Raw genomic sequence first — 54,674 nt, forward strand, 5'->3', positions numbered from 1 at the left:
CTCCACCCCGCGCCCGCTCGACGACGTCCCGCCGTTCGTCTGGCACGGCTCGATCCGCTCGCCGGAGATCGCCGAACAGGCCGCCTACTACGGCGACGGGTTCTTCCACAACAACATCTTCTGGCCCAAGGAGCACACCAAGAAGCTGATCGACCTGTACCGGCAGCGGTACGCGCACTACGGTCACGGCACCCCCGAGCAGGCCGTCGTCGGACTCGGCGGCCACGTCCACATGCGCCCGAACTCCCAGGACGCCATCAGGGAGTTCCGCCCGTTCTTCGACCACTCACCGGTGATGGGAGGCGGGATCTCGATGGAGGAGTACATGGAGCAGACCCCGCTCACCGTCGGTACGCCCGAGCAGGTCGTCGAGAAGACGCTCACCTTCCGGGAGCACTTCGGGGACTACCAGCGCCAGCTCTTCATGGTGGACGGCGGCGGAATCCCGCTGAAGACCGCTCTGGAGCAGATCGAGATGCTCGGCGCGGACGTCGTACCGGTGCTGCGCGAGGAGTTCGCGAAGAACCGGCCGGCCGACGTGCCCGACGCGCCCACCCACGCGTCCCTGCGCGCGGCCCGCGACGCGGAACGCGCGCACACCACCGGCTCGGCGGCCTGAGGCCCAGGCGCACGGCAGCCCCACGGCAGAGGAGAACGAGGAACGATGACCGACAACTTCACCGGGTACACGGCGGGCGACGGAGTGGCGCCCGACCGGTGGGCGAGCGCCCTGCACCTGTTCGACAACGGCGCCGGCGCGCCGCACGAGGAGACCACCACGGAGCGCTGGGAGCGTGCGCAGCTGCTCTTCGAGGCCAAGGACTACATCGGGGCCGCGCGGCTGCTCACCCTCGTCGTGGAGGAGGCTCCGGAACAGACCGGCCCCCGGCTGCTCCTGGCCCGTGCCTACTACCACTCCGCTCAACTGCGGCGTGCCGAGGAACAGCTGCGCGCGATCATCGAGCGCGATCCGGTGGAGCACTACGCCCACCTGATGCTGGGCCGCACCCTGCAGCGTCAGGGGCGGCAGGACGAGGCCGAACCCCTGCTGCGCATGGCCGCCGCGTGGTCGGGCGAGTTCCCGGAGGACGACTGAGCGACGCGGCGGGGAGACCCGCCTCGTGGCTCCGCCGGGGGTGTCCAGGGCCCGGGCCCCGGACACCCCCGGCGGCCTCGGGGGCGAACCTTGAGGGACGGATTCCGCAGCGGATCCTGAGAGGCGGACCTTGACGGTCAGGCCGTCAGAGGTGACCGGTGTGTGACCGCGTCGACGAACGCCTCCAGTACCTGCGCCACACCGTCCTCGTCGTTGGAGCGCGCGCGGTGACGTGCGGCCGCCAGGACGTCCGGGTGGGCGTTGGCCATGGCGTAGGAGTTCCCCACCGCGCCGAGCATGGGCAGGTCGTTCGGCATGTCACCGAAGGCGGCGATCTCCTGGGTGCCGATGCCGAGCCGGCCGCTCCAGGTGATCAGGGTGGTGGCCTTGGTGACGCCGGGAGCGCTGAACTCCACCAGCGACAGCCCGGTGGAGTGGGTGGTCTCGGCGTCCGGGCCGGCGGCGTGACGCGCCCGTTCGTGGAAGGCGTCGAGCGGGAGCTCCGGATGGTGGGCCAGGATTTTCAGGGCGGCTCTGCCGGAGCCGGGGGCGAGGATCTCCTCGGCCGTGCCGATCAGTTCGACGGCCTTGTCCCCGAACGACCAGGCCGGGTACGTCGGTTCGTGGCCGAAGGCGCCGTCGAACTCGACCGCGAACGAGACGCCCGGGATCGCGGCGCGTACGTGTTCCACGAGCCGGGTGGCCTCGGGCGCCGAGAGGGGGAAGGTGTGGGCGACGGTGCCGTCCGGTGAGTGGACCGCGGCACCGTTGGCCGCGATGACGGCATGGGGCCCGACGCGCTCCAGCAGGTCCGGCACGCTCCGTGGCGGGCGGCCCGTGACGAGCACGACACGTATCCCGGCCCCCTCGGCCGACGCCAGTGCCGCTCGTGTGCGCCGCGACAGCGTGCCGTCGCTTCGGAGGAGTGTGCCGTCCAGGTCTGTCGCCACCAGCTTCGGCGGTGTGACCAGCGACGGGGCGGGCGTGGGTGTCATGGGTGCCGGTACCTTCCTGCAATCTTCGATGAAGTATCAACCAGGCTTACACTTTCCCCCATGGACGAGACGGTGCGTTGGCTGACACCGCAGGAGCAGCACGCGTGGCGGAGCTTCATCCGCCTGCACGACAAACTCCGGGGCCGGTTGTCGCGCTCGTTGCAGGCGGAGTCGAGCGTGTCCGCCACGGACTTCGCGGTGCTGGTCGAGCTGACGGACGTACCGGACGGGCGGCGCAGGTTCCAGGAGCTCGCCCGGGCCCTGGAGTGGGAGAAGAGCCGGATGTCCCACCACATCGCCCGCATGGTGAAGCGCGGACTGGTGGTCCGGGAGGAGTGTCCCGAGGACGGCCGAGGCGCCTTCGTGGTGATCACGGACGAGGGCCGCGCGATGATCGAGGCCGCCGCCCCGCGCCACGTGGAGGCGGTGCGCGAACTGTTCCTCGACCATGTCACCCCGGCTGAGCTGCGCACGCTGGCCCAGGTCTCCGAGCGTGTCGTGGAGAAGCTGGACGAGAACCCGTCCTGAGGACGCCTCGGTCCCTCAGGGCGCTCTCCTGAGCCCCATCGGATGAACATGGCCGAATAGTGCGCCAATCAAGTTGACATATCAACCGAGGCGCACTCAGCATGATTGACGCGTCAAGCAAGGCGCGTCACCTCCATGCTTCGTCCTCACACAAGGCGGCTGTCATGAGTGAAAAGAAGATCATCGCTGTCACCGGCGCCACGGGCTCGCAGGGCGGCAGCGTCGCGCGGTCGATCCTCGCCGACCGCGACTCCGCGTTCGCCGTACGGGCGATCACCCGCAACCCCGCCTCGCCCGCCGCCAGGGAACTGGCCGCGCTCGGCGCCGAGCTGGTGCGAGCCGACTTCCACGACGAGCCGACCGTGCACAAGGCCTTCGAAGGCGCCCACGGCGCCTTCCTCGTCACCGACTTCTGGGCGCACGGCTCGGCGGCGAAGGAGACGGAGGAGATCGGTGTCCTCGTCCGGGCGGCCGAGGCGGCGGGCCTGCGGCACGTGATCTGGTCGACCCTGGAGGACACCCGCGAGCTGCTGCCCCTGGACGACCAACGGATGCCGGTCCTCCAGGAGAAGTACAACGTCCCGCACTTCGACGCCAAGGGCGCGGGCAACAAGCTGTTCACCGAGGCCGGCGTCCCGACGACCTTTCTGAACACCACCTTCTTCTTCCAGGGCTTCCTGGACGCCTTCCTCCCCAAGCGCGCCGAGGACGGCGTGCTGACGGTGACCATGCCCTTCGAGGACGGCAAGCTCCTGTCCGGCGTGGACGTGGCGGACATCGGCCGGACGGCCCACGCGCTCCTCAAGGGCGGCGAGCGGTTCGTCGGGCGGACCGTCGGCCTGGCCGGCGACCACCTGACCGGCGCGCAGTACGCGGAGAAGCTCGGCGCCGCGATCGGCGAGCCGGTCCGCTTCCGGTCCGTCCCCTACGACGTCTTCCGCTCCCTCGACATCCCGGCCGCCGAGGAGATCGCCAACATGTTCCAGTACTACGGCGACTTCGACCGCGAGTTCACCGGCGCCCGCGACCTGGACCGGCTCCGCGAGATCAACCCGGAGCTCAGGAGCTTCGACGCGTGGCTGGCCGAGAACGCCTCGAAGATCCAGGTGGCCTGAACGGGCGCGGACGTGCCGTGGGCATGCCTTGCGGAAAGGCTCGCCCCACGGCACCCCGGCGTCCGGCGTCGACGAGCGGGCAGTCAGCCGCGCCAAGGACCGGTGACCGCGAACGTGGTACCGGGCGTGTAGCAGTTGACGTACATCGTCTCGCCGTCGGCGGAGAAGGTGACCCCCGCGAACTCGCCCCACTCCGGCTCCTGCGCCGTACCGCCCGGCGCGGTGGCAGGTGTGATGGCCTGGCGGCCCCGGGCCATCGGGTACACCTCGCCCTTGCGGGTCACGCCGAAGACGTGCTGGGCGCCGTTGCCGTCCTCGCACACCATCAGGCCGCCGCCGGGGGCGAGACAGATGTTGTCCGGGGACTCGCCAGGCAGTTGCACATCGGTGTCCGGACCGAACACGACGACCAGGGTCAGCCGGCGGCGCGCCGGGTCGTAGCGCCAGATCTGGCCGTAGTGGTCGGCCGCTGAGCCGTCGGCGCTGCGGGCGAAGGACGACACGAAGTACACGCAGCTGCCGCCCCAGTAGCAGCCCTCCAGCTTCTGCGCGTGGGTGATGCCGCCGGGGCCGTAGTCCTGCAGCCGGGTGGGAGTGGAGGCGGCGAGCGGGTCGGGTACGTCCACCCACTCGATGCCGTCGAAGCGCGTCCCCGGCTCCTGGACCGGGGACAGGTCCGGTACGCCGGGCACCCGCATCGCCTGGAGCCGGCCGCCCGCGCGCAGCGAACCGACGCCGCCGAGCGGCTGGTCGGGCAGGAAGCGGTAGAAGAGACCGAACGGCTTCTGGAAGGCGTCCTCGGTCTCGTAGACGATGCCGGACCGCGGGTCGATCGCGATCGCCTCGTGCTGGAAGCGGCCCATCGCGGTCAGCGGGACCGCGCCGGTGCGGTGCGGGTCGGTGGGGTGGACCTCGAAGATGAAGCCGTGGTCCTTGGTGTAGCCGTTGGTGCCCGCCTTGTCCTCGGTCTCCTCACAGGTCAGCCAGGTGCCCCAAGGGGTGCGGCCGCCCGCGCAGTTGACGGCCGTACCGGCGATGGCGACCCGCTCGGACAGCACCCGCTGGTGCGCGTCGAGCGTGAGCGCCGTGCAGCCGCCCTTGCCGGCCGGGTCGTAGGTGAGGCCGGTGACGGTCGGGACCGGGATCGGCGCGGTGACGCGGTTCTCGTGGTTGCGGACGAGGTGGGTACGGCCCCCTCGGCCGGCGAAGGCGGCCATGCCGTCGTGGTTCGAGGGGACCTTGCCCTCTCCGGAGCGGAGCTGGTCGCCCTCGCGGGAGAGCACGGTGTAGCGGAAACCTTTCGGCAGGTCGAGCAGGCCGTTCGGATCGGAGACGAGCGGGCCGTAGCCGGTGTGGCCCAGGTTCTGCGCGGCGGCGGTGCCCGCGAAGAGCTCGGACAGGGCCCCGGTGAAGGCGATGCCCGCTCCCAGGGCGCTCGCTCGGGCCAGGACCTGACGGCGTGTTGCAGACATGCGGCAGCAACCTTCCTGTTGGCGGACAGGAACTGTGATCCCGCTGTGTCTATCACCTGCCGCGGGTCGCGGGAACCACGCGTGTCCCAGGTGTCACGTGTCGTGACGAACGCCGGGCATCCGACCGGTGACGGCGAGCGGGCCGCGGCGAGACCGGTCGGCCCGCTGGGCCGCCTCGGGACGGCGTGGGGCGATGGCGCGCGGACGGCCGAGGACCCCGGCACGCTCGTCGGCGCGGTGTCCGCATCCTGATCAGGACGTTGGCCGGCGAGCCCTCGGTATTACAATATTCAAGCGTAGTCGGGGGAAAGGGCGGATATGTCCGCACAAAAGGCCGCGTTCGGGCCGTTGCTGCGCTCGATGCGACGGGCGAAGTCGTTGACCATCGAGGCCCTGGCGGAGGCCTCCGGGGTCAGCGAGCGGGGCATCGGCGACCTGGAGCGCGGCCGGCGGGCCGCCCCCCAACGTCGGACGGTGGCCGCGCTCGCCGACGGCCTGGGCCTGGACGACACCGACCGGGAGCGGCTGCTCGCCGCCGCCCGCGCCGGACGCACCCCCGGATACAGTCCCGTCGGCGTCCGCTCCTTCCCGCGCGGCATCGACGACTTCGTCGGCCGCGCGGACGAGCTGGCCGTCCTGGAAGAACTGGTCCGAGCGCCCCGGAAGGACCGTGCGCCCGGGGCGGGCGGCGGTGTCCCGGACCACCAGCCCGTCGTGGTCGCCATCCACGGACCGCCCGGCACCGGAAAGTCCACCCTCGCGCTGCGCGCCGCCCGCCGGCTCGCGGACCGCTTCCCCGACGGCCAGCTCATGATCGACCTCAGGGGGACCGACGACAGCCCACCCGCCCCCTCCGAGCTGATGGTCCGGGTGCTGAAGGCCTTCGGCGTGCCCGACCGCGACCTGGCCAAGGCGGGACCGCAGGCCCACCCCGCCCTCTACCGGCAGGTCCTCGCCGACCGCAGCTGTCTGCTGGTGCTGGACGACGCTCGTGACGAGGCGCAGGTACGTCCGCTGCTGCCGGGCGCGGGCGGGACGCTCGTCCTGGTGACCAGCCGCCGCATGCTCACCGGCCTGGACGACGTGCACCGGCTGCCCCTCGGCCGGCTCGAACCGGCCGAGTCGGCCGCCTTCCTGGCCTCCCTCGTCGGCGAGGCGCGCGCGTCGGCCGAACCCGAGGCCCTGGAGGAGGTCGCCCGGCTCTGCGAGCACCTGCCGCTGGCCCTGCGGATCGCGGGCAACTGGCTGGCGACCCGCACGGGGTGGACCGTGCGCCGGCTCGCGGACCGGCTGGCCAGCGAGGAACGGCGGCTGGACGCGCTCTCCGCCGGGGACGTATGCGTCACGACCGCCTTCGACCTGTCCTACCGGCAGCTCACGCCCGCGGCCGCCCGCCTGTTCCGGCGCCTGTCCCTGGCCCCCGGCCCGGACGTCGGCGCCGCCTGCGCCGCCCGGCTCACCGGCCAGGACGTCCACGACACCGAGGACACCCTGGAGGAACTGGTCGAGGCCGGCCTGCTCGGCAGCGCCGAGGACCGCTACCGGCTCCACGACCTGCTGTGCCTGTACGGCCGCTGCCGCCTCACCGCCGAGGACAGCGAGGCCGACGTCGAACGGGCCCGCCGGTCGATGTTCCGCTGGCTGCTGGAGACGGCCGTCGTGGCCGGCCGGTGGTACGAACCCGGCCACGGAGCCCCGCCCGCCTCCTGGCGCGGCACGGTGGACCTCTCCAGCGCCGACAAGGCCCGCGACTGGCTGCAGGCCGAGGCCGCCAACTGGCTGGCGGCCCTGCACGCCGCCGCGGCGGACGGCGACCACGCCACCGTCGTCGAGGTGGCCGAGTCCCTGCACTGGTTCTCCGACCAGTGGATGTTCTGGGGGTACTGGCCGGAGGTCTTCGGCACCGCCGTCCGCTCCGCCGAGGCGCTCGGCGACCCCCTGCTCGAAGCGACCCTGCTCAACTACTACGCCTGGGCGGTGATGATCTGCGAGGGCCGGCCCCGGGACAGCCTCCCGTACGCCGCCCGCGCGCTGGACGCGGCCCGGCGGGCCGGCGACGCCGAGCAGCAGGCGTGGGCGCACGGGTACGCCGCCTGGGCCCACCACCAGCTGCACGAAGAGGGCCCGGCCGCCGAGCACAGCACCCGCGCCGTCGCGCTGTTCGAGGCCGCCGGCGACCTGCACGGCATGCTCCAGGCCCTGATCTCCCGCGCCCTGGTGCTGAGGGCCACCGGGAACCACCAGGAGGCGATCGACGTCTACCGGCGGGTGCTGACCCGGCTGGACGAGGCCGGGGACCGCGTCGAACCACACATCGCCGCCTTCACACGGGCCAACGCACTAGCGGGCCTCGGGGGTTCCTACGGCCGCATGGGGCGCTGGGAGGAAGCGGTGAAGTACCTGCGGACCTCGGTCGAGCTGTCCCGGACGGACGGCAACATCGCCCTGGAGAGCCGCTATCTCCTCTCGCTCGGTGACGTACTCCTCCAAGCCGGCCGGCCCGCCGAGGCCCGTGAGGCGTTCACGCGGTGCGTCGCCCTGGGCAGCGACGCGGACCCGCAACGGGTCGCCGAGGCCCGCTCCCGGCTCGCCCGCCTGGACACCGACTGAACACCGGTGCCCGGCGGGGCCGTCAGGACAGGGGCGGGCCCGCCGGCTGCTCGCCCTCGCCCCGCTCCAGGTGCAGGGTGCGCCACTCCCGGGGAGAGAGGCCGTACGCGGCGCGGAAGGTCCGGCTGAAGTGGGCGGGATTGACGAACCCCCAGCGCCGGGCGACCGCCGAGACGGTGGGCGTCACCCGCCCGCGACGGGCCAGTTCACGCCCGCACGCCTCCAGCCGCCGCTGCTGGATGAGACGGCTGACGGTGATGCCCTCGCCCTCGAAGAGGCGGTGCAGATAGCGCACGGATATGTGGTGCGCCCGGGCGATGGACTCCGGGGAGAGGGAGGGGTCGCCGAGCTCGCGGTCGATATGGGCCCGGATGCTCAGCAGGAGATGGTCGCGGCCTTCGTCCGGGTCCCGTCGCGCCTGATCGGTGATCAGGGTGGCGAACAGGTCGACGACATGGCCGGCCAGCCGGTGCCCGACGGCCGCCGGGTAGGAGGGGGCCGCGTCGGCCAGCGTGGTGAGGAAGGGCCGGAGCACCGCGCCGAAGCCGTGTGCCGTGTCGATCGCGGTACCCGTGACCCGCCTGATGTCGCTGTCCGCGACGCCCAGCACATGGCGCGGCACCTGGAAGACATGGGTGGCGAACCGCTGCGGATAGGTGAAGGAGAACGGCCGCGTGGTGTCGTAGAACACCAGGTCGCCCCCGCCCATCTCGGCCCGCCGGCCGTCCTGGAGGAAGGTGGCGGTGCCCGACACCTGGAGGCCGACCGCCACGAAGGCCTCCGGTGAACGCTCGATCAGGGCCGATGTGCGACTGACCCGCTTGGCGTCGGCTTCCATGCGGGAGACCCGCAGACAGCCGAGGGAGTCGGTGGTGATCCTGCCGTCGAACCGCTTGCCGTCGCGCGGGGCCACGGAGACCGGTACCAGTGCCCTGCTCACCGCGTCGTTCCAGTACGCGACCTTCTCCTGGTCCGGCACCGCGTCGGTCGTCAGCACCACGCTCAACTGGTTCTCCCTCGGCATAGGTGGCACGGGCGCCGTACAGGTCGTGCCGCCCGGACCAGCCAATCAGCCGGCACCCGGCGATCACCAGGAAGAACGCAGGCAGAAATGATCAGGTGAAGTGCCGCCACAGCGCGGCGACCGCGGGTGACGCCTCACCCGGAGGACGCACCAGCATGATCTTCCAGTGGGGTGCATGGTGCCGGAAACCGTACGGGGTCAGGTCGGGGAAGCGGTTCGCGATCGACCGGGGCAGGATGCAGACCCCCAGGTCGTTGCGGACCAGCTCGGCCGCCGCCACGATGTCGTTCACCTCGAACGTGGTGGTTCGGTCGACGCCCGCGGCCCGGAAGGCGCGGTCCACCGAGTGACGGATCGCCCAGCCCGGGCTGAAGTCCACCAGCGGCAGCCGGGCGGCGTCGGCGAGTTCCACCTCACCCTGGGGCGTCGTGGCCCCCACGTCCCGGCGCGGCGACGCCACCAGCACCATCTCCTCCTGGGACAGCAACCGGGTGGTCAGCCCGCGCTGCTGCTGGCGGTCCAGCGCGACCACGGCCAGGTCGACCGTGCCCTCGCGCAGCGCCTGCCGGATGTCGGCGACCGCAGCCTGCCTGAGCTGTACGCCGAGCCCCGGGTGCTCCGCCCGCAGCGCGGCCAGGGCGTGGTGGAGCCCCGCCCAGACCCCCTGCATCGTGCCCACCGTGATCCGGCCGCGCAGTTGCCCCCGTACCGCGTCGACCGCCTCCCGGGCGGCTTCCGCGGCCCGCAGGGCGGTGCGCGCCGCGGGGACGAACGCCTCGCCCGCCGGCGTCAGGGCGACGCGGTGCGTGGTGCGGTCGAAGAGGGGCGTGCCCAGCTCGCGTTCGAGTGCGCGGACCGTGCCCGACACCGCCGACTGGACCACGTGCAGCCGTCGTGCCGCGGCCGTGAAGCCGCCCGCGTCGGCCACCGCGACGACGACCTCCATCTGCCGCAGATCCATCGTGTGCTCCTTCGGGCGGGTGCCGGAGTGGTTGCCGAGGGGCGGGGCCCGTGCCGCATCGTAGGGTGCGCCCGACAGGGGACGGTCCGTCGGGCGCCTGCGAGCGGTGTGCCGTCCGGCCTGGCCCGGCGTGCTCAGTCGAGGGTGTCCGCGGCCGGGGCCGGCCGCGCCGCCCGGGGCCGCTCGAAGGCCCAGTAGACGAGCGCGGCCAGCGGGAGCGCGGCGCCCAGGACGGTGACGGCGGCCCAGCCCCCGGCGTGGTAGACCGTGGACCCGAGCTGGGAGCCGGCCGCGCCGCCGACGAAGAACAGGGCGATGAAGGCACTGTTCAGACGGGCCCGGGCACCGGGGTCGAGGGCGTAGATGGTGTGCTGTCCGAGGATGAGCGTCGCCTGTACGGCCATGTCGATCAGGATCGCGGCCAGGGCTATCAGCACGATGCTGTGTCCGCCCACACCGGCGAGCACGAAGGCCAGCGCGGCGACCACGAACGCGGCACCGGTCATGGGACGGGTGAGTCCTCGGTCGGCCCAGTGCCCGGCGAACGGCGCCACCGCCGCACCCGCCGCGCCCACGAGCGCGAAGACGCCGACGCCGATCGGCGAGTAGTGGAAGCGGGGACCGGTCAGGACGAAGGAGACCGTGGTCCAGAACGCGCTGAACGCGCCGAACATCGCCGCCTGGTACAGCCCGCGGCGCAGCAGCGCGGGATGGGTGCGCACCAGCCGGACCGTGGAACGCAGCACGTGGTGGTACGGGACGGAGGTGGTGGGGGCCTGATCGGGGAGAGCGGCGCGCAGCGCCACCGTGAGGACGGCCATCAGGGCGGCGGAGCCGAGGAAGACCACCCGCCAGCCGGCGACGTCGGAGACCAGGCTGCTGAGGGTCCTCGAGAGCAGGATGCCGGTGAGGAGACCGCTCATGACCCGGCCGACGACCCGGCCCCTGGCGTGGTCCGGGGCGAGGCTGGCGGCGAAGGGCACCAGGATCTGGGCCACGACCGAGGTGGCACCGCTGATCAGCGCGGCGATCAGCAGCACGGGGAAGTTCGGGGCCAGTCCCGCCACCACGAGGGCGGCCGTCGTGACGATCAGCAGGATGGACACCAGATTGCGCTTCTCCAGCCGGTCGCCGAGCGGCACCAGGAAGATCATGCCGAGGACGTAGCCGATCTGGGTCAGGGTGATCAGCGTGCCCGCGGTGGCCGTGCCGATCCCGAACACGTCGCTCAACGACGACAGCAGCGGCTGCGCGTAGTACAGGTTGGCGACCGTCATCCCGGACGCGACGGCCAGGAGCGCGACCAGCCCGCCGGGCACGCCGTGCGCCTCCCGCGCCGAATCGGTCCTACGGCGGAGATCACGTGGTGTGGACATGTGCACCTTCTTTCGTCATGCAGGCACAACGACCTGGCCGCCGGCCGGCTTCCGCACCTGGCGCGATCGTTCGGGATGTCTGTCATCTCGTCCGGAGATGACGCACGAGTAGATCGGGCGCCGACCCTGGATGCGGGTGCCCGGCGCCTCTTGCCGGGGGGCGCACGCGGCGATGCCTCACCGCGCACGGCTCATGCCCCTGTCCGCATGGACCCCCCCCGGCGGTCTCCTCGCGCGCCGGCGCCGCCGCCCGCGTCACCGGACCGAAACTGTGCACGCAGCGGCAAGTATCCGTGGCACGGTGCCGCTCGCATCCCGTTCGCCGCGCCCTAGGCTGGGTAGCCGTGTCGGTGGCGCCGCCTCCGGCGCCGCACGCCTGCCTGCCCGGCCGCGGGGGAGGGGCCGGCACCCCTTCCGACGGTCCGGTCCTTCGAGCGGCCGGGCCTCCGCGCAGGAGTTCTCTTTGCAAGACGACGTTCCCGCCCCTCGGGCCGCGCCTGTCCTGGAGCGGCTGGCACGCGCCTTCGTCGAGACGCACGCACTGCCCGCGTCCTCGGATCCGGGCGCGGCCGGCGCCAAGGCGCGGATGGCGTCCTTGTGGACCGGTGACGGCGGTGCCGAGCCGGACATCGAGGAGGAGTGGCTGGCCCTGCCGGGCAGCGGTGGCCAGCGCGTCCGCGTGCGCGTCCTGCGCCCCGCCGGCAGTGACGAGGCCCTCCCGGTGGTGCTCTACCTGCACGGACTGGGCTGGATGCTGACCGATGCGTACGCGCACCGGCATCTGCTCGCGGACCTCGTCCTCGGAGCGGACGCCGCCGTGGTCGTCCCGGAGTACGACGCGCCGGAGGACGTCCGCTATCCGGGCGCCGTCGAGCGGGCGTACACCGTGGCCCGGTGGATCGCCCGGCACGGCTCGGAATGCCGGCTGGACGGGAGCAGGATGGCCGTCGTCGGCGCCAGCGCGGGCGCCCAGCACGCCGCCTCGCTCGCCCTCCTGGCGCGGCAGCGCGGTGGCCCGGCCCTCCGGCACCAGGTGCTGCTCTGCCCGGTGACCGACGCCGCGATGGACACCCCCTCCTACGACCAGTTCGCCGACGGCTACTTCCTGAGCCGCGCCGTCATGCGCGACTACTGGGAGCAGTACGCACCGGACCCACGGATCCGGACGCACGACACCGTCTCCCCGCTGCGCGCGCCCACCCGGTCGCTGCGGGGCCTGCCGCCGACGCTCGTCCTCACCGCCGAGGCGGACGTGCTCCGCGACGAGGGCGAGGCCTACGCCTCCCACCTGAGGGAGGCGGACGTCCCCGTCGTGTCCATCCGCTACCACGGGACGATCCACGGCTTCGTGCTCTTCGACCCGCTCCGCGGCACCGACGCCTCCCGGGCGGCCCGCATCCAGGTCACGGACACCCTGCACACCGCGCTGCACGCCGCCTGACCCGCCCCGGCCGCGCGGTTCCCCGCCGTCCGGATCGCGCCCCACCCCGCGCGGATGCGTCAGGACCAGGTCGTGCGGCGGACTCGCGCGCAGCCGTTCCGCCGCCCGCACCACCACGTGTCCGAGAAGAGATACGGGTCTTACCCGTTGGGGGCTCCCCTGGACGCGCCGGCGGTCCGTGAGCGCGCACAGGCCACAGACGGTGCACAGACAGTCAATCCGCCCCCTTGCGCCCGCCCTAGGGTTTCGGACGTACCGGAGGTTTCGCCCACGGCGTGGTGGCGCGTTCCGCGCACGAACCGGACCACCGGCCTGTCCGGACGTCTCGCGGCCCCGGCACCCGCCCACGAGCCATCCACCCGCCCGGCAGTCCGGCGCGGGCCGGCACCCACCCCAGCGACCAGGGAGTTCCCCCATGTCCCGTACCGACCGACCGACCGTCGTCCTCGTCCACGGAGCCTTCGCCGACGCCTCCAGCTACGCGGAGGTCATCCCCCGGCTGATCGCCCGCGGCTTCGACGTCGTCGCCCCGGCCGTGCCCAACCGCAGCCTCATCGGGGACGCCGCCTACGTCGCCGCGATCGTCCGTCAGATCCCCGGCCCCGTCGTCCTGGTGGGCCACTCCTACGGCGGTGCCGTCATCACGGTCGCCGGCACCGAGGACAACGTCAGCGCACTGGTCTACCTGGCCGGTTACGCCCTGGAGGAGGGCGAGAGCCTCGGCGAGCTGCAGGGCCGCTTCCCCGACTCCGACCTGGCCGCCGCCCTCGTCTACACCCCGTTCCCGGTCGAGGGTTCGGACCAGCCCGGGACCGACGTGTCGGTCCGGCCCGACAGGTTCCCGGCCATCTTCGCCGCGGACGTCGACCCCCGCCTCACCTCCGTCCTCGCCGTGTCCCAGCGCCCGCTGGCCGCGCTGGCCTTCTCCGAGGCGGCCCCGGCCGCGGCCTGGAAGACGAAGCCGTCCTGGGGCCTGGTCGCCTCGGCCGACCACACCATCAACCCCGACGTGGAGCGCTACGGCTACCGGCGGGCCGGCATGACCACCGTCGAGGTGGACTCCTCCCACCTGGTCATGCTCGCCCACCCCGAGCGGGTCGTCGACCTCATCGAGGACGCCGTCCGGGGCACCTCCGGCTGACCACGGCCGCACCCGCCCGGCCGTCGACCCGCGGCATCCACCGTCCGCCCCTGACAGAGAGCGAACCATGAACCCACCGATCTCGCGCCGTACCGTGACCACGTCCCTCCTGGCCGGCGCCGCCGCCCTGGGCACCGCCGGAATCGCGCACGCGGCACCGGCCGCCGGCCGTCCGGCCACCGGACACGGCCGCCCGGCCGACCCCACCATCGTCCTGATCCACGGCGCGTTCGCCGACGGCTCCAGCTGGCGCGCCGTCGTCCAGCGACTGCTGCGGCAGGGCCACCGCGTGCTGACGCCCGCCCTGCCCCTGCGCGGACTGGCGAGCGACGCCGCCTACATCCGCAGCGTCCTGGAGAGCGTCGGCGGACCGATCGTCCTGGTCGGCCACTCCTACGGCGGCGCCGTCATCAGCCAGGCCGCGGCCGACCTCCCGCGCGTCAAGGCGCTGGTCTACATCGCCGCCTTCGTCCCCGAGATCGGGGAGAGCGCCCTGCAACTCACCGACAAGTTCCCCGGCAGCACCCTGGGACAGGCGACCGTCACCCAGCACTACCCGCTGCCCGACGGCGGCCAGGGCGAGGAACTGGTCATCAGGAAGGACCTCTTCCGCAACCAGTTCGCCGCCGGCGTCCCCGTGCCGACCGCCCAGGTCATGGCCGCCGGCCAGCGCCCGATCACCCTGGCCGCGCTCCAGGAACCGGCCACCGCCGCCGCGTGGAAGAAGATCCCGAGCTGGTACCTCGTGGCCGCCGAGGACCGCAACATCCCGCCGGCCGCCGAACGCTGGATGGCCGAGCGCGCCCACGCCCACACCGTCACCGTCCGCGCCCCGCACGCGGTGTCCGTGAGCGACCCGGGCCCCGTCACCGACCTGATCCTGCGCGCGGCCCGGTCCGTCCGCTCCGCCCACTGACCCGACCCGCCGCCCGTTCCCGCGCCGGCCCCTGGCCGGCGCGCGCACCCGCCACGGCGCCCGTGAGCCCCGAGGAAGAAGCACCATGACGTACCGTCGCATCCTGCCCGCCGTGCTGGCCTGCTGCGCCGTGCTGACCGCGTGTACGGGCCACAGCGCGGACGGCGCCTCCGGGGCCGCCCCGTCCCCGTCCGCGTCGGCCGCCACCGGTACGCCGTCGGCGACCGGTCCGGGGCCCGCCGGCGGCGGCACCTCCACCACCTCGGAGCCCACCGGCGCCGGTACGGGGACATCATCTTCCGCCGCACCGGCACCGGAACGCTGCCGCACCTCCGACCTGAGGGCGTCCCTCGGACCGAACCACCCCGGCGCCGGGCAGGAGAACTTCGCCCTCGTGCTGACCAACCGGTCCCCGCGCCCGTGCAGCCTGTACGGCTTCCCGGGTGTGGCCTTCGTGAACGGGGCGGGCGAAGCCGTCACGCCGGACCCCGAGCGAGCCACCGACCAGCGGGAACAGCGGGTGACGCTCGCCCCGGGGGCCGACGCCTGGTCGGCGCTGAGCTACACCGATCCGGCGATCACCGGCGTCACCACCGTCACGCCACGAACCCTGCTGGTCACCCCGCCTGACGAGACCACCTCCCTCCCGGTCCCCTGGACCGGCGGCAAGGTCTCTAACACGGGAAAGGCGTCCGCGCCCCGGGTCGGTCCCCTCAGTCCGGGCAGCGGGGCCTGACACCTCCTTTCCAGCCCCGCCCCGTCCCGTTGTGAACAAGCACCCCAGGAGCCAGTGTGTCCCGCACCCGCCTCCGCGGTTTCTCCCGGTCCGACACCACCCGCGCGGAGGCCTTCAGCGACGGCGTACTCGCCATCGCCGTCACGCTGCTGGCCCTCGGGCTGGCCGATCCACCGCACCGGCCGGGCGGCCTCGGCCACGCGCTGCTGGCGCAGTGGCCCGCCTACCTCGGCTATCTGGCCTCCTTCGGATACGTGTCGGTCATCTGGCTGAACCACCACCAGGCCTTCGTACGGGTCCGTGTGATGGACCGCGGGCTGCACGCCGCGAATCTGCTGCTGCTGTTCAGCACGGCGGCGCTGTCGTTCCCCACCGCGGTCGTCGCGGACGCGCTCCAGGCGGACCCCGCCGGGGCCGACGCCCGGGTCGCCGTCGCCCTGTACGCCGGACTGGCGGCGGTGATGTGCCTGAGCTGGGTGGCCTTCTACCACCAACTGGCCCGCCACCCCGAGCTGTTGACACCGGACGTGGAGAGCACCTACGTACGGCACGGGCGCCTGCGCTCCTGGGTGGGAGCCCTCGCGTACGCCGCCGCCGGGCTCCTCGGGATCCTCGTCGCGCCGCTGGCGGCGGTCGCCGTCTTCGTCGTGCTCCCGGTCTTCTACTTCATCACCAGCGAAGGGCTCCCCGAGGAACGGTGAACGGACGCGGCTCCCTCAGCCGGCGGACCCCGTGACGGGTTCTGGCGGGCGCCGGGCCGGCAGGGTGAGGACGGCTGCCCCTGGTGCGGCCACGAGCCGAACGCGCCGGCCGAGGCCGCCTTGCCCCCATCGGCGCCGGGCAGCACCACCAGGGCCTCTCCCCATCCCGCTCCTCCACGAGCGCTGCGTCGGCCTGGTCGCCGTGGCCCCGACCACCCGCGCGTCCGTCACCCTGGCCGAGCCGGCGGCCGAGCCCACGCCACGGTGTACGGCACCAGTGGTCACGTCGTCCCCCGGTCCGCGCTCGTGGAGCGGACCGACCTGATCGCGATCGTCCCCGAGTACGTCGGGGAGGTCTTCGCCGCTGCCCACCGCCTGCGCCTGGTACGCCTCCCGTTCGACACCGAGCCGGTCGAGGTCGTGCTCTACGCCCGGCACGGGGCCTCCCGCAGCCCGTCCCAGCGCCGGCTCGTCCAGTTCGTGGCGGACGTGCTGGGCGAACGGGTCAGCCCGGCCCAACTGCCGCGGCGCGCCTGGAACCTGTCCGGGCGGCCGGTCAGCCGCGGGCGCCGCTCCCGGAGTGGTAGCCGAGTTCGAGGTACCGGGTGCGGGTGCTCCAGGAGCCGAGGTCGGGTGTGTCGGCCAGGACGTCGTGCCAGAGCTGGGCGTCGGGAGCGGCCGCCTCGCCGGAAGCCGCCTTGCCGGCAGGGCCGTCGTCGTGCGCGGCCGGCGGACGGCCGGGGCGCCCGGACCACAGCCGCACTCCCGACCGCGCCTCGGACGCGCGGACCGACTCCCAGAAGCCCGCCGAGAACATGCCGGCGAGCTGGTGCATGGCGATGAAGCTGGCCGCGCCGCCCTCGGGGTCCGTGCGGTCCGGGCGTTCGGTGAGGGCGTGCCACAGGATGTACATGTTCGGCAGCCGCACCTGGGGCTGGAAGCGGTACGCGAGCCGCTCCAGCCTGATCGAGCCGATGCGCGGCAGCCGCACCCGGGTGAGCGGGACGACCTCGCGCTCGCCGCCCGTCCAGGTCAGCGTCTCGTTGCGGCCCATGTAGCCGGGCTCACTGTAGACCGTGACATAGAGGTGTTCTCGGCGATCAGGCCGGCGGTTGTGCAGCAGGCCCGCGCCGGCGACGGCGCCGCCGACGGAGGCCAGGCCCGCCAGGAGGACTCTGGTCTTGCGTTTCATCGGGACGCGCCACCTCGTTTCCGACGGGACGGGCGCCTCCATCATGCGCCACGGCGGCCAGTTGATCCACCGTCAGCACGGCGACGAGGAGATCCTCCGTCGGCGCCCGCGGCATCGGCGGGCTGCGAACGACGGGCGCGGGTCCCGCACGGGGTGCGCCGCCGCCCGGCCGGTCATGCCGGCCGGGCGGCGGGAGCCTGCCGCGTGGCGCTGTCGCTCAGCCCGCGGGATCGAGGACGACCGGCAGCTCCGCGAGGCCCCGGAAGGCCGGGAACGGGACCTCCAGCCACCGCGGTTCACCGGCGGGGTCGGCCGGCGCCATCCGGGGGAACCGCTCGAACAGGCGGGTGAGGGCCAGCTGCGTCTCCAGCCGGGCGAGTGGGGCGCCCAGACAGTAGTGGCTGCCGTGCCCGAAGCCGAGGTGGGCGTCCTGCGCGTTGCCCGGCCGCCGCACGTCCAGCTCGTCCGGCGCGTCGAACTTCAGCGGGTCCCGGTTGGCCGAGCTGAGCGCGATCTGGACCAGGGCGCCCTTGGGGATCAGTGTCCCGCTGTACTCGACGTCCTCGGTCGCGTAGCGGAACGTCGCGCTCTCCACCGAGCCGTCGTAGCGCACCAGTTCCTCGACCGCCGCACGGATCAGCTCCGGGTCCTCCCGTACGGCGCGCAGCTCGGCGGGATGGGACAGCAGGTGGTGGACGGCGTTGCCGATGAGGTACGCGGTCGTCTTGTGACCCGCGAACATCAGCAGGAACGCCGTGGACACCAACTCGCTCTCCGTCAGCCCGCCGTCGTTGTCGCGGGCCGCGATGAGCGCGCTGAGCAGATCGTCACCCGGACGCTCCCGCTTGGCGGTGATGAGGTCCGTGAAGTAGGCGTGCAGATCCTCCTCCGCCCGCTGCTGGGCCCGCTTGGCCTCCTCGCCGAAGCCGGTCTGCGCCACCGTGGTGGACAGGTGCTGCATCCGCGCGCGGTCCTCGGGCGGCACGCCCAGCAGATCGCAGATCACGGCGATCGGCAGCGGGAACGCGAACGCGGGCAGCAGGTCGAAGGGCTCCCGGGCCGGGCACTCGTCCAGCAGGTCCTGGACGATCCCCTCGATCCGCGGCCGCAGCGCCTCCACGCGCCGCGGGGTGAACGCCGAGTTGACCAGCCGGCGCAGCCGCGTGTGCTTCGGCGCGTCGGAGTTGAGCATGTTGTCGTCCAGCGCGACGGACGAGTCACCGAAGATCCTCCGGTAGGCGTCCATGGCCCCGTACATGTCCTTGCTCAGCCGGGGATCCGACAGGGCGGCCCGCGCGTCGTCGTACCGGGTGATCAGGTACGTCTCGTTGCCGTGCGGCGGTCTCATGGGGCAGACGGGCGCCGCTGTGCGCAGGTGCGCGTAGACCGCGTGCGGGTCGCGCCGGAACTCCGGGGTGCACCGCTCGGCCGCGGCGACGGCCTCTTGCGTGGTGGTCACGGACGACTCCTGAGGTCGAAGAGGGTCTGGGCGTTGCCGCCGAGGATGAGCCGCTGGGACGCCTCGTCGACCGGCAACTTCTCGATCATGTGGATGAAGTCCTCCAGCGGCGCGGCCATCGGCGGCGAGTCGGTGCCGAACAACATCCGTTCGGGGCCCAGCACTTCGGCGTTCAGGCTCAGGTGCGCGGGGCTGAACGGGCTGGTGTCGACGTACATGCGCCGCAGGGCGGCGACCGGGTCGGCGGAGGGCCGCACGGCCCTGGCCGCCGGCTCGTCGGCCGCCCGGTCCTCGGTTTTCGGCGGAGCGGCGCCGGGCCGCCCGGAGGGCGGCGCGCCCCCGGCCCAGTGCCGGGGGCGTGCCGCCGTCCGCAGGCGCTCCGGCAGCAGCGCCATCGCGCCGCCGCCGGTCGCGCCGATCAACCGAAGACCCGGGTACTTGTCCAGCCACCCCGCGAACGCGATCATGGCCATGCCCATCGTGACGTCGCCGAAGCGGCCGATCTGCTCGACGAACCCGATCTCGTCCACCCGTTCCGTGCCGGCCGGTTCGGCCGGGGCGTGCACCAGCACCGGCACCCCCGCCTCCGCGGCCAGCGCGAAGAAGGAGTCGGCGCGGGACGAGCCGAGCAGCTCGCCGTGCACGCTGGACGTGGTGATCAGACCGACGAAGGCCGGGTCCGCGAGGGTCTCCCGGACCCCTTCGAGGTGGTCGTCGTCGCCGAACGGGTTGGCGTACACATAGCCGCGCAGCTGGTCCGGGAACTTGCGGATCAGCCCCGACATCCAGTTGTGGAAGCCGCGCAGCCGGTCGCGGGGCTGGGCGTAGTTGTCGACGCCCGGCACCCGCGCCATCGCGCCGGCCCCGACGGGGCTGCCGATGATGGTGAGGTCGATCCCGGCCTCGGCGCGGGCGGCGAGCATGCCGTCGACGTCGGTCAGGCTCGAGGGCATGGGGAAGCGTTCGGCCGCTTCCGGTGGGGACAGATGCCCGTGGATGTCGATGATCACGTGTCGGTATCCGGTTTCGGTGCGAGTGCGCGGGTGACCGCGGCACAGTCCTGGTCGCCCAGTCCTTGCTCGGTGGCGCGGACGTGGGTCTCCGCCGCGGCGGTCGCCAACGGCAGACTCAGGCCGACTGTCGCTGCCTGCTTGGAAGCGAGCATGAGGTCTTTCGCCATCAGCCGCAGCCTGAAGTCCGGCTCGTCGAAGCGGCCGGAGGCAAGGCGCCGGGACTTGAACGCCATGACCGGCGAGGCGAAGCCGCTGCCCGCGATGGTCTTGAGGACCAGCTGCCGGTCGAGGCCACAGGCCTGCGCCAGTTCGGTGGCCTCGGCCAGGGCCTGCACCTCTATGCCCATCAGCAGGTTGAGGAGCAGTTTCATCCGCATGCCGGACCCGAGTGCGCCCAGATGGACGACCTCCTTGCCCAGCGTCTCCAGCAGCGGACGGGCGGCGTCGAAGACGCGCTTCTCGCCGCCGGCGAACAGCCGCAGCTCTCCGTCGCGGGCGTGGTCGCGGTTGCCGAGCATGCCGACGTCCAGGACCGAGGGGGCGTCACCGGCGATCTGCACGACCTCGTCGGGGGCGACGGTGCTGGCGCAGATCAGGACGCCGGGGTACGGGCCGTCGGCCAGCACGCCGTGCGGCCCGTGCAGCACGGCGCCGAGGGCCTCGCCGTCGGCCACGACGCAGAGGGCCGCGCTCGTGCCCGCGACGGCGTCGGCGGGATGGGCGGCGGCGTGGGCACCCGCCTCGGCCAGCGGCGCGGTGCGCTGCGGGGTACGGTTCCAGACCCGGACCTGCACCCCTTGGTCGAGGAGGCGAGCGGCCAGGCCGGCGCCCATGGTGCCGAGACCGAGTACGGCGACGGGGCCGTTGACGGTGCCTGTCATGCGGACACCCCCTTGGTCTCCTTGATCACCCGGAACCGCATCGACTGCCGCTGGTCGACGAACTCGCGCAGCGGGGCCACCAGCTCCTGGTGCTCCGCGCTCTGCTGCCAGGCGAAGAAGTCCTCGGCCGACCGCCACTCGCTGGTGATCACCCACTGGCGGGAGTCGTCGACGGGCTCTCCGAGCCGCTCGACGATGTGGCCGGGGGTGTTGGACACGGACTTCCGGAGGTGCTCGTACAGATCCAGGAAGCCCTGCTCGCCGCCCTCGACCACGCGGACCGCGAAGACGACGTTCAGCTTCTCGGCCGACAGGCCGTTGTGGTTGGTGCCCATGTGTCTCCTCCTGAGTGAGATCCGGCAGGACACGACACCAACGGACTCATGTCCCTCGTACGGCTGCAACTCCGAATGGGGGAGGGGCCAGTCGGCACAAGGGGTTCACAATCCGTCATTAGTCATTTCGAGTGACTTACGGGGTTCGTGCCGACGGGTGACCCGCGTACGGCGGCCGGGTGACGGCTCGTCGCCGGAGATGAAAGGATGATCGCCTTCTGAGGCGACACCGGGGCGGACTCCCCGGGAGGGGAGTGGCGCGGCGTGCCCGACAGGCCGGCGGAAGAAGCGGCAGGCGCGGCGGCGGAGAAAGCCGGTGCGGCGCCGTGCCGGGTCGTGGTGTGCCGGGACTGCTGCTGCGGCAGCCCCAAGGTGACCGGCGTCGATCACGCGGCGCAGACCGCGCGGCTGCGCGCCGAGGTACCCGTGCGCGTCTCCGACTGCCTCGACGTCTGCGACCAGGCCAACGTCATCGTCGTACAGCCGTCCGCCGCCGGCCGGGCCGCCGGTGCGCGGCCGGTCTGGCTGGGGCTCGTCAACGACCCGGACGCGACCGAGGACATCGTCACCTGGGTGCGCGCGGGCGGCCCGGGGGTGGCTCCGCTGCCGGACATCCTCGACCTGTACGCCTTCACACCGCCCGGGCGGCGCGCGGATCCCTGAGACCCGGGCCGGGCGGGGACCGGTCCTGGCGGCGTGCGGGGAGGCGTCCCGGCCGGCCACGGGCGCGAAGGGGCGAGCGGTTCCCGCCGCACACTGACTCCCGCCGGCCACTCGAGGGGCCCTCCGGGACCATCCCCGGCGGGCCCTCGGCTCGTCCCGGTGGGCACAACCCCCGGTCGGCAGGCGGCTATTCGGTCTCCGGCGCGGACAGCGGACGCCCCAGCCGCAGATTCCACCGCCCGGCCCGGCCGCTGAGTTCGGTGACGGTCAGGGGCGGCACGTCGAGGCGCCAGAAGGCCGCGACGGGCATGCCGAGTGCCTCCACCACCGCCGCCCGTACCACCTCCGGCTCGACCACGGCGAGCGTACGACCCTCCAGGTCCCGTGCGCCGGCCAGCCGGCGCCCGACCCGCGCGCACAGCTCCCGGACCGACTCACCGCCGTGCGGCGCGTACCCGGGGTCGGTGAGCCAGCGGCCCACCGCGTCCGGTTCGGCCGCCCCCACCTCGTCCAGGGTGCGGCCTCGCCAGCGGCCCACATCGAGACCGGCCAACTCCGGTACGGGCACGCCCTCCAGGCCCAGTGCCGTGGCCGTCTCCAGGCAGCGCACGCTGGGGGAGGCGAGCACACGGGCCGCGGAGGGCAGCGACCCGGCCGCCGAACGGGCCCTCGCGGCTCCGCCGGCGTCGAGCGAGCCACCGTCGTCGAAGCGGGCCTGCCGCAGCGACGCGCTCATCGCGGGCGAGACGAGAAGGACTCGACTGGTCACGCGGTCGCTCCTGTCGCTGGTGCCGTGGGGACTCGATGCCGAAGGGTAACGGCGGCGCGCCCGGGGTGCGGATGGTGGAGCGGGACACAGGACCGGGACACCGGACAGGGCGTCCGCCGGTGCCCGGGCGCCGGCGGACTCGGCGGGGCTGTCGTGCGGGGTGGCGGCGCGGTGCTGCGGGGCGGGCTCTCTCTCGCGTTCGCCGAGCGTCGCGAGGCATGCTGGGCTGGGCAGTCGCGGAGGTGGTGTGGGCGTGCGGGCAGCGCGGGCCGAGGGGCCGGACCCCGTGCGGCCGGGCGGGATCGGGCCGTGGCGGTTCGTGGTGTGGTTCGGCCTGGTCAGTCTGCTCGCCGACTTCGTGTACGAGGGTGCCCGCTCGGTCACCGGCCCGCTGCTGGCGTCCCTCGGCGCCTCCGCGCTGGTCGTCGGCGTGGTCACCGGCGCAGGTGAGGCGGCGGCGCTGGTGCTGCGGCTGGTGTCCGGGCCGCTGGCCGACCGGACGCGCCGCTTCTGGGGCCTGTCGATCGGCGGCTACGCGCTGACCGTGCTCTCGGTGCCCCTGCTGGGCGTGGCCGGCGTGTTGTGGGCGGCCTGCGTCCTGGTGATCGCCGAACGGGTGGGCAAGGCGGTGCGCTCCCCGGCGAAGGACACCCTCCTCTCGCACGCCACGGCCGCGACCGGACGCGGCCGGGGCTTCGCCGTCCACGAGGCGATGGACCAGGTGGGCGCGCTGGTCGGTCCCCTGACCGTGGCGGGCGTGCTCGCGCTGAGCGGGAACGCCTACGGCCCCGCGCTCGGCGTGCTCGCCGCGCCCGGCGCGGCGGTGCTGGCGCTCCTGTTCTGGCTGCGGGCGCGGGTACCGGACCCGGAGGCGTACGAGCGGCAGGCGACGGCCACGCCCGCCCCCGCGCCGGACGGCCCCGTGCCCGCCGCTCGTCCATCCGCCGGTCGCCTGCCCGCGGCCTTCTGGTCGTACGCGGCGTTCACCGCCACCACGACGGCCGGCTTCACCACCTTCGGCGTGCTGTCGTACCACCTCGTCCAACGGCACCTGATGACGACCGCGTGGGTGCCGGTGCTGTACGCGGCGGCGATGGCCGTGGACGCGGTGGCCGCCCTCGCCACCGGCTGGCTGTACGACCGGATCGGCCCACGGGTGCTGGCGGTCCTGCCCGTGCTGGGCGCCGCCGTACCGGCACTGGCGTTCACGCACACCGTCGCCCCCGCCGTGGCCGGGTCGCTGGTGTGGGGCGCGGCGACGGGCATCCAGGAGTCCACGCTCCGGGCGACGGTCGCGGACCTGGTGCCCTCGCCGCGCCGGGCGACGGCGTACGGCGTCTTCGCCGGGGTGGTGGGCGGCGCGAGCCTGGTGGGCGGCGCGCTGACCGGAGCCCTGTACGGCTACTCGGTCCCGCTCCTGATCACGGTGGTCGCCGCGATCCAGGCCCTCGCGCTCGCCCTGCTGGCCGTCACGCGCGGAACGGACACCAGGAGGCCGCGGCCGTAGGAGCCCGAGACCGCGGCGGGCACCGGCGTCCGGACGGCCCCGCCTTTGCTGACCGGTTCAGTGGCCCCGACGGTGCAGCAGGAGGTCGGCGACCACCGGGCGGTGGTCGGAGGCCGTGGTCGCGGACTCGCGGGCGCCGGTGACGGTGACGTCCCGTGAGACCGTCACGAGGTCGATGCGCTTGACCGGGTCCACCGCCGGGTAGGTCTTGCCGCCACCCGGCGCCGCGTCGGCCAACGGGCCCCACAGCCGGGCCAGTTCAGGCGCGTCCGGCTCGGCGTTGAAGTCGCCGAGGAGCACCTTCGGGCCGGAGTCCTCGGCCAGGACGCCCAGCATGTCGTCGACCTGGGCGCGCCGGACCGAGGGCTCCGGGCGGTAGTCCAGGTGGGTCGCGTACACGTGCACCAGGGTGCCCCGGACCTTGACCGCCACCTCGGCGAAGCCCGGCGCGGGGGCCGGCACCGGGTCGGGCGTCTGGGTGGACAGCCGGGTGATCTCGTGGTTCCACGCACCCCGCACCGGCAGGCGGCTCAGTATCGCGACGCCGTACTGCCGCCGTTCCCCGCCGGGCGTGGCCGGGGGGAGGTCGTAGATCGGCGCGAAGAAGAACCGCATCCGCAGCTTTCCGGCCAGTTCCCGGGCCTCGTCCGTGAAGTCGCTCCGGGCACCCCAGTGCACGTCGACCTCCTCGAGTGCGATGACGTCGGCGTCCAGTTCCCGGATCGCCGCCGCCGTGCGGTCGAGGTCGAAGACGTTGTCCTGACCGGCTCCGGCGTGGATGTTGTACGTGGCCACGCGCAACGGCACACGGGACGCGGCCGGTCCGGCGCCGGCCACCCGGTCCGCCGCGGTCGCGCCGGGCGCTGCCGCGCCGAGCGCGGCGGTGGCGGCGAGCACGGCGGCGGCCAGCACCCGGCAAGCGGCGCGTCGGGGCTTTCGGTCCACTGAGTCCTCCAGAGGGTGGTCGTTGTAGGTCGGCTGGGCGGTACGTCTGCCTCAACCCGGCGGAGCGGGCGCCGGGTTGCCTGTACGACGTGCGGAAGTTCCCGGGGCCCGTGCCGGTCCGCCCACCGCAGGCGCCCTGACGCCTGCGCCCGGTCGTCCGCGCCGGAGCCGGACGACGCGCGGTCGGCCCCGCTCAGGCTGGGCGTGCCGAGCACGAGACCCACGAGGGCCAGGACGACGGAGAAGTCCTCCCCCTGTTCGTTCGACGCGGCCCCGGCGCCGGTCGGCCGGTCGGTCACCGGACCGCGGGCCACGGCGGGCTCCCGGTCCGTCACGGCGTGCAACGACCGGTCGGCCTCCCGGAGCGCTCCGGCCGGTCCCTGTCGCCGTCCCGCCGTCCCGCCGCGAGTCCCCGTCCCGCCGTACCTCGTCGACCATCGGCCCCCCGCCGCCCGCCCGCCTCGTCCCCGCATGATGCCTGCCCGGAGGCCGCCTGACCACCAAGCCGTCCGTGACCGCACCCGGCGGCCCGGTCTCCGTCCGGGCCGGTACCGCGGCACGCGCCCGTGCCGACGTCGCTCCTGTCTTCCCCGTCGCCGGCATGGCCGGATACCGGCCGTTTCTGGGTACACGCGAGGTAGGGATCAGGCGCTCGGGCAGAGGGCGGTTGGTATGGACGAGGTGGCCCGGACCGGGGACCGGCGGACGGACCGTGCCGGACTCGTCATGACCTCCGCCGCGTACGAGGGCAGCCCCGCCGACATCGCCGCCGCCCGTGACCTGGCGCGCGCGTTCCTGACCCGGGCGCAGGCCGATCACGGCCTGCCGGTGTCGGAGCGGGCGATGGGCGTGGTCCAGCTCGTGGTCAGCGAGCTGGTCACCAATGCCTGCAAGCACGCGCCGGGGCCGTGCCTGGTCGATCTGGAGCTGTCCGGGGACAGCGTCGGGATCACCGTCTGGGACACCGCGCCGGTGCTGCCGGTGGCCAAGGCGGCCGATCCGGGGCGGGTGGGGCAGCATGGGCTTGAGATCGTGATGGCCGTGTGCCAGGGCTTCGAGGCGCACCGGGAACCGGTCGGCAAGCGGATCACCGCGTCCGTGATGCTGGCGGACGACCCCGGGGGAGACGTGGCCGGCCGCTCCCCGGTGTGACGACCGGTGCGCGGCCGCCGCCTCGTACCGGTGGCCCCCCACGGGCCGCGGCGCGTGCTCGTACCGAGTGGCAGAGGAGAAACGGCGTATGGGTGGAACGGACGTCTCCCGGCCCGACCGGGGCCGGCCCCTCGCCGGTGTCGGCGCGTCGCCCACCGGCCTGCTCGATCTGCTGAGCGTCGCCGCGGTGGTGCTGGACACGAACGGGCGCGTGGTCTTCTGGAGCCCCCAGGCGGAGGAGCTGTTCGGTTACACCGCGGACGAGGCGCTGGGCCGGTTCGCGGCGCGGCTGCTGGTCCACGAGGAGCACTGGGACGAGGTGATCACGCTGTTCGCCGAGGTCATGGAGTCCGGCACCGACTGGGCCGGGGCCTTCCCGGTCCGGCACAAGGACGGCAGTACGCGCCTGGTGGAGTTCCGCAACATGCGCCTGCTCGACGACCTCGGCGACACCTACGCCCTGGGCCTGGCCGTGGACCAGGCGACCGTGGCCCGGGTGGAGCGGGGCGTCGCCCTCTCGGCACGCCTGGTCACCCAGTCCCCGATCGGCCTGGCCATCCTGGACACCGACCTGCGGTACCTGACCGTGAACCCCGCACTCGAACGCATCCACGGCCGGCCCGCCGCGGAACACCTCGGCCGACGGGTCGGCGACATCCTGACCTTCCTGGACGCCGAGGCCATCGAGGGCCGGCTGCGGAAGGTCCTGGAGACCGGGGAGCCGGTGACCGACCGGTACGTCGTGGGCCGCCCCACCACCGATCCGCACCGCGAGCACGCCTGGCTGGTGTCGTACCACCGGCTGGAGGACGCCGCGGGCCGGGTGCTCGGCGTGGCCACGTCCGTCATCGACGTCACCGAGCGGCACCAGGCGACCATCGCCGCGACCCGGGCCCGCAACCGGCTGGCTCTGATCGCGAGCGCCTCCGCCTCCATCGGTACGACCCTCGACGTCGAGCAGACGGCGCGCGAGCTGGCCGGGGTCGTCGTACCGGACCTGGCCGACGTCGCCTCCGTCCACGTTCTCGACAGCGTCCTGCGCGGACGCGCCCCCTCCGTCACGGGTCCCGCCCGCTTCCGGGCCGTGGCCACCGCCGCGGCGCACGCCGCCGAAGCCGCGCACGCGGCCGAACCGCCCGGCAGGGTGGCCACCTACGACAGCGACCGCTTGCTCACCCGGTGCGTGCGCACCCGCCGGCCCGTACTGGTGGCCGAGACCACCCGCCAGGACCTGCGGCACATCGCCCGCACCGACGAGGCGGCCTCCCTGCTGGAGACGACCGGGGTGCACTCCTACCTGGCCGTGCCGCTCCTGGCCCGCGGAGAGGTCCTGGGAGCCCTGAGCCTCGCACGCGTCGGGACCCCCGCGCCCTTCGACGACGACGACACGCTGCTCGCCTGCGAGCTGGCCGGCCGCGCCGCGACCTGCATCGACAACGCGCGCTGGTACCAGAGCGCGCGCAACACCGCCCTCACCCTCCAGCGCCGCCTGCTCCCGCAGCTGCCGTCCCGCCTGCCCGGCCTGACGATCGCCTGCCGCTATCTGCCGGCCGGAGCCGTCAGCGAGATCGGCGGTGACTGGTTCGACGCCATGCACCTCCAGGGGGACCGGACCGCCCTGGTCGTCGGGGACGTGATGGGCAGCGGCATCAACGCCGCCGCCAGCATGGGGCAACTGCGCAGCGCCACCCGCGCGTTCGCCGGGCTCGACCTCGACCCGGCCGAGGTGCTCCGGCAGCTCGACCGCCTCACCGAGGACGTCGAGCACACCATCGCCACCTGCGCCTACTGCCGGTACGACCCCGAGCAGGGCCAGTGCCGCATCAGCCTCGCCGGTCATCTGCCCCCGGCCCTCGTCCGGGCGGGCCGGCAGGCGCAGCTCCTCGACCTGCCGACCGGTGTGCCGCTGGGTGTCGGCGGTACGGCCTTCGAGACCACCGCGTTCGACTTCCGCCCCGGTGATCAACTCGCTCTCTACACCGATGGCCTGGTCGAAACCCGCTGCGACCCGATCGACGCCCGTCTCGGCACCCTTGTCGACGCCCTGACCGCGACGGCCGACAAGGATCTCGGAGAGACCTGCGACCGGGTCCTGGAGAGGCTCCGGCCCCCGGGCGGCGACGACGACGTGGCTCTGCTCGTGGCCCGCGCGGAGGGCTGAACCCGTCGGGCCGCGGGACCCGCGTCCGCGCCGGGGCTGTGGTCAGCGCTGGTACAGGCCGACGAGGGTCCCCTCGGCCACCTGCCGCGCGTCGAGCACGGCGTGCGCGTCCCGGGCGGTCGCCCGGTCCGGGAGCGAGACCGGCGCGGGGAGGGCGTAGAGCCGGAAGAAGTACCGGTGTGCGTCGTCGCCCACCGGGGGCCGGGGGCCGCTCCAGCCCGGTTCCCCGAAGCCGTTGCGATGCGGTCGGCCGCCCTGTGGCGTCTCGCCCGCGGCCACGCCCCCGGTGCGGGGATCGATGCCGGTGACGAGCCAGTGCAGGAAGGTTCCGGACGGCGCGTCCGGGGCCTCGCACAGGAGGACCAGCTCCGCCGCGTCGTCCGGTACGCCAGACCAGGTGAGCGGCGGGGAGACGTTGTCCGCGTCCTTGGCGTGGCGGCGCGGAATCCTGCTGTGGTCGCTGAACGCCGTGCTGCTGAGTTCGATACCGGACATGTGTCACGGAGTACCCGACGCGGGCACAGGCATACGGCATACCGGACATACGGCACGTGTCGGTACGACCGTCCCGCACCCGGGACGTGCTCGTGCCGTCAGCCCGCCCACTCCAGCAGGCGTTCGCCGGCCTCGGGCGCCCGCAGCCGGCCGAGGGACTCCTTCTCGAGCCGGCGGACGCGCTCCCGGGTGAGCCCCACCTGGTCGGCCACCTGCTGCACCGTGCGGGGATGCCCGTCGTGCAGCCCGTACCGCAGACTGAGGATCATGGCCTCACGGGGTGCCAGCGTGCCCAGGACGTCCCTCAGCTCCTCGGCGAGCGCCCGGTACTCGGCGACCTCCGGAGCCTGCAGCACGTCGGCGGCGGGGATGAGATCGCCGACCACGGTCTCGCCGGTGTCGTCCACGGGCGTGTCCAGACTGAGGGTCTGCCGCCCGACACGGCGCAGCCAGGCGACACGCCCCTCGTCGAATCCGCTCTCCCGGGCGACCTCGTCGTCCGTCGGCTCATGACCGAGACGCAGGTACAGCCGCCGTTCGGCCTTCGCCAGCTTCCGCAGCTCCTCCACGACGTGCATGCGGTGGCCGGCCCACCGCCCCGCGACAGTGGCGTTTCGGCCAACCGCGTCCCCGGCGCATCTCTTGCCGGACAAGGGTCCGTGCACCCCGCATGGTCCGGGACCCGCTCTGTACCGCGGTTCGCGATCCGTCCGAAACACGTGTGTTCGATATCGCGGCCCGGTCGTTGAACCCGACGACGCAACCGGACGACCGCCGAGGGGGACCGCGGTGACCTGGAACCTTCGCACCGGCAGGGAAGCGCCCCGCCCCGTCGCACACGACGACCAGCCGTCCCGGACCGAGCTCCAGGTGATCGGCGTGCACCTCTACCTGGAGGACGAGGAGGGCAGGGTGCTGCTCGGCCTGCGGCACCCCGACTCCGCTTACGCCGGCCGGACCTGGCACTTCCTCGCGGGGCACTGCGAGCGGGAACCGGCCGTCGGCTGCCTCGTCCGGGAGGCCCACGAGGAGGCCGGGCTGGTCATCGACCCGTCCGACGCGCAGTACGCGCACGCCGTGCACCTCCTCGACGGCCCCGGCGCACCGCCGCGCATGCAACTGGTGTTCCGCGTACGCCGCTGGCAGGGCACCCCGGAGGTGCGCGAGCCCGACAAGTGCCTGGCCTGGCAGTGGTGGTGGCCGGAGAGACTGCCGGAACCGATCGTCCCCTACACCCGCGCCGCGATCGACGGGATCCGGGCCGGCCGGCCGTACACGGAGCTGGGCTGGTGAGGGAGACGACCGCCGCCGAGCCGCAGGCGACCGGCTCCGGCCGCGAGCGGCACCGGGAGCCGCTGGACGTCCACCTCGTCCTGCGCAGGGAGACCGCCGGCGCCCCCGAGGTCCTGCTGTCCCGACGCGCCGGCTCCGTCTATGCCGCCGGGCTCTGGCACCTGCCGTCCGGGCACCTGGACGGACCGCACGAGGACGTCGTCACCGCCCTGGTCCGCGAGGCGCGGGAGGAGACCGGCGTCATCATCGACCCGGCCGACGTCCGGGCCGCCGTCACCGTGCACCACCGCGGCCCCGGCGGGCGCTCCCGGACCGGCTTCTTCTTCGAGGTCCGCCGGTGGACGGGCGAGCCACGGATCGCGGAGCCTGAGGTGTGCGACGCGATGACCTGGGTCCGTCTCGACGCCCTCCCCGCCGGCATGGTCGCCTACTGCAAGGCAGGCCTCGACGCGTACGCGGCCGGTGCCCGTCTCGCGGTGCACTTCCAGCAGCCGCGGGACGCGATCTCCTACGATCCCGCCGCCGACCGGCTGCACGTCGTCCCGGACGTCGACGCGTGCCCGGCGTCCAGCCAACCCGAGCCAGCCGTGCGGGAGTTCGCCGAGCGCGCGGTGGGGCGGATCACCGCCTGGACCGACACCGGCTGGGCGCGCGCGGGCAGCCGCGTCTGGCGGGCGCGCGGCGCGCTCGGCGGGACGTGGTACGTGAAGGTCCATCAGAACGACCGCTTCCATGCGCGGGAGGTGCGGGCCTATCGCACCTGGACCCTGTCGCTGGGCGCCGCCGCACCCCGGCTGGTGGCGCCCGACGCGGGGCTGCGGGCCGTGGTGGTCACGGCGCTGCCCGGCCGGCCGCTGCACGGCGCGGTCCTCCCGCCCGAGGAGGGACGCACGGTCTTTCACCGGGTCGGCGCGCTCGCCCGGCTGATCCACGACAGCGCGCCGGCGCGCCCCGCACCCGCCGGAGCCGACCCGGCCGTGGCCAAGGCCGACCGCCACCTCGCCGAGGCGCGGCCCCACCTGCGACCCGGTGACGAGGAGTTCGTCCGCGCGCTGCTGGACAGGGCGGCGACGCTGTCACCACCGGAGTGGGTGGAGACCCACGGTGACCTCCAGCTCCGCAACCTCCTGCGCACCGACGACGACGCCCTGGCCGTGATCGACTTCGAGCGCAGTGAGCCCGGGCCCGCCGTACGCGACCTGGTCCGGCTCGGCGACGCGTGGGCCGGGCGCCCGGACCTCCGGGAGGCGTTCTTCGCCGGGTACGGCAGGCAGCTCACCCCGGCCGAAGCGGAACGCCTGACGATCGCCTCGGCTCTGGACGCCGTGTCCGGAATCCGGTTCGGCGCCGCGCACGGCGACCCCGAGCTGGTCGAGCGCGGTCGACGCACCCTGGCCCGGCTGCGTGCCGATGGAAAGGAGACGCCGTGAGCCGTGTCTGGCTCCCGCCCGAGCAGTACGCCGAACAATTGATGAAGGCGACCGGATTCGCCTGCGTCCACTTCACCGACGAGCGGGACCGGCCCGTCCAGCTCCACTCCCTGTACAGCCCCGAGCACCCGTGGCAGATGCCCGGCGGCACCATGGAACCCGGCGAGCGGCCCTGGGAGACGGCGGTGCGGGAATGCCACGAGGAAACCGGCATCACGGTCTCCGGCCCGCCACGGCTGCTGGCCGCGGTCTACGGACTGCCCGGCGACGAATGGCCGTACAGCACCATGGGCCTGATCTTCGACGGGGGCAGCCTCAGCGACGCACAGATCCAGGGCATCACTCTCGACCCGGAGGAGCACGACGAGTTCCGCGTGCTGCCGCTGGAGGCGTGGCGACCGCTGATGCCGACCCAGGACTTCGCCCGCCTGAACGCCGTGACGAAGGCCCGCCGCACGGGCGCGGCCGAGTACTTCGACACCTGGGACTGGGGGCAGATGTGAGCAGGAGACCGACGTGGCCGACGCCGACACCGCAGGAGAGCGGCCCGGCAGCCGGCGTGCTCGCCGTCTTCGCGCACCCGGACGACGAAGCTCTCCTCGCCGGCGGCGTGCTCGCCCGGCACGCCGCCGCGGGCGCCCGCACAGCCGTCGTCACGGCCACATGGGCGCCCGGCAGTCCGCGCGCGGGCGAACTCGCCGACTCGCTTGCGGCCCTGGGCGTCCGCGAGCCGCCACGGATGCTCGGCTACGCCGACCACCGGGTCCCCGACTCCGCTCCCGGTCGGCCCCGGTGGTGCGATGTGCCGCTCGACGAGGCAGTCGGCCGCCTCGTCGCCCACATCAGGGAGGTCCGGCCCGAGACCGTCGTCACCCACGACGCCTACGGGCAGCTGACCGGGCATCCCGATCACCGGCACACGCACCGGATGGTGATGCTCGCCGTGACCGCCGCCGGGCTCGGGCAACTGCACCCCGAGGCGGGTGAGCCCTGGCGGCCCCGGGCCGTCCGGCTGGCGACCCATCCCCACGCGGCCGTGGCCGAGCTGGGTGAACTCCTCGACAGTGTCGGCAAGTCCGTGCTGAGCGTGCCGGACGACCACGTCACCGACATCGTGGACGTCCGGCCGTGGAGCGACCGGAAGTGGGCCGCGATCCTGGCGCACCGCAGCCAGGCGGAGGGGGAGCGCGCCCTGCCCGCGATGCTCTCCCGGCTTCCGGCGCAGACCCGCGGTCGCCTGCTCGGCACCGAGTACTACACCGGCATCACCCTCGGTCCGGGCGTGCCGTGAGCGTGGTGAAGCGGTCCACGTCGATGTTGCCGCCGGACGCGATGATGCCGATCCGCCGGGGTGGGTTCTCGACGCGTCCGGCCAGCAGGGCGGCCAGGGGCGTCGCGCCGCTCGGCTCCAGGACGATCTTCAGGCGTTCGAAGGCGAAGCGCATCGCGGTGACGATCTCGGCGTCACTGACGAGGGCGATGGCGTCGACCAGCCGCTGATTGAGGGGGAAGGTGATCTCGCCGGGCGTGGCCAGGGCCTGTCCGTCGGCGATGGTGTGCGGGACCGGGACGGTGACCCGTGTGCCGGCCTCCAGCGAGCGCTTGGTGTCGTCGCCGGCCTCCGGCTCGACACCGATGACGCGGATGCCCGGGTGCAGTGCGGTGGCGGCGGTGGCGCTGCCCGCGATGAGGCCGCCACCGCCCACGGGCACGAGGAGAGCGTCCAACGGACCGGTCTCCTGGAGGAGTTCCAGCGCGGCGGTGCCCTGGCCGGCGATGACGTGGGGGTGGTCGTACGGCGGGATCAGGGCGAGGCCGCGGTCCTCGGCCAGGGCGTGGCCGAGCGCGGTGCGGTCCTGCGTGTAGCGGTCGTAGGTGACGACCTCCGCCCCGTACCCGGCGGTCGCCTCCCGCTTGGAGCGGGGGGCGTCCTCGGGCATCAGGATGACGGCGGTGGTGCCCAGTTCCCGGGCGGCCAGCGCGACGGCCTGGGCGTGGTTGCCGGAGGAGTAGGCCGCGATGCCCTTGGCCAGCTGGTCCGGGGGCAGTTGGGCGGCGGCGTTGTAGGCGCCGCGGAACTTGAAGGCGCCGATCCGCTGGAAGTTCTCCGCCTTGATGAACACCTCCGCCCCGACCAGCGAGTCCAGCGTGCGGGAGGTGAGGACCGGGGTGCGGTGGGCGATGCCTTCGAGGCGGGCGGCGGCCTCGCGGACATCGGCGAACGTGACGGGCGGTGCGGTGGCGGCCATGAGCGTCCTCGAAGTGTCCTTGACGGGCGGGGAGACGGGTGGGGGAGTGGTGCGGGGGAGACGGGCGGCGGGCGGGGTCACCAGCCGGTGACGCGAGGCCAGTACGCCTCGATGCCGGGCGCGGGCGCTTCCGTGCCGCGGGAGCCGTCGACGACCTGGTAGCCCTGATGCTGGGCCGCGGTGGCGCAGGCGTGGTTGGGCAGGACGCGCAGGCGGGTGCCGATGGGCAGGTCGGGCAGGGCGGCGCCGTCGCGGGCGGTGAGCGTGCCGTGTTCCTGGCTGGCGGCGGTCATGACCAGGTCCGGGATCAGCGTCCCGGACAGGTCGGTGACCAGGCCGTACCCCTGGTCCTGCGGCTGGACGGCGGTGCCGCGGTCGCGGGACATGGCCATCCAGCCGCCGTCGGTGACGATCCATCCGTACTCGGGACGGTGGCCGATGACGGTGACCACGACCGACAGGGCGAGGTCGGCCAGTCCGCAGACGCCGAGGCCGGCCATCACCAGGTCGAAGAACACGTAGTTGCCGGCGCGGATTTCGGTGACCCCGGTGAGGTCGTCGGCGGCGTGGGCGGTGGGGGTGGAGCCCACGCTGACGGTGGGCACCGGCAGGCCGGCCGCCCGGAGCCGCTCGGCCGCGGCGACCGCGGCATCACGTTCGTTCCGCGCCGCCTCGCGCCGTTCCTCGGCGGTGTGGCAGAAGTACGACTCACCCGCGTGGGTCAGTACGCCGTCCAGGCAGCCCGCGTCGTGCAGGATGCCGGCGATTTTGGTGAGCCCGGGGGCGTCGGGCTCGAGACCACCGCGGTGGCCGTCGCAGTCGATCTCGATCTGGGCGGGAAGGGTGACCCCGGCCTCCCGCGCGGCGGCGGCGACGAACGTCGCCTGCTCGGCGCTGTCCAGCAGGACGCGCAGGGTGACACCGCGGCGCGACAGGGCGATGACACGCGGGAGTTTGTGCGGTTCGATGCCGACGGCGTAGGTGATGTCGCGGTAACCGGCGCCGGCGAACGCCTCGGCCTCGGCGAGGGTGGAGACGGTGACGGGGCCGGGGGAGCCGTCGTGCAGGAGGGCGGCGGCGTCCAGGCTCTTGGCCGTCTTCACATGGGGGCGGAGGACGACCCCGAGGCGGTCCGCCCGCGCGCGCAGGCGGGCGGCGTTGTGCCGCACCCGGTGCACGTCGACCACGGCGAACGGGGTGTCGGGATCGGCCAGGGTCTGGGCGGCGGGGGAGGACGGCGCAGGGGCGGGCCCGGTCGTCATGGGCAGGTGACCTCTCACTTCGCGTAGTTGTAGACCGTGGCCCGGGACACGCCGAGCAGGTCGGCGATGGTCTGCGCGGCGTCGCGCGAGTCGAAGTAGCCGTCCCGTTGGAGCTGCCGTACGAGTGCCTTCTTGTCCACCCGGCTCAGCGAGCGGGGCGTGGCGGCGCGCTCGGCGGCCCGGGCTTCCACCGCCTGGCGCAGCTCGCGCGCGGCGCGGTCGCGCAGCGTCTCCAGGGGCCGGTCGCGGTGCTCGGTGTCCGTGGCCACGAGGTTGGACAGGGCCAGGGTGACCGGGGACAGGACGGACACGTCCAGGTTCAGGCACAGGGCCGCGACGTACTCGCCGGCGGCGTTCTTGATGCCGATGGAGGTGCTCTTCGCCGGGCGGCCGTCGGGGAACTGGTTGGGATAGTTCTGGATGACGCTGGGGTACTGCGGATCCGCGATGCGGGCCAGGCCCAACTCGGTCGCCGAGTCGCCCACCTGACGGCCGGACAGGTTGTTCTCGATCGCGCGGATCGCGTGGTCCGGATCGCGCAGGTCGTGCAGCACCACCTCGCACAGGCCGGGGAACATGCGGCCCAGCGCGACAGCGATCTTCTCGGCCTCCCGGATGAGGTGTTCGTCCGCGCGGTCCTCGCCCGAGTCGTCCTCGCCTGAGCCGTCCTCGGCCGCGCCGCCCTGGGACACGTCATCCTCCGTAGACTCGTCGTCCATCTCTGGACTTCGAGTCTAAGGAGAGGGATGTGGTGGGTCAACCGCGATCACTCGTGATCGGATGAAGGGGCCGAGGGCGGCACCTGCCTTCCGTTCCACCGAGGGGGACACATGACCGACCGGTCCGGCGCGGCACACCGGTTGTGGCTGCGCGGCTTCCACCAGGCGACACCGGGTGCGCCCAGGCTGCTCTGCCTGCCGCACGCCGGCGGCTCCGCGAGCTTCTACTTCCCCGTCTCCAAGGCGCTGTCGCCCGCGGTCGACGTGCTCGCGGCGCAGTACCCCGGCCGCCAGGACCGCCTCGCGGAGACCCCGGCAAAGTCCGTCCAGGAACTCGCCCAGGGAGTGTTCCGCGCACTGGGCGAACGCGACGACACGCCCCTCGCGCTGTTCGGGCACAGCATGGGCGCCCTGGTCGGCTTCGAGCTGGCCCGGCTCCTGGAGTCCGCCGGGCGGCCTCCCGCGGTGGTCTTCCTCTCCGGCCGCCGGGGCCCGTCCGTGCACCGGACCGAGACCGTCCACCAGGGCGGCGACGCCCGGCTGATCGAGGAGGTCGGCAAGCTGGAGGGCACCGACGCCGCCCTGTTGCAGGACAAGGAGTTGCTGGAGATGATCCTGCCCGCGCTGCGGGCCGACTACCGCGCGGTGGAGACCTACCGGCCCGCCCCGGGACCGCGGTTGAAGTGCCCCTTCGTCGTGCTGACCGGCGACGCCGACCCCCGGGTGACCCCCGAGGAGGCCCGGCGGTGGGACCAGGAGACCGACGGCCCGTTCGAGCTGCACGCGTACCCCGGGGGCCACTTCTACCTGGTGGCGCAGCAGCAGGCCGTGGTGGACCGCATCGCCACGACGCTACGACGGCTCGGTCCCGGCGGCGGAGCGGTCGCCTGAGCCCGCGGCCGGGACCCGCCGAACAGCGCGGGGCGGCACCGGTGGACCGGTGCCGCCCCTGCGGTGGGTGTGCGTCAGCCGAGAACCTTGGCGGACTCGATGACCACGGACTCGGTGGGGACGTCCTGGTGGCCACGACGGCTGCCCGTCTTGACCGACTTGATGGAGTCGACGACGTCCCGGCCCTCGGTGACCTTGCCGAACACGGCGTAGCCCCAGCCGGTCGGGGACTTCGCCGAATAGTTGAGGAAGGCGTTGTCCGAAACGTTGATGAAGAACTGGGCCGTCGCGGAGTGCGGGTCGTTCGTCCGCGCCATCGCCACGGTGTAGTTGTCGTTCTTCAGGCCGTTGTCGGCCTCATTCTGAATCGGCCCCTGGGTGGGCTTCTGGTCCATGTCCGGAGTGAAACCGCCACCCTGGATCATAAAGCCGTTAATTACCCGGTGGAAAATCGTGCCGTCGTAGTGGCCGCTGCGCACGTACGACAGGAAGTTCTCGACGGTCTTGGGCGCCTCGGCGTCGTTCAGTTCCAGCACGATGCGGCCGAAGTTGGTGTTCAGCTCGACTGTCGACATCAAAAATCTCCTTATTCCGGTGGGGCTCGCCCCACGCCTACGGTACGGAATATACGACCACAGGGCACATGGACCGCGCCGCAGCACCCCGTGGTTCGAACGGCCATCCGTCCGGGTCATGACCTCAGGACAGCCGGGGTGCGTCGCTGGGCGCCGGGGGCAGGGCCAGATGGGCCAGATCGGCCGGTCGTGGCGTCGTCACCGGCCACAGCGGAGCGGCCTCCCCGTCGGCCAGCGCGGCCGGCGCGTCGGTGAGGTTCATGCGCTGGCGCAGCCGGCCGTAGAAGTCCATCGGACCCAGCCGCACCGCCTTGAGCCGGCGCGGGGCGGCGTAGACGCCGATCCAGTCGCCGGGGCCCAGCACCCCGCGCAGCTGGCCGTCGATGCTGACCGCGGCCTGGCCCGACCGCTCCAGCACCCGCAGCGCGATGGGCTCGTCCGGTGCGGCCACCACCGAACGGTTGAACACCATGTGCGGCGCGACCGGCGTGAACACCAGGGCGTCCGCGCGCGGCGAGACCACCGGACCGCCCGCGGCGAAGCTGTACGCCGTGGACCCGGTGGGCGTGGCCACCAGCAAGGCGTCGGCCGAGTAGGAGGCGAGCAGCCGGCCCGCCAGATAGACCCCGACCGACACCTGCCGGTCCCGGGCCAGCTTCTCCAGGACCACGTCGTTCAGCGCGGTGACGTTCAGGGCGACACCCCAGTCGCTGCCCGACTCGCACTCGCCGCGCACCTGCGGCGGGGGCAGCAGCGGTCCCCGGCCGTACCGCAGCAGCGCCTCCATCTGCGCGGGCACCTGCAGCCGGCACGACGCCCGCAGGGTGAGGAGCATCCGGCTCTCGATGTTGATCCGCTCCTCCCGTACGGCGTCCAGCGCGTCCCGCACCGCGGGGGCGGGGACCTCCGTGAGGAAGCCGACCCGGCCGAGGTCGACACCGAGCACCAGGGCGTCGTTCTCGGCGGCCAGCCGCGCACCGCGCAGGAACGTGCCGTCGCCGCCCAGGGTGACGATCAGGTCCGGATCGCCCGCGCTGTCGACCTCCTCGCGGGCGCTGTGCCGCGCCCCCTCCTGCCACACGTCGATGTCCGCACATCCCACCCCGTGCTCGTCGCACCACGCGCGCACGGCCCTGGCGGCGGTCGCCGCCTCGGTGCGCCCGCCGTGCACGACCAGGCCGACACGGTTCACCGTCATACCCGTACACCGCCTCCCAGCCGGTTCGTACCGGGCGCCATCCTCGCCGCGCACCGCGCCGGCCCGCCGCACGCCACGCCGCCGCCGAGCCGGCCGCGCCACTGCCCGCGCACGTCCGGCGCCGATCCGCGGCGCCCGCCCTTCCGCCTGTCTCCTCCGCTTTCCGCGTACCTCCTCGGCTTTCCGTGTACCTCTTCCGCTTCCCCTGTACCTCCTCGACTTCCGTGCACCTCCTCCGCGCGTGTCACAGCGGACGCACCGGGGAACCCGGTGTCGCGGCGTCCCGTCGGTGCCGGCGGGCATCGGCGCCGAGTCCGTGCCGGAGAGCACCGGCGCCGCGGCGGACGCCCCGACCACGAACCGCGACCACCGGGGGAATCCCATGCGCAACCGACACAGCACCCGCGTCACCGCGGCGGCCCTGGCCGCGATCGCCGCCGCCCTGTCGCCGGCGGCAGCCCACACCGCGAGCGCCACCTCGGCTCAGGCGGCCCCGGCCACCACGGCCCCCGCTTCCGGAGCGCCGGCCTGCACGCCGCGGGCACTGGAGGCGACGGCGTACCAGGCCGCGCACCGCCCCCTGGGCACGGGCACCGGAGCGGCCATCGTCCAGTTCACCAACGTCTCCGCGCGGGCGTGCGTGCTGCGGGGCCACCCGACGGTGGCCGTGGCCGGCAACGGCTCCCCCGAGCGCTCCCTCCCGCTGAAAGTGACCCGCAAGGGGATCGCGGCCCCGGTGCGGCTCGCGCCGGGCGGCAAGGCCTGGGTGAAACTGACCTTCGTCCAGGTGCAGGGCGAGGCGGACGGATACTGCGTCTCCGGTGCCACGCCCTCCGTGTTCCCGACCCTGGTGGTCGGCCTGCCCGGCGCGGGAAAGCATCAAGTCGCCCTGGCGGATGGGGAGATCGCCGAGTGCGACAACAAGGTCACGGTGACGGCGGTGTCGGCGACGCGCCCTTCCTGAGCGCGCTCGCGTCCGCCGGCTGACCGTACCGCCGTCCTTCCGCGTCGAGGAACGGCTCCAGCAGATCCAGCAGCGGGTCCGGGCGGTCCAGCGGGATGATGTGGCCGCAGTCCGGAATCACGTGCCCCGTCAACTGGTCGGCGTGCGGCCGCAGTTGCTGTTCCAGTGCCCGGCCCACCGGGTGGGCGCCGATCGTCAGCGCGGGCACGGTGAGGCGGGCCCCGGCCACGGCCTGGCGGATCTGCCGCGCGCCGGTGGGCAGGGCCCGGTACGCGCCGAACGCGGCGCGCAGCGCCCCGGTCCCGGTGTACGCGCGGACGAACTCGGCGCGGACGTCCGCCCGTACGCCCCGGCCGAGCGTGCCGCGGTCCAGGAACCAGCCGATGTACGCCTCCTCGCGGCCCGCGAGCACGGTCTCCGCCAGGCCGGGCTCCGCGTGGAAGCCGAACCACCAGGGCGGCCCGCCCGCGAGGAACTCCTCGGCGCCCGGGAGGTCGCCCAGCATCGACTCCATCAGCACCAGCCGCCGCACCAGTCCGGGCCGCCGCATGGCCAGCAGGAAGGCGGGCGGGGTGCCCAGGTCGATGCCGACCACGGCGGCCGGACCGGCGTCGAGCGCCTCCAGCAGGCCCGCCGCGTCGGCGGCGAGCGTCCCGGCGTCGTATCCGCCCGTGGGCCGGTCGCTGTCGCCGAACCCCCGTAGGTCCGGCGCGATCACCCGGTACCGGCGGGCCAGCGGGCCGATGACCTCGGTCCACAGCCGCCAGGTGTGCGGAAAGCCGTGCAGCAGCAGGACGGCCGGCCCCTGACCGGCCGTGGCGACGTTGAGTCCGACGCCGTTGACGGTGACCCGGCGCAGCCGCACGCCGGGGACGGAGGAGACGGTCATGAACGATCCCTTGAGTAACCGATGGTGACAAGGAAACGGTAGGTAACTACTCTGGGCCTCACCAGACCGCACTTTCCCGTCAGATGGTGAGCTCCAGGTGACCTCCCAGGCCAAGGACGCGACCGCCCCGCGCGGCGACCTGTTCGACCCCGCGTGCCCGACCCGGCGGCTGCTCGACCGGATCGGCACCAAGTGGACGTCGATGGCGGTGAAGGTGCTGGCGGAGGCGGCACCGGGGGAGGTGCGCTTCGCCGAGCTGCTGCGCCGGATGCCCGGCGTCTCCCAGAAGATGCTGTCGGTGACCCTGCGGAACCTGGTGCGCGACGGCCTGGTGGCGCGCAGGGTGGAACCCACCGTGCCGCCCGCCGTGCACTACCGGCTCACCGAACTCGGCCTGTCCCTCGAGACCGTCCTCGCCGCCGTCCGGAACTGGGCCGAGGAGCACATGGCCGAGGTGGACCGGGCGAACGAACTGACTGCCGGTCAGGAGATGTGAAGCGGGCCGGGACCGCCGCGGTGTGATCTCCTCCCTTGCAGCCGCCGGGCCGCTCCTGTGAGTCTCCCGTCGAACGATTTTCCGAGGAACTGTTATCGGCACCGCACCGAGCGGTCTCCCAGGTAACGGACAGCATCGTTCGGCGTCGAGGACAGGGAAGCTCTGATGAGGACACAGCACACGGTGGATCCGGCGGCACTGGTGAACGCCGCCCGAGCGGGGGACCCGGCGGCTCAGGACGCCCTGGTCGGCGCCTACCTCCCGCTGGTGTACAACATCGTGGGGCGGGCCCTGAACGGTTCGGTCGACGTCGACGACGTGGTCCAGGAGACCATGCTCCGCGCCCTCGGCTCGCTCGGCGACCTGCGGACCCCGGAGAGCTTCCGCTCCTGGCTCGTGGCCATCGCGATGAACCGGGTCCGGGCGCACTGGCAGGAGAGTCGACACGCCCCGGACGCCGTGGAGGAGACCGGCGACGTCGCCGACCCCGGTGCCGACTTCGTCGACCTGACCATCGTCCGCCTCCAGCTCTCCGGCCAGCGCCAGGAGACCGCGCGCGCCACGCGCTGGCTGGAGCCGGACGACCGGGAGGTGCTCTCGCTGTGGTGGCTGGAGTGCGCCGGCGAGCTGACCCGGCCGGAGATCGCCGCCGCCCTCGGGGTGTCGCCGCAGCACACGGCGGTACGGGTGCAGCGGATGAAGGCGCGGCTGGAGGCGGCCCGGGTGGTGGTTCGGGCGCTGGACACGCGGCCCGCCTGCGAGGAGTTGCGCGTTGTGCTGGCCTCCTGGGACGGCCTGCCCTCCGCCCTGTGGCGCAAGCGAATAGCCCGGCACGCCCGCGAGTGCCCGCGCTGCGGCGGCCTGTGGAGCGGCCTGCTGCCGGCGGAGGGGCTGCTGGCCGGACTGGCGCTGGTGGCGGTCTCGTCGACGCTCCTCGCGACGACACGGTCGGCGACGGCCACCCTGACCGCGACCACCGCGTCCCTGGGCGTGGAAGCCGCCCCCGACCTGACCCATCCGGGCCCGGACACGAACGCGGGCGCCACCGGGGAGGGTTACGGCACCACCGGGTCCGGCCCCGGCACCGCCGGACCCGGGGTGGGCGGCCCCATGGACCCCGTCGGACTTCGGGCCTCTCGTCGTCGTACGAGCGGGCGCGGCGAGGCGCGACGACGGCGGCGGGTCCGGCGCCGGGCCGTCGGAGGTGCCGTGGTGGCCGCCTGTGTGGCCGGCGGCGGCCTCTGGTACTTCGGCACCGACTCGGGACCGGCGGACACCAGGGAGGCGACCGCCGCGCAGAGCGCCGGCGCCCCCGTCGTGGACCTCGCGGAACCCAGTCCCGTCGAGACCTCCTCCGCGTCGCCCTCGGCCTCCGCGTCGCCGTCCCCGTCCCCGTCCCGCGCGAAGAAGAAGCCGGGCGCCTCCCGGAGTCCCCGCCCCACGCCGAAGAGGACCGCTCCCCGGGCCGAGCCGGCCGCGCCCACGACTCCGCCCGCCTCCCGCACCCCGCAGGCCCAGCCGGCGCCCACCGGCACGGTGGCCCAGGTGGTGGCGCTGGTGAACAAGGAGCGCGCGGCCGCCGGGTGCGGCCCGGTCACCGAGGACCCGCAACTGGACAGGGCCGCCCAGGGCCACTCCGACGACATGGCCGCCCGCGGCTTCTTCGACCACACCAACCCGGACGGCGACGGCCCCGGCGAGCGCATCACCGCGGCGGGCTACCGCTGGTCCACGTACGGAGAGAACATCGCGAAGGGTCAGCAGACCCCGCAGGCGGTGATGGACTCCTGGATGAACAGCCCCGGCCACCGCGCCAACATCCTCAACTGCGCGTTCAAGAACATCGGCGTGGGCGTCCACGACGGCTCGGGCGGCCCCTGGTGGACCCAGGCCTTCGGCGCCAAGCTCTGAGGCGCGGTCAGCGGCGCGGAGCGCTGCCCGGCGTGTGCCCGAAGGCACGCCGGAAGACGTCGATGAACGCACTGGCCGAGGACCAGCCGCACCGGTGCGCCACGGCGGTCACCGGCGTGTCCTCGGCCAGCAGGACCAGCGCGTGGTGCAGCCGTAGTTGGGTGCGCCACTGCGGGAACGTCATCCCGAGGTCGCGGCGGAACAGCCGGGACAGCGTACGGTCGCTCGCCCCGACCTCCCGGCCCAGCTCGGCCAGGGTGCGGCCGTCGGCCGGATCGGCGCGCAGGATCTCGCACAGCGCGCGCAGCACGGGTGACGCGGGCGTCGGCAGGTGCAGCGGCTGCCGGGGCGAGGCGCGCAGTTGGTCCAGCAGCACCGCGCGCAGCCGCGCCCGTTCGGGACTGCCGTCCTCCGGGTCACGGGTGTGGGCGACGATCAGTTCGCGTAGCAGCGGGCCCACGGCGAGCACGGTCGGCGCGTCCAGGCCGAGCGGGTTCTCGGCCGCGGGCAGCCCCACCAGGTGCAGTTCCAACGTGCCGTGCGCCTGGTGGGCGTGGACGGTGCCGGCCGGCACCCACAGGGCGCGGGTGGCCGGCGCGATCCAGGAACCCGCGCCGGTGGTGACGGCCAGCACGCCCCGGCCCGCGTAGACGATCTGGTGGTCGTCGTGCCGGTGGGCGTCTATGGCCGCGCCGGGCGCCAGCCACTGGGTACGGGTGGGGGCCACCGGATCGTGGCGGATCTCCGTCATCACATGGCAGATTATCGAAAGCGGGACAGACCGGCGGCGCCGGAGCATGGCCGGGTGCGAAGGAAAGCATCGATCACCCTGCTGTCCGTCGGCCACGCCTGCGTCGACGTCTATCAGGGAGCCGTGGCCTGCCTGATCCCGTACCTCGTCGCCGAGCGCGCCTACGGCTACGCCGCCGCCTCGGGCGTCGTCCTGGCCGCGTCCCTGCTGTCCTCGGTGGCGCAGCCGTTCTTCGGCGCGCTCACCGACCGCCGGTCCGTCTCCTGGCTGCTGCCGGCCAGTACCCTCCTGGCCGGCCTGGGCATCGCGCTGAGCGGACGCGGCGGTTCGTACGCGCTGACGCTGCTGTGCGTGGGGGTGTCCGGTGCCGGTGTCGCCGCCTACCACCCCGAGTCCGCCCGCGTCGCCCGGCTGGCGGGCGGCGGCAGCCACAGCGCCATGGGCTGGTTCTCCCTGGGCGGCAACGTGGGCTTCGCCCTGGCCCCGCTGCTGGTCGCGGCCGTGGTGGGCACCGGCGGACTGGGCCGGACCCCGCTGCTGGCGCTGCCGGCGCTCGTCGGAGCGGCGCTGAGCCTGGCGGTGCTGCGCGCACCGGGGCGGGGGCATCTCGCCGGTACGACGGCGGCGGCCGGCCCCGACGACCGCGCGTCCTTCCTGAGGCTGTCGCTGGCCGTGGTCTGCCGCTCGGTCGTGTTCACCGGCCTGAGCAGCTTCCTGTCCCTGTACGCCGCGCAGCGCCTGGACGGTGGCACGGCAGCCGGTACGGCCGCCCTGTTCGTGCTCTACCTGGGCGGCGCGGCCGGTTCCGTGCTGGGCGGACGGCTGGCCGGGCGCTGGGACCGGGTGACGGTCTGCCGGTGGTCGTACCTGCTCGCGGTCGCGGCGGTCGCCGGCGTCGTGTTCGTCCCCGGTCCCGCCCTGTACCTGTGCGTGGCGCTGACCTCGGCCGGTCTGTACGTCCCGTTCTCCCTCCAGGTCACGCTCGGCCAGGACTACCTGCCCTCACGGGTCGGCACGGCGAGCGGCATCACCCTCGGTCTGACGGTCGGCATCGGCGGGCTGGTGAGCCCGCTGATCGGCCGCGTCGCCGACGCGACGTCCCTGCGGACCGCCCTGGCCCCGCTGGTCCTGATGCCGGCGTTGAGCTGGCTGCTGTTCCGCACGCTCCCCGAACCCGCGGGGCCCGGCCGGGCCGATGCTCAGCGGGCCGTTCCGAAGTCCTGGGTCCAGTAGCTGCCGGGCTGCGCGAGACCGACGCCGATCTCCTTGAACCCGCAGTTGAGGATGTTGGCCCGGTGGCCGGGGCTGGACATCCAGCCCGCCATGACCTGGTCCGCCGTGCTGTAGCCGTAGGCGACGTTCTCGCCGTAGCTGCTCCAGGTGTAGCCGGCCCGCGTGATGCGGTCGCCGGGGGAAGAGCCGTCGGAGCCGGTGTGCGACATGTTCTGGTGGGCCGCCATGTCGTCGCTGTGGGCCTGCGCGGCCTTGGTCAGCGTCGAGTTGAGGGTCAGGGGCTGGCAACCGGCCTTGGAGCGCTCGGCGTTCACGAGGCGCAGGATCTCGCCGGTGACCCCGGACGCCGTGGCGGTGGGCGCCGGGCTGCTCGGCGCGGCGGGCGCCGCGGACGTGGGAGCGGGGGCGGCGGAAGAGGGTGCCGTGGCGGCGGGAGCGGGGGCCGTGGCCTCGGGGGCGCCGGGCGCGGTGGTCCGCCAGACCTTGTGGGTCACGGCCTTCTTCTTGTGCGCGGGCCCGTGCTTCTTGGCCTGCCAGGGCGTGCTGGGCCGGGTCGTCGGACGCGTCGTGGCGCGGGGCGCGGGCGGCGCGCTGGTCTCCGGCGTGACGGTCAGCGGCGCGCCGGTGGTGGAGCCGTTGCTGTCGTGATCTTTGGGTGCGTACTGCCACTGCCCCACGGGTGCGCTCGTCGCGGTGGTCTGCGCCGGGTCGTCCGTGCCGTACGGCCACTCGGAACAGGCCAGGGCGACGGAAGGCACGCCCACGGCGCCGACGGCGGCGGCGGTGACGACTATTCGCCGGTAGTGCTTGGTCTTGCGGTGCTGGCCCATACGTCAACCTCACTCGGTGATCGCGGAGGGCTCATTCTCAAGACGGCTTCACGCCGAGTGCAAAGGGTGCTGCTACTACCTCGCCTCGTAGGCCCGCGCGGCCCTTGTCAGACGGGCCGGGAGATGCCGACTTCGCGACCGCGATGTTTGCGCAATGCTGGCGGGCCGTCAGAAGCGCGCTCTGGGCGGACGATGCGACGAGGTGCCGAGCGGCGCGCGTGGCACGGCTCGAACCGTCACGCGCGCCCATGGCAAGCCGGACAAATCCCATATGTCGGCGGAGCCGCACCTACTATGCGCCCCGCTTAGTCGCCGACACGGCTGTGACGGATGTCACCTCTTGCCAGGTCGCCGTGTCGTGAAGCCCGCGAAACAGCCGGGCGAGGGGAGCGCCGTGACGGAGATCGTCGACACCGAGCGCCACCGGCGCCGCCCGGCGGTCGTACTACGACGGAGGTCCTCGGTGGCATCCTGACCACCGCGGTGGACCCAGCCGGTCTGGCCGGTGCTGATGGTGGCCCCGCTCGTGTTCATCGCGGTCCGGGAGCCCGGAAAGTTCCCACTGACACACCGTCACCCCGAGGGTGGCGTCTTCGGCCTGCGCAACACGGTCCTCGGCTGCTAGTCCACCGTGGCCATCGCGTGGATCGGGGCGGTCGTCGCCGGCCTGGTCGTCACAAGCCGCTCGAACCGAGCCCGTCGTACATCGAGGTCAAGCGGGCGCACTTGTACCCCCTCGGCCCGGTCGGCTTCGGCTCGCGCCGACGACCTGTCCGAGCCGCTGCTCGCGGACGGTCCGCCCTCGGCACCGCCCTGACCCGCTCCGTCTGCGCGACCGGCTTCGAACGGCCGGACATGGCCGTCTGCCCCTTCCACCAGGGCGCCGCGGTACGGGCACCCAGGGCCCGGTGTTCCTGGCCTTGCCGACCGTGCGGCCCGGTGACGGTCCCGGCCCCCTCTGACCACCGCGCGACGGCCGGAGCAGAAGCGTCCGGCCGCCGCGCACCCGTGTCCGCTCGCCGTCACTCGTTGTGGAAGACGGCCTTGCTGACCTCGGCGGGGTTCTGGAACTTCTTCTTCCCGAGGTGAGAGATCCGCTCGGTGATCTCCTTGGGCGCGTGGTTGTTCTCGGCGACCTTCCGAAGCTGGTCGGAAGTGGCCGGGTAGTCCGCGCCCGACAGGGCTTTCTGCAGGTCAGGTGGGGTGATACCCGCCATGGCTCCTCCAGGCGGTGAGTTGGTTCAGGATCATCGGGCCGGCGCCGCATGCTGCGCCGGACTGGTCAGGTACCCATCCGACGGAAGCGGATTCAGAGATTCCGCGGGTGATGGGTCCCGCGTCGCACGGGTACCCGGGGCTCCGGAACAGCGCGTCACGCGTGTGAGAGGACCGAGAGCATCCGATGAGCGAGACCACCCCTTCCCAGGCAGAGGGCGAACCGGAACCGGGCGCTCCCGAGGCCGGGCAGCCGCCCCGCACGACTCCGTCCCAGGCGGAGGGAGCGGACCCCGCCGACGAGAGCGCGGACGAGACCACAGAGGAGAGCGACGACGCGTAGGGAGGTGTCATGGGAACGGCACACACCAGCGTCCCCGAGGTGCTGGACGCGCTGAAGGACGTGACCTACCCGGCCGACAAGGACCGGCTGGTCTCGGCCGCACGGGAGGCGGGAGCCTCCGAGGAGGTCGTGACGGCCCTGCGCGGCATGCCCGCCGAGGAGTACACCAACCGCGCGGACGTGGCGAGGTCGGTCCGGGTGGACCCGGGCTCGGACCTCGGCACCGACGGCACCCGGCGGGGGGAACAGGCGCGGCGCGGCGGCAAGCCGGGACTCTCCCAGCATCTGCGGGAGGAGCCGAAGACCCCGATCCAGGAGGAGTTCGACCGCTGACCGGTCGAACCGGGCTTGCCCCGGCGCCCCTGAGGGCAGACCTAGCGTGATCGAACACGTTCTGGACAGGTAGGGCAGGTGGCTCGGCGATGACGCATCCGCACGACCCTCTCGACAGCGGAGCCACCGGCCCTCTCGGCGACGGAGCCGCCCACCCTCTCGACGGCGCAGCCACCGGCCGTCCCCTTCAGCTGGAGACGCACGGGCTCGACGTGATCGCGGACTCGGAGCGCCGGGGCACCCCGCGCTCCCTGTTCTGGCCCTGGTTCGGGGCCAACGTGTCCGTGCTCGGACTCAGCTACGGCGCCTTCGCGTTCGGCTTCGGCATCTCCTTCTGGCAGGCCCTCGTCTCCGGCGTGCTCGGCATCGCCGTATCGTTCCTGCTCTGCGGCTTCGTCGCGGTCGCCGGCAAGCGCGGCTCCGCCCCCACCATGGTGCTCAGCCGGGCCGCCTACGGCGTGCGCGGCAACCGGCTGCCGTCCGTGATCTCCTGGATGCTCACCGTCGGCTGGGAGACCGTCCTCACCGCGCTCGCCACGATGGCCACCGCGACCGTCTTCGACAGCCTGGGCTGGGGCGGCGGCACCGAGACCAAGGCGGTCGCCCTCATGGTGGTGGCCGCGCTGACCGTCGTCGGCGGGGTCATGGGCTTCGACCTGATCATGCGGCTGCAGACCTGGATCACCGTGATCACCGGGGTGCTCACGATCGTCTACGTCGTCCTCGTCGCCGACCACATCCACTGGAACACGGTCGACGCCGTGCCGGCGGGCTCGGCGCAGGAGTTCATCGGCGCGCTGGTGTTCATGATGACCGGCTTCGGCCTCGGCTGGATCAACGCCGCCGCCGACTACTCCCGCTACCTGCCCCGCGACTCCTCCAGCCGGGGCGTGATCGGCTGGACCGCCTTCGGCGCCTCCCTGGCTCCGCTCGTCCTGCTGGTCTTCGGCCTGCTGCTGGCCGGTTCCTCCGCGGAGCTGAGCAAGGCCATCGCGGCCGACCCGATCGGCGCGCTGGCGACGCTCCTGCCGACCTGGTTCCTGGTGCCGTTCGCCCTGGTCGCCGTCCTCGGCCTGGTCGGCGGCGCCGTCCTCGACATCTACTCCTCCGGCCTGGCCCTGCTCTCGGCCGGCCTGCGGGTGCCCCGCTATGCGGCCGCGCTCTTCGACGGCGTACTCATGATCGCCGGCGCGATCTACATCGTGTTCTTCGCCGACACCTTCCTCGCCCAGTTCATGGGCTTCCTCACCACCCTCGGCGTGCCCATCGCCGCCTGGGCCGGCGTCATGCTCGCCGACCTGGCCCTGCGCCGCCGCGACTACGACGACGGCGACCTGTTCCGGCCGCACGGACGCTACGGCGACCTCCCCCTCCGCCCGCTGGTCCTCACCCTCGCCGCCACGGCCGTCGGCTGGGGCCTGGTCACCAACAGCGCCGCGGACTGGCTGACCTGGCAGGGCTATCTGCTGGAGCCGTTCGGTCTCGGCGGCAGGACCGGTGCCTGGGCCTACGCCAACCTGGGCGTCCTCGTCGCCCTGGCCCTCGCCTTCCTCGGCACGCTGCTGCTGGGCCGGGCCCGGGTCCGCTCCCAGGAGGCCAGGGAACCGAGCCCGGCGCTGGACGAGGGGGTGCTGAACCCATGAGCGCCGGACACTCCGACGCCCGAACCCCGAGCGGCGGCAAAGGACATCTCGCCGTCATCGACATGCAGCGCGTCTTCGCCGACCCGGCGAGCCCCTGGGCCACCCCCCGGTACGCCGACGCGGCAGCGGGCGTACGCGCCCTGCTGCCGGCCTTCGCGGGCCGCGTCACCTTCACCCGCTTCCTGGCCCCGGAGCGGCCGGCCGGCGCCTGGCGCGCCTACTACGACCAGTGGCCCTTCGCCCGCCGGCCCCCGGACGCCGAGCTCTGGGCGCTGACCGACGAGTTCGCCGGCCTCGCGGAGCACGTCATGGATGCCCCCACCTTCGGCAAATGGACCCCCGAACTCGCCGCCCGCACCGGCCCGGACGGCCGCCTGGTGCTGGCCGGCGTCAGCACCGACTGCTGCGTGCTCTCCACCGCCCTCGCCGCCGCGGACGCCGGCGCGGAGGTGCTGGTCGTGGCGGACGCCTGCGCCGGCGTGGACGACGACTCCCACGTCAAGGCCCTGCAGATCATGGAGCTGTACCGGCCGCTGGTCCGGGTCACCACCATCGACGACCTGCTCGCGGAGGCCGCGCCCTGACCGGCGTCCCGCCCGGGCACCGGCGGCTCCGCGGCGGGTGAGCGGCTGCCCAGGCGAGCCCCCGGGCTCGGTGTCCTTCGCGTCCTCCAGCTGCGCCGGGTCACGCCCGGTACGTCGTCCAGCGTGCCGATCGGTGCGCACGCGCGTGAGGGGCGATCGGCGGCACTGGTCGTGCCGCGCTCACCTGGTCGTTCCCCGGCCTCCGCCAGGTCCACCGCCTCGTCACCGGACCTCCCGCCGATCCCCACGCATGCCGGGGACCCCACCGGGTACGCGAGGCGGGAGCCCGTCCGGGCACCAGCCCGCCCGGACGGCCCGTACGACCGCTACCTGGGGATCAGCCATGGAGACACCCGCACACGACGCCCAGCCGACGCCGGCCCAGCAGGCACTGGACGCGCTGGCCGAGAACGCAGAGGACCAGGCCGCCCTGGACACACTCGCCCACAGTGACGTCCTGGTCCCCGTACCGGACGACGCGGTGGACGGCGAGGGCGCCGACGCCTCGACGGTGGCCCTGCCCGTCCTGGAACAGCCCGGGGGCGACCCGGTCGTCCCGGTGTTCACCACGGAGGGCGAGATGGCCGAGCTGCTGCCGTTCGTCTCGCGCTACCGCCTGATCCCGCTCGGCGCGCTCGCCGCCCAGTGGCCCGAGGGGGACCTCTCCCTGGCCATCGACGGCAGCTCCGCGCACGGCCTGACCCTCACCTCACAGGGAGTGCGCACGCTGCTGGTCCGGTGATCCGACGCCCCTGAGGGGCGCGAAAGCCCGGCGCGCGACCACATACCGCGCGCACCCGCGCGCGGTGGCCCAGGCGTCCCGGTCCAGGACGGCCGGAAGTGCTCCCCGTCGCCGGTAGTCACCGGCCCTTCCGGCGGGAAGATCCCACCGGGAGACGAGTCGGGCGAGCGCGAAGGAGCCGATGGTCGTGAAGGTCGTCCTGCTGGGCACCGCCGCCGGGGGCGGCTTCCCGCAGTGGAACTGCGCCTGCGCGCTGTGCGCCGCCGCCCGGGACGGCAAGCTGCCCTCCCGCACGCAGGAGTGCGCCGCCGTCACCGGCAACGGCCGCGACTGGTGGCTGCTGAACGCGTCCCCCGACCTGCGGACGCAGCTCTCGGCGACCCGTCCCCTGTGGCCCGGCCCCGGGCCCCGGGACACCCCGCTGCGCGGTGTGCTGCTCACCGACGCCGAGGTCGACCATGTGACCGGCCTGGCCGAGCTGCGCGGGGCGGCGGACCTGAAGGTCTACGCCGCGTCCCCGGTGAGCGCCGTCCTCGGCCCCGCCCGCGCCGCACTGGACCGCTACGCCCCCTGGGAGTGGGCCGACAGCCTGGCCGACGGCGGGTTCGTGCTGGCCGGCGGGCTCGTGGTGACCGCCCATCCGGTGGGCGTGAAGGTCCCGAAGTACGTACCGGCCCAGGCGGCGTCCCCGGGACCCTGGGTGACGGCGTACCGCATCGAGGACCTGGCCACCGGGGGAGTGCTGGTGTACGCGCCCTGCGTCGGCGCCTGGAGCCCCGTCCTGGACGGGCTGTGCGCCGGAGCCGACTGCGTACTGCTGGACGGCACCTTCTTCGCCGCCGACGAGATGGGCACGGCGGTGCGCTCCGGCTCCGGGCAGGCAGCCATGGGCCACCTGCCGGTCACGGGCCCGCAGGGTTCCCTGGCCGCCCTGGCCCGGTGTCCCGCCGCGCGCCGGATCTACACCCACCTCAACAACACCAACCCGCTTCTCGACCCCGCGTCGCCGGCACGCGCGCGCGTGGCCGAGTACGGCGCCGAGGTCCTGCCGGACGGGGCGGAGCTGGTGCTCTAGACGGCCGGTTCTCCGGGGCGGGGTCCGGCGCCTAGGCCCTGTCGTTTGGATCAGGCCGGCTACGAGGAGCGGTGCCATCGAGCCGAGCCGAGCGGGGTCTGGTGCGTGCAGCTGCAAGGCGGAGGAGGGCGACAACGCGGAGCGTTGGCAACCGACGACAACGCGGCAGATGTGCGTGCCAGACCCCGCGACGCCGGGATGATCCAAACGACAGGGCCTAGCCCTCCTGGCCGGCCAGCATCCGCCGCAGGACCGCCCGCTGCACCGGCAGCACCTCGGCGTGCAGGGCCCGGCCCTTGGCGGTGAGGGCGACCCACACCCCGCGCCGGTCCTCGGCGCACACCGAGCGCTCCACCAGACCGTCCTTCTCCAGCCGGCCGATGAGCCGGGACAGCGCGCTCTGGCTGAGATGCACCCGGCCGACCAGGTTCTGCACCCGGCACTGGTCACCCTGCCGGGGCGACTGCGTCGCCAGGATGTCCAGCACCTCGAAGTCGCTGGCGCCCAGTCCGTGCGGGTGCAGGGCGCGGTCGATCTCGCACATCGTGTGCGCGTGCACCGAGAGGATGTCCCGCCAGCGTTCTTCGAGCCGGGTCTCGGCCGTCGTGCCTGCCATACCCGCACGGTAGCACCGATCCGGCCAATCGTTGAGTGTGCAACTAGTGCTCGGCGCAGAGGGTGTGAGCGACGTCAGGCCGCCGGGTCCTGCAGCAGCCCCACGAGGTTGCCGTCGGGGTCCTTCACGAAGGCGATCAGCCGGCCGCCGCCGACGTCCTGCGCGTCCTGGAGCAGCTCGGCGCCCGCCGCCACCAACGCCGCGAGGCGCTCCCGCAGGTCCGTCACGTGCCAGTACGGCACCGGCCCGGTCATGCCCTTGGCGTGCCCGTTCGGGTCGAGGCCGACGTCCTGGCCGGCGGCCTTGAAACCGACGTAGTACGGCTCGTCCGCGTACGGCTCGACACCCAGCAGCGCGCCGAACAGGGCCTTGGCGCGGTCCAGGTCCTTCACCGGGTAGATGATCGTCTGCAGGCCGGCGGTCATGGTGCTCACTCCTTCGAGATGCGGGACCCGACGGTTCCTCGTCGGTGCTCTCACGCTAGGACCGCGGAGCCCGCCGCGGCTTCTCCGATCCTGACCGGTTGCCGCGTCACTCGTTGTGCAGCACCTCCGCGACGGTGAGACGGGCCGCCCGGCAGGCGGGGACCAGCGCGCCCAGGACAGCGATCACGACACCGGCGAGCGAGAGGACGGCCAGCAGGGGCGCGTGCCACACGTCCGTCATGTACCGGGGCAGGGTGATGTCGACCCCGGCCGCCATGCGCGGCAGCACCACGCGGCGAGCGGCGATGCCCAGCGGAACGCCCAGCAGCGACCCCAGGGCGCCGAGCACGGCCATCGACGTCACCGTCATCACCGTGACCTGGCGCGGGGTCATGCCGATCGACTTCAGCATGCCGAGGTCGCGGCGCCGGTCGTGCGTGTTGAGGACGGCGGTGTTGAACACGCCCAGCGAGGCGACCAGGGCCAGCAGGAGGGTGAGGGCGATCGCCGAGCCGACGATGGTGCCGGTGACGCTGTTCGAACCGCTCAGCTGGACCGACAACCCCGGGTCGGCGGCCTCGACCGCGCGGGCGTACGCCTTCTGGTCCGTGCCCTCGCTCAGCCGGACGTGGTAGGCGATGGGCTCCACCCGCGGCATCAGGGCGGTGGCCGTCGACCAGTCGCCGATGACCAGCCGGTCGTCGGTGTCCAGCGTCTCACCGACGACGGTCACCTGTTCCTCGCGGCCGTCCATGCTCAGCCGCACCCGGTCCCCGAGGTGCACGCCGTTGCGGCGCAGGAACGGCGTTCCGGCCACGACCTCGCCGGTCCGGCGCATCCAGCGGCCCTTCGTGAGCACACTGTCCAGGGACGGTCCCCCGCGCCGGCCCTCGAACATGACCACCTGGGTGCTGCCGACGAGGACCGCCTCGTCGTCCGACCGCGCCGTCACATGACGCGCGCCCGGCAACGAGCGGAGCAGCCTGTCGAGTTGCCGGTCGCTGTGCACCGGCCGCACCTCCTTGCCGTGCCGGGAGGCGCCGACGTACACGGTGACGTCGTAGGTGTGGGCACCACCGTCGCCGTAGCTGTTCAGCGTCGTCGCCAGGCCGGTCGCGAAGGTCACCGTCGTCACGCCCAGGACCACGGCGGCCAGTGTGAGCGCGCTGCGCGCGGGGCGGGCGAAGGGCAGCCCCAGGCCGAGGCTCACCGAGCGCGGCAACCGGACACGCGCCAGCCGCCGCTGGATGCCGAGGGCCCGGCCGGCCCGGGGAGCACTGCCCGCGCTGATGGCCCGCGCCGCCGACAGCCGCCGCGCCCGCAGCGAGGGGCCGAGCGCGGCCAGCACGCACACCAGCGGCATGCCGAGCAGGGCGAGCAGGTTCACCCAGGGCGCGATGCCCAGGCCGCTGTGCAGCACCCCGGCGGCCGGCCCGGTGAAAACGAAGTCCAGGAAAGGCTCCGCCAGCAGGTTCCCCACGAGCGTGCCGAGCCCGCAGCCCAGGACCGCCGGAACGGAGATCATCATCAGGTAGACGCTCAGCACCTGCCCCGGGGTGAAGCCCAGCGCCTTCAGGATGCCGATGTGCCGGAACCCGGAGACCACGGCCCCGCCGACCACGTTGGCGACGATCAGCACCGCCACCAGGATTCCGAGGACACCGAAGGCCATCAGATACGGCGCGTACGCGCGCGCGTTGCTGCCGATCCGGTGCTTGAGCGCCAGGTACGTCTGTGAGCCGGCGAGCACGCCCGGCGGCAGCCCCTCGGTCACCTCGGACAGGCGGGCGCGCAGCCCGTCCTCCGTCGACGCGTCCCGGAACCGGAACAGCATCTGCCGGCCGGTCGGGTGCAGGGCCCCGATCTGGTCCGGGGTGACCCAGGCGTCCGCCGTGTGACTGAGGTCGAAGGCGAACCCGACGATGGTGAGCTTCGGACCGGACGGCACCTGGAAGCTCCTGCCGAGGTCGTCGGCGGTCCAGTCGCTCTGCCGGTTCAGGACCATCTCGCCCGGCCGGGTGGGCCAGCGGCCCGCCCACAGGTCCACCCGGTCCACCGGACCACCGGGACCGGAGCGGCCCACCACCGTGATCTGTCCGCCGAGACCGAAGTCCGCCGCACCCCGTGGAACGTCGACCGTCGCCTGCCGGAACGGCCCCGCCACCGCCTCCACGCCCGGCCGCCGCGCGGCGCGGGCCAGCCGGGCGTCCGACACCCCGCCGCTGTCGAAGGACGCCACCACATGCGGCCCGTGCAGCTTCCCGAAGGCGCGGTCGAACGGCGCCGACGCCGCGTCGACCAGCCCCAGCGCCACCACGAGCGA

The 54,674-nt window shown here is 73.5% G+C and carries 55 protein-coding genes and 1 pseudogene (1 of these 56 running past the window's edge); 30 read left to right on the forward strand and 26 right to left on the reverse strand.

Going from position 1 to position 54,674, the window contains the following annotated elements:
- Together OO52_RS13225 and OO52_RS13230 are read left to right on the forward strand one after the other, a co-directional pair.
- Positions 1–619 (forward strand): LLM class flavin-dependent oxidoreductase (locus OO52_RS13225; RefSeq protein WP_037670742.1); only part of this gene is annotated, 619 nt, incomplete at its 5' end.
- 45 nt (positions 620–664) lie between these two features.
- Positions 665–1,096 (forward strand): tetratricopeptide repeat protein, encoded by a 432-nt coding sequence (locus OO52_RS13230; protein ID WP_030644014.1) that lies wholly within the window; start codon positions 665–667, stop codon positions 1,094–1,096.
- A 137-nt stretch (positions 1,097–1,233) separates the two neighbouring features.
- Here OO52_RS13230 and OO52_RS13235 read toward each other — a convergent pair whose 3' ends face one another.
- Positions 1,234–2,091 (reverse strand): HAD family hydrolase, encoded by an 858-nt coding sequence (locus OO52_RS13235; RefSeq protein WP_030644015.1) that lies wholly within the window; start codon positions 2,089–2,091, stop codon positions 1,234–1,236.
- A 60-nt stretch (positions 2,092–2,151) separates the two neighbouring features.
- On the opposite strand from OO52_RS13235, the gene OO52_RS13240 reads away from it, so the two are divergent.
- Entirely contained in the window at positions 2,152–2,619 is a 468-nt protein-coding gene (locus OO52_RS13240; protein ID WP_030644018.1) for a MarR family winged helix-turn-helix transcriptional regulator, read from the forward strand.
- Positions 2,620–2,783: 164 nt separating this feature from the next.
- Positions 2,784–3,734: an NmrA/HSCARG family protein gene (locus OO52_RS13245; RefSeq protein WP_030644020.1), complete on the forward strand. Its 951-nt coding sequence runs from the start codon at positions 2,784–2,786 to the stop codon at positions 3,732–3,734.
- 83 nt (positions 3,735–3,817) lie between these two features.
- On the opposite strand, the gene OO52_RS13250 is transcribed toward OO52_RS13245, so the two are convergent.
- Positions 3,818–5,206, reverse strand: coding sequence for an alkaline phosphatase PhoX (locus OO52_RS13250; RefSeq protein WP_030644021.1), 1,389 nt, complete (start codon positions 5,204–5,206; stop codon positions 3,818–3,820).
- 102 nt (positions 5,207–5,308) lie between these two features.
- Between OO52_RS13250 and OO52_RS50750 the strand changes: the two genes are divergently transcribed.
- Complete coding sequence (locus OO52_RS50750; protein WP_158712492.1) at positions 5,309–5,458, forward strand: hypothetical protein; 150 nt, start codon at positions 5,309–5,311, stop codon at positions 5,456–5,458.
- A 66-nt stretch (positions 5,459–5,524) separates the two neighbouring features.
- On the forward strand, positions 5,525–7,816 hold the full coding sequence (locus OO52_RS13255) for an ATP-binding protein (protein ID WP_030644023.1): 2,292 nt from the start codon (positions 5,525–5,527) through the stop codon (positions 7,814–7,816).
- 22 nt (positions 7,817–7,838) lie between these two features.
- Here OO52_RS13255 and OO52_RS13260 read toward each other — a convergent pair whose 3' ends face one another.
- From OO52_RS13260 to OO52_RS13270, 3 genes are all read right to left on the reverse strand, one after another.
- Complete coding sequence (locus tag OO52_RS13260) at positions 7,839–8,822, reverse strand: helix-turn-helix domain-containing protein (protein ID WP_030644025.1); 984 nt, start codon at positions 8,820–8,822, stop codon at positions 7,839–7,841.
- Positions 8,823–8,931: 109 nt separating this feature from the next.
- Complete coding sequence (locus OO52_RS13265; RefSeq protein WP_030644028.1) at positions 8,932–9,801, reverse strand: LysR family transcriptional regulator; 870 nt, start codon at positions 9,799–9,801, stop codon at positions 8,932–8,934.
- A 134-nt stretch (positions 9,802–9,935) separates the two neighbouring features.
- A complete protein-coding gene (locus tag OO52_RS13270) occupies positions 9,936–11,177 on the reverse strand; it encodes an MFS transporter (protein WP_030644029.1) in 1,242 nt (413 codons plus the stop codon).
- A gap of 463 nt (positions 11,178–11,640) precedes the next feature.
- Between OO52_RS13270 and OO52_RS13275 the strand changes: the two genes are divergently transcribed.
- The 5 genes from OO52_RS13275 to OO52_RS13295 all read left to right on the forward strand — a co-directional run bounded on the left by OO52_RS13275 (position 11,641) and on the right by OO52_RS13295 (position 16,112).
- Positions 11,641–12,618 (forward strand): alpha/beta hydrolase, encoded by a 978-nt coding sequence (locus OO52_RS13275; protein WP_030644031.1) that lies wholly within the window; start codon positions 11,641–11,643, stop codon positions 12,616–12,618.
- A 415-nt stretch (positions 12,619–13,033) separates the two neighbouring features.
- Positions 13,034–13,759 (forward strand): alpha/beta fold hydrolase, encoded by a 726-nt coding sequence (locus tag OO52_RS13280; protein ID WP_030644033.1) that lies wholly within the window; start codon positions 13,034–13,036, stop codon positions 13,757–13,759.
- A 67-nt stretch (positions 13,760–13,826) separates the two neighbouring features.
- Complete coding sequence (locus tag OO52_RS13285) at positions 13,827–14,675, forward strand: alpha/beta fold hydrolase (protein ID WP_030644035.1); 849 nt, start codon at positions 13,827–13,829, stop codon at positions 14,673–14,675.
- 85 nt (positions 14,676–14,760) lie between these two features.
- Positions 14,761–15,411 (forward strand): DUF4232 domain-containing protein, encoded by a 651-nt coding sequence (locus OO52_RS13290; protein WP_030644037.1) that lies wholly within the window; start codon positions 14,761–14,763, stop codon positions 15,409–15,411.
- Between the two features lie 56 nt (positions 15,412–15,467).
- Complete coding sequence (locus tag OO52_RS13295; protein ID WP_030644039.1) at positions 15,468–16,112, forward strand: TMEM175 family protein; 645 nt, start codon at positions 15,468–15,470, stop codon at positions 16,110–16,112.
- Positions 16,113–16,668: 556 nt separating this feature from the next.
- On the opposite strand, the gene OO52_RS49595 is transcribed toward OO52_RS13295, so the two are convergent.
- The 5 genes from OO52_RS49595 to OO52_RS13325 all read right to left on the reverse strand — a co-directional run bounded on the left by OO52_RS49595 (position 16,669) and on the right by OO52_RS13325 (position 20,992).
- The gene (locus OO52_RS49595; RefSeq protein WP_030644043.1) at positions 16,669–17,304 is read right to left on the reverse strand and encodes a hypothetical protein; all 636 of its coding nucleotides are present in this window, start codon (positions 17,302–17,304) and stop codon (positions 16,669–16,671) included.
- 217 nt (positions 17,305–17,521) lie between these two features.
- On the reverse strand, positions 17,522–18,763 hold the full coding sequence (locus tag OO52_RS13310) for a cytochrome P450 family protein (RefSeq protein WP_030644045.1): 1,242 nt from the start codon (positions 18,761–18,763) through the stop codon (positions 17,522–17,524).
- Positions 18,760–19,773, reverse strand: a complete 1,014-nt coding sequence (locus OO52_RS13315; RefSeq protein WP_030644047.1) for an amidohydrolase family protein — start codon at positions 19,771–19,773, stop codon at positions 18,760–18,762. Before OO52_RS13315 ends, OO52_RS13310 begins: the two co-directional genes overlap by 4 nt.
- Positions 19,770–20,657 (reverse strand): NAD(P)-dependent oxidoreductase, encoded by an 888-nt coding sequence (locus OO52_RS13320; protein WP_030644049.1) that lies wholly within the window; start codon positions 20,655–20,657, stop codon positions 19,770–19,772. The genes OO52_RS13315 and OO52_RS13320 overlap by 4 nt, the downstream gene beginning before the upstream one ends.
- Entirely contained in the window at positions 20,654–20,992 is a 339-nt protein-coding gene (locus tag OO52_RS13325; protein ID WP_030644051.1) for an antibiotic biosynthesis monooxygenase family protein, read from the reverse strand. The genes OO52_RS13320 and OO52_RS13325 overlap by 4 nt, the downstream gene beginning before the upstream one ends.
- 336 nt (positions 20,993–21,328) lie before the next feature.
- Between OO52_RS13325 and OO52_RS13330 the strand changes: the two genes are divergently transcribed.
- A complete protein-coding gene (locus OO52_RS13330) occupies positions 21,329–21,655 on the forward strand; it encodes a hypothetical protein (protein ID WP_030644053.1) in 327 nt (108 codons plus the stop codon).
- 187 nt (positions 21,656–21,842) lie between these two features.
- Here the strand turns inward: OO52_RS13330 and OO52_RS13335 are convergent, their stop codons facing one another.
- Positions 21,843–22,424, reverse strand: a complete 582-nt coding sequence (locus tag OO52_RS13335) for a histidine phosphatase family protein (protein WP_030644055.1) — start codon at positions 22,422–22,424, stop codon at positions 21,843–21,845.
- 253 nt (positions 22,425–22,677) lie between these two features.
- Here OO52_RS13335 and OO52_RS13340 point away from each other — a divergent pair, with 253 nt between their 5' ends.
- Complete coding sequence (locus OO52_RS13340; RefSeq protein WP_234339805.1) at positions 22,678–23,931, forward strand: MFS transporter; 1,254 nt, start codon at positions 22,678–22,680, stop codon at positions 23,929–23,931.
- 57 nt (positions 23,932–23,988) lie between these two features.
- Here OO52_RS13340 and OO52_RS13345 read toward each other — a convergent pair whose 3' ends face one another.
- Entirely contained in the window at positions 23,989–24,876 is an 888-nt protein-coding gene (locus tag OO52_RS13345) for an endonuclease/exonuclease/phosphatase family protein (RefSeq protein WP_030644059.1), read from the reverse strand.
- Between the two features lie 672 nt (positions 24,877–25,548).
- On the opposite strand from OO52_RS13345, the gene OO52_RS13350 reads away from it, so the two are divergent.
- Together OO52_RS13350 and OO52_RS13355 are read left to right on the forward strand one after the other, a co-directional pair.
- The gene (locus OO52_RS13350; RefSeq protein ID WP_030644061.1) at positions 25,549–26,028 is read left to right on the forward strand and encodes an ATP-binding protein; all 480 of its coding nucleotides are present in this window, start codon (positions 25,549–25,551) and stop codon (positions 26,026–26,028) included.
- Between the two features lie 88 nt (positions 26,029–26,116).
- Positions 26,117–28,189 (forward strand): SpoIIE family protein phosphatase, encoded by a 2,073-nt coding sequence (locus OO52_RS13355; protein ID WP_030644063.1) that lies wholly within the window; start codon positions 26,117–26,119, stop codon positions 28,187–28,189.
- Between the two features lie 42 nt (positions 28,190–28,231).
- Here OO52_RS13355 and OO52_RS13360 read toward each other — a convergent pair whose 3' ends face one another.
- Both OO52_RS13360 and OO52_RS13365 read right to left on the reverse strand, forming a co-directional pair.
- Entirely contained in the window at positions 28,232–28,684 is a 453-nt protein-coding gene (locus OO52_RS13360; protein WP_030644065.1) for a YbhB/YbcL family Raf kinase inhibitor-like protein, read from the reverse strand.
- Between the two features lie 98 nt (positions 28,685–28,782).
- Positions 28,783–29,262: pseudogene (locus tag OO52_RS13365) on the reverse strand (sigma-70 domain-containing protein); the annotation flags it as partial.
- A gap of 211 nt (positions 29,263–29,473) precedes the next feature.
- Here OO52_RS13365 and OO52_RS52010 point away from each other — a divergent pair.
- Genes OO52_RS52010 through OO52_RS13385 form a run of 4 tightly spaced genes read left to right on the forward strand, consistent with a single transcriptional unit; the run spans position 29,474 to position 32,698 of the window.
- The gene (locus tag OO52_RS52010) at positions 29,474–29,977 is read left to right on the forward strand and encodes an NUDIX hydrolase (RefSeq protein ID WP_234337786.1); all 504 of its coding nucleotides are present in this window, start codon (positions 29,474–29,476) and stop codon (positions 29,975–29,977) included.
- Positions 29,974–31,407, forward strand: coding sequence for a phosphotransferase (locus OO52_RS13375; protein WP_078877082.1), 1,434 nt, complete (start codon positions 29,974–29,976; stop codon positions 31,405–31,407). The genes OO52_RS52010 and OO52_RS13375 overlap by 4 nt, the downstream gene beginning before the upstream one ends.
- On the forward strand, positions 31,404–31,910 hold the full coding sequence (locus tag OO52_RS13380) for an NUDIX domain-containing protein (protein ID WP_030644074.1): 507 nt from the start codon (positions 31,404–31,406) through the stop codon (positions 31,908–31,910). Before OO52_RS13375 ends, OO52_RS13380 begins: the two co-directional genes overlap by 4 nt.
- Positions 31,907–32,698 (forward strand): PIG-L deacetylase family protein, encoded by a 792-nt coding sequence (locus OO52_RS13385; protein WP_051818399.1) that lies wholly within the window; start codon positions 31,907–31,909, stop codon positions 32,696–32,698. The genes OO52_RS13380 and OO52_RS13385 overlap by 4 nt, the downstream gene beginning before the upstream one ends.
- On the opposite strand, the gene OO52_RS13390 is transcribed toward OO52_RS13385, so the two are convergent.
- The 3 genes from OO52_RS13390 to OO52_RS13400 all read right to left on the reverse strand — a co-directional run bounded on the left by OO52_RS13390 (position 32,673) and on the right by OO52_RS13400 (position 35,637).
- Positions 32,673–33,656, reverse strand: a complete 984-nt coding sequence (locus OO52_RS13390; protein WP_030938475.1) for a threo-3-hydroxy-L-aspartate ammonia-lyase — start codon at positions 33,654–33,656, stop codon at positions 32,673–32,675. The two genes, OO52_RS13385 and OO52_RS13390, sit on opposite strands and share 26 nt — an antisense overlap.
- Before the next feature lie 77 nt (positions 33,657–33,733).
- Positions 33,734–34,918 (reverse strand): alanine racemase, encoded by a 1,185-nt coding sequence (locus OO52_RS13395; RefSeq protein WP_030644079.1) that lies wholly within the window; start codon positions 34,916–34,918, stop codon positions 33,734–33,736.
- Positions 34,919–34,932: 14 nt separating this feature from the next.
- A complete protein-coding gene (locus OO52_RS13400) occupies positions 34,933–35,637 on the reverse strand; it encodes a helix-turn-helix transcriptional regulator (protein WP_420711434.1) in 705 nt (234 codons plus the stop codon).
- A 111-nt stretch (positions 35,638–35,748) separates the two neighbouring features.
- Between OO52_RS13400 and OO52_RS13405 the strand changes: the two genes are divergently transcribed.
- Entirely contained in the window at positions 35,749–36,528 is a 780-nt protein-coding gene (locus tag OO52_RS13405; RefSeq protein WP_030644083.1) for a thioesterase II family protein, read from the forward strand.
- A 74-nt stretch (positions 36,529–36,602) separates the two neighbouring features.
- Here OO52_RS13405 and OO52_RS13410 read toward each other — a convergent pair whose 3' ends face one another.
- Together OO52_RS13410 and OO52_RS13415 are read right to left on the reverse strand one after the other, a co-directional pair.
- Entirely contained in the window at positions 36,603–37,103 is a 501-nt protein-coding gene (locus OO52_RS13410; RefSeq protein ID WP_030644085.1) for a peptidylprolyl isomerase, read from the reverse strand.
- Between the two features lie 124 nt (positions 37,104–37,227).
- On the reverse strand, positions 37,228–38,301 hold the full coding sequence (locus tag OO52_RS13415; protein ID WP_030644087.1) for an NAD(+)/NADH kinase: 1,074 nt from the start codon (positions 38,299–38,301) through the stop codon (positions 37,228–37,230).
- 382 nt (positions 38,302–38,683) lie between these two features.
- Here OO52_RS13415 and OO52_RS13420 point away from each other — a divergent pair, with 382 nt between their 5' ends.
- Positions 38,684–39,265, forward strand: coding sequence for a DUF4232 domain-containing protein (locus OO52_RS13420; protein WP_030644089.1), 582 nt, complete (start codon positions 38,684–38,686; stop codon positions 39,263–39,265).
- Here the strand turns inward: OO52_RS13420 and OO52_RS13425 are convergent.
- Positions 39,228–40,154 (reverse strand): alpha/beta fold hydrolase, encoded by a 927-nt coding sequence (locus OO52_RS13425; RefSeq protein ID WP_030644091.1) that lies wholly within the window; start codon positions 40,152–40,154, stop codon positions 39,228–39,230. The genes OO52_RS13420 and OO52_RS13425 overlap by 38 nt on opposite strands.
- A 97-nt stretch (positions 40,155–40,251) precedes the next feature.
- On the opposite strand from OO52_RS13425, the gene OO52_RS13430 reads away from it, so the two are divergent.
- Positions 40,252–40,650: a winged helix-turn-helix transcriptional regulator gene (locus OO52_RS13430; RefSeq protein ID WP_030644093.1), complete on the forward strand. Its 399-nt coding sequence runs from the start codon at positions 40,252–40,254 to the stop codon at positions 40,648–40,650.
- Between the two features lie 165 nt (positions 40,651–40,815).
- Complete coding sequence (locus tag OO52_RS13435; protein WP_030644095.1) at positions 40,816–42,561, forward strand: sigma-70 family RNA polymerase sigma factor; 1,746 nt, start codon at positions 40,816–40,818, stop codon at positions 42,559–42,561.
- A 7-nt stretch (positions 42,562–42,568) separates the two neighbouring features.
- Here the strand turns inward: OO52_RS13435 and OO52_RS13440 are convergent, their stop codons facing one another.
- Positions 42,569–43,312 carry an AraC family transcriptional regulator gene (locus OO52_RS13440; RefSeq protein ID WP_030644097.1) on the reverse strand — a complete coding sequence of 248 codons (744 nt, stop codon included), beginning with the start codon at positions 43,310–43,312 and terminating at the stop codon, positions 42,569–42,571.
- A gap of 54 nt (positions 43,313–43,366) precedes the next feature.
- Here OO52_RS13440 and OO52_RS13445 point away from each other — a divergent pair, with 54 nt between their 5' ends.
- A complete protein-coding gene (locus OO52_RS13445) occupies positions 43,367–44,545 on the forward strand; it encodes an MFS transporter (RefSeq protein WP_030644099.1) in 1,179 nt (392 codons plus the stop codon).
- Here the strand turns inward: OO52_RS13445 and OO52_RS13450 are convergent.
- Complete coding sequence (locus OO52_RS13450; protein WP_030644101.1) at positions 44,512–45,375, reverse strand: CAP domain-containing protein; 864 nt, start codon at positions 45,373–45,375, stop codon at positions 44,512–44,514. The genes OO52_RS13445 and OO52_RS13450 overlap by 34 nt on opposite strands.
- Before the next feature lie 1,022 nt (positions 45,376–46,397).
- The gene (locus tag OO52_RS13455; protein WP_030644103.1) at positions 46,398–46,592 is read right to left on the reverse strand and encodes a DUF2795 domain-containing protein; all 195 of its coding nucleotides are present in this window, start codon (positions 46,590–46,592) and stop codon (positions 46,398–46,400) included.
- Between the two features lie 185 nt (positions 46,593–46,777).
- Between OO52_RS13455 and OO52_RS51475 the strand changes: the two genes are divergently transcribed.
- The 6 genes from OO52_RS51475 to pqqB all read left to right on the forward strand — a co-directional run bounded on the left by OO52_RS51475 (position 46,778) and on the right by pqqB (position 51,310).
- Positions 46,778–46,933 (forward strand): hypothetical protein, encoded by a 156-nt coding sequence (locus tag OO52_RS51475; RefSeq protein WP_167347913.1) that lies wholly within the window; start codon positions 46,778–46,780, stop codon positions 46,931–46,933.
- 9 nt (positions 46,934–46,942) lie between these two features.
- Positions 46,943–47,266, forward strand: coding sequence for a DUF2795 domain-containing protein (locus OO52_RS13460; RefSeq protein ID WP_030644106.1), 324 nt, complete (start codon positions 46,943–46,945; stop codon positions 47,264–47,266).
- An 89-nt stretch (positions 47,267–47,355) separates the two neighbouring features.
- Positions 47,356–48,909: a purine-cytosine permease family protein gene (locus OO52_RS13465; RefSeq protein WP_030644108.1), complete on the forward strand. Its 1,554-nt coding sequence runs from the start codon at positions 47,356–47,358 to the stop codon at positions 48,907–48,909.
- Positions 48,906–49,493: a cysteine hydrolase family protein gene (locus tag OO52_RS13470; protein WP_037629019.1), complete on the forward strand. Its 588-nt coding sequence runs from the start codon at positions 48,906–48,908 to the stop codon at positions 49,491–49,493. Before OO52_RS13465 ends, OO52_RS13470 begins: the two co-directional genes overlap by 4 nt.
- Before the next feature lie 343 nt (positions 49,494–49,836).
- Positions 49,837–50,235 carry an SseB family protein gene (locus OO52_RS13475; protein ID WP_030644112.1) on the forward strand — a complete coding sequence of 133 codons (399 nt, stop codon included), beginning with the start codon at positions 49,837–49,839 and terminating at the stop codon, positions 50,233–50,235.
- A 181-nt stretch (positions 50,236–50,416) separates the two neighbouring features.
- Positions 50,417–51,310 carry a pyrroloquinoline quinone biosynthesis protein PqqB gene (pqqB, locus tag OO52_RS13480; protein ID WP_234339806.1) on the forward strand — a complete coding sequence of 298 codons (894 nt, stop codon included), beginning with the start codon at positions 50,417–50,419 and terminating at the stop codon, positions 51,308–51,310.
- A gap of 217 nt (positions 51,311–51,527) precedes the next feature.
- On the opposite strand, the gene OO52_RS13485 is transcribed toward pqqB, so the two are convergent.
- From OO52_RS13485 to OO52_RS13495, 3 genes are all read right to left on the reverse strand, one after another.
- The gene (locus OO52_RS13485; RefSeq protein WP_030644116.1) at positions 51,528–51,926 is read right to left on the reverse strand and encodes a MarR family winged helix-turn-helix transcriptional regulator; all 399 of its coding nucleotides are present in this window, start codon (positions 51,924–51,926) and stop codon (positions 51,528–51,530) included.
- Between the two features lie 74 nt (positions 51,927–52,000).
- Positions 52,001–52,351, reverse strand: coding sequence for a VOC family protein (locus OO52_RS13490; protein ID WP_030644118.1), 351 nt, complete (start codon positions 52,349–52,351; stop codon positions 52,001–52,003).
- A gap of 106 nt (positions 52,352–52,457) precedes the next feature.
- Positions 52,458–54,674: the 3' portion of an FtsX-like permease family protein gene (locus OO52_RS13495; protein ID WP_030644120.1), read on the reverse strand. The gene runs 93 nt beyond the window's last position; the window shows 2,217 of its 2,310 coding nt (coding positions 94–2,310); its start codon lies beyond the right edge, outside the window; the stop codon is at positions 52,458–52,460.

The organism is Streptomyces flaveolus, assembly GCF_000716535.1.
In the GTDB taxonomy this organism is placed as follows: Bacteria; Actinomycetota; Actinomycetes; order Streptomycetales; family Streptomycetaceae; genus Streptomyces; species Streptomyces flaveolus_A.

What these genes read in the sequence shown, in the direction of transcription:
- OO52_RS13230 (WP_030644014.1), top strand. Translation starts at nt 665, where the DNA reads ATGACCGACAACTTCACCGGGTACACGGCGGGCGACGGAGTGGCGCCC.
- OO52_RS13235 (WP_030644015.1), bottom strand. Translation starts at nt 2,091, where the DNA reads ATGACACCCACGCCCGCCCCGTCGCTGGTCACACCGCCGAAGCTGGTG.
- OO52_RS13240 (WP_030644018.1), top strand. Translation starts at nt 2,152, where the DNA reads ATGGACGAGACGGTGCGTTGGCTGACACCGCAGGAGCAGCACGCGTGG.
- OO52_RS13245 (WP_030644020.1), top strand. Translation starts at nt 2,784, where the DNA reads ATGAGTGAAAAGAAGATCATCGCTGTCACCGGCGCCACGGGCTCGCAG.
- OO52_RS13250 (WP_030644021.1), bottom strand. Translation starts at nt 5,206, where the DNA reads ATGTCTGCAACACGCCGTCAGGTCCTGGCCCGAGCGAGCGCCCTGGGA.
- OO52_RS13255 (WP_030644023.1), top strand. Translation starts at nt 5,525, where the DNA reads ATGTCCGCACAAAAGGCCGCGTTCGGGCCGTTGCTGCGCTCGATGCGA.
- OO52_RS13265 (WP_030644028.1), bottom strand. Translation starts at nt 9,801, where the DNA reads ATGGATCTGCGGCAGATGGAGGTCGTCGTCGCGGTGGCCGACGCGGGC.
- OO52_RS13270 (WP_030644029.1), bottom strand. Translation starts at nt 11,177, where the DNA reads ATGTCCACACCACGTGATCTCCGCCGTAGGACCGATTCGGCGCGGGAG.
- OO52_RS13280 (WP_030644033.1), top strand. Translation starts at nt 13,034, where the DNA reads ATGTCCCGTACCGACCGACCGACCGTCGTCCTCGTCCACGGAGCCTTC.
- OO52_RS13285 (WP_030644035.1), top strand. Translation starts at nt 13,827, where the DNA reads ATGAACCCACCGATCTCGCGCCGTACCGTGACCACGTCCCTCCTGGCC.
- OO52_RS13290 (WP_030644037.1), top strand. Translation starts at nt 14,761, where the DNA reads ATGACGTACCGTCGCATCCTGCCCGCCGTGCTGGCCTGCTGCGCCGTG.
- OO52_RS49595 (WP_030644043.1), bottom strand. Translation starts at nt 17,304, where the DNA reads ATGAAACGCAAGACCAGAGTCCTCCTGGCGGGCCTGGCCTCCGTCGGC.
- OO52_RS13320 (WP_030644049.1), bottom strand. Translation starts at nt 20,657, where the DNA reads ATGACAGGCACCGTCAACGGCCCCGTCGCCGTACTCGGTCTCGGCACC.
- OO52_RS13325 (WP_030644051.1), bottom strand. Translation starts at nt 20,992, where the DNA reads ATGGGCACCAACCACAACGGCCTGTCGGCCGAGAAGCTGAACGTCGTC.
- OO52_RS13350 (WP_030644061.1), top strand. Translation starts at nt 25,549, where the DNA reads ATGGACGAGGTGGCCCGGACCGGGGACCGGCGGACGGACCGTGCCGGA.
- OO52_RS13355 (WP_030644063.1), top strand. Translation starts at nt 26,117, where the DNA reads ATGGGTGGAACGGACGTCTCCCGGCCCGACCGGGGCCGGCCCCTCGCC.
- OO52_RS13360 (WP_030644065.1), bottom strand. Translation starts at nt 28,684, where the DNA reads ATGTCCGGTATCGAACTCAGCAGCACGGCGTTCAGCGACCACAGCAGG.
- OO52_RS13390 (WP_030938475.1), bottom strand. Translation starts at nt 33,656, where the DNA reads ATGGCCGCCACCGCACCGCCCGTCACGTTCGCCGATGTCCGCGAGGCC.
- OO52_RS13395 (WP_030644079.1), bottom strand. Translation starts at nt 34,918, where the DNA reads ATGACGACCGGGCCCGCCCCTGCGCCGTCCTCCCCCGCCGCCCAGACC.
- OO52_RS13400 (WP_420711434.1), bottom strand. Translation starts at nt 35,637, where the DNA reads ATGGACGACGAGTCTACGGAGGATGACGTGTCCCAGGGCGGCGCGGCC.
- OO52_RS13405 (WP_030644083.1), top strand. Translation starts at nt 35,749, where the DNA reads ATGACCGACCGGTCCGGCGCGGCACACCGGTTGTGGCTGCGCGGCTTC.
- OO52_RS13410 (WP_030644085.1), bottom strand. Translation starts at nt 37,103, where the DNA reads ATGTCGACAGTCGAGCTGAACACCAACTTCGGCCGCATCGTGCTGGAA.
- OO52_RS13415 (WP_030644087.1), bottom strand. Translation starts at nt 38,301, where the DNA reads ATGACGGTGAACCGTGTCGGCCTGGTCGTGCACGGCGGGCGCACCGAG.
- OO52_RS13420 (WP_030644089.1), top strand. Translation starts at nt 38,684, where the DNA reads ATGCGCAACCGACACAGCACCCGCGTCACCGCGGCGGCCCTGGCCGCG.
- OO52_RS13425 (WP_030644091.1), bottom strand. Translation starts at nt 40,154, where the DNA reads ATGACCGTCTCCTCCGTCCCCGGCGTGCGGCTGCGCCGGGTCACCGTC.
- OO52_RS13435 (WP_030644095.1), top strand. Translation starts at nt 40,816, where the DNA reads ATGAGGACACAGCACACGGTGGATCCGGCGGCACTGGTGAACGCCGCC.
- OO52_RS13440 (WP_030644097.1), bottom strand. Translation starts at nt 43,312, where the DNA reads ATGACGGAGATCCGCCACGATCCGGTGGCCCCCACCCGTACCCAGTGG.
- OO52_RS13450 (WP_030644101.1), bottom strand. Translation starts at nt 45,375, where the DNA reads ATGGGCCAGCACCGCAAGACCAAGCACTACCGGCGAATAGTCGTCACC.
- OO52_RS13455 (WP_030644103.1), bottom strand. Translation starts at nt 46,592, where the DNA reads ATGGCGGGTATCACCCCACCTGACCTGCAGAAAGCCCTGTCGGGCGCG.
- OO52_RS51475 (WP_167347913.1), top strand. Translation starts at nt 46,778, where the DNA reads ATGAGCGAGACCACCCCTTCCCAGGCAGAGGGCGAACCGGAACCGGGC.
- OO52_RS13460 (WP_030644106.1), top strand. Translation starts at nt 46,943, where the DNA reads ATGGGAACGGCACACACCAGCGTCCCCGAGGTGCTGGACGCGCTGAAG.
- OO52_RS13465 (WP_030644108.1), top strand. Translation starts at nt 47,356, where the DNA reads ATGACGCATCCGCACGACCCTCTCGACAGCGGAGCCACCGGCCCTCTC.
- OO52_RS13470 (WP_037629019.1), top strand. Translation starts at nt 48,906, where the DNA reads ATGAGCGCCGGACACTCCGACGCCCGAACCCCGAGCGGCGGCAAAGGA.
- OO52_RS13475 (WP_030644112.1), top strand. Translation starts at nt 49,837, where the DNA reads ATGGAGACACCCGCACACGACGCCCAGCCGACGCCGGCCCAGCAGGCA.
- pqqB (WP_234339806.1), top strand. Translation starts at nt 50,417, where the DNA reads ATGGTCGTGAAGGTCGTCCTGCTGGGCACCGCCGCCGGGGGCGGCTTC.
- OO52_RS13485 (WP_030644116.1), bottom strand. Translation starts at nt 51,926, where the DNA reads ATGGCAGGCACGACGGCCGAGACCCGGCTCGAAGAACGCTGGCGGGAC.
- OO52_RS13490 (WP_030644118.1), bottom strand. Translation starts at nt 52,351, where the DNA reads ATGACCGCCGGCCTGCAGACGATCATCTACCCGGTGAAGGACCTGGAC.